Genomic DNA, 53888 nt, shown 5'->3' on the forward strand with positions numbered 1-53888 from the left:
CCATAGCGACGAGGTTCCACCCGTACCCATGCCGAACACGGTAGTTAAGCTCGTCAGCGTTCCGCGCAGTACTGGAGTGGGCGACCCTCTGGGAGTCGTGGTTCGCCGCCACCCATTCATACTTCATACCCTTCATTCACTCCAAGAGTCACCACGCCGACTCGCCTGACTCCACGCATCCCATAGCGACAGCCATGGCTATCGGGTGATCGAGTTACCTTGTCAGTCGCGGCAGCGTTTGCTGCCGCTCCGTTCGGTACGACCGTTCCGGCGGCTATCGAGCTGTTCGATTGAGGTGTGCTGAAAACCGCGGGCGTGTCGCTGTCGACCTATTCGGCGTCAACAACGTTGGCGTCGGGAGCGTTCTGTTTGACGCTCTCAACTCCTTGCTTGCATTTCTGTCGGCTCGCGTAGCCTTCGCCGCCGTCGGCGATGATGTTCCCATTGTTGTGAACGAGTCGCCATCTCCATTGATCCGAGTTGTCGGTGTAGAGTTCGAATGTTGCTGCCACAGATTGTGATCGTTTCACAAGGGTATTATTCTATCGGTGGTCAGGACTCCTCATCGGCGGTCGGCGTCGACAACTCGTGATCGACGATTGTGCCGTCGGGCTGCAGCGTCACGCTCCCGAGAGTCACTGTTTCGCCGGGCTCGCCGTTGGTGGCGATCGTTTGTAGCGTTGTCTCTTGGTCGAGGTGCTGCCAGGTGATTTCCTCAACCAACTGCTGGAACTCGTCGGGATCGCGCCACCCCGAGTCGATCTCGCTTGGCACGTGGACGACGAATCTGAGTTCCGATTCGGTGACGTGAACCCCGACGATGAACCGGTCGCCGTCGCTGTCCGCATCGACTGCCATAGCTTCCTCGTCGTCGCTTCCGTCGCTCATACGTACTGCTTCGCCGAGCGATCGCAAAACGACTGTGGGTTGGCTCTCGACCGTGACAGACGGTACCAGCCGACGACGCGTCGATGGGTAGAACGGTTTTTGTCCGGCGGTCGACCACCACGGACAATGAGCTATCGGATCGGCCTGGTGGGGAAACCATCGGTCGGCAAATCCAGTTTTTTCAATGCAGCGACAATGAACGACGTGCCCGAGGGAGCCTACCCTTTCACCACAATCGACCCCAGCGTCGGCGAGGCCTACGTCCGCGTCGACTGTGCGGCCCCGGAGTTCGACGAGACCTGCACCCCGAATGTCGGCATCTGCCGTGACGGCACCCGGTTCGTGCCGACGAAACTCGTCGATGTCGCCGGGCTGATCCCCGGTGCCCACGAGGGCAACGGCCTCGGCAATCAGTTCCTGACCGACCTCAACGAGACCGACGCGCTGATCCACATCGTCGACTTCTCCGGGACGACCGACAGCGAGGGCGAACCCACCGAGGGCCACGACCCACGCGAGGACATCGATTTCCTCGAAACCGAACTCGACATGTGGTATCTCGATATTCTCGAAAAGGGCATCGAGAGCCACGAGACGACGTACGAGGGCGCGGACGCAAAGATCGAGGTCGACCTCGCCGAACAGATGAGCGCGTTCAAAACAAACAAAGACGAGATCAAACAGCTCATCCTCTCGCTTGGCCTCGAACTCGACACCAACACGTGGGACGCCGACGACCGCGAGGCCCTCGCCCGCGAGATCCGCAAGCGCACGAAGCCAATGCTGATCGCGGCCAATAAGATGGACACCCCTGAGGCCCAGGCCAACTGGGACGAGATCACCGACGACCCCGACTACGACCACCTCACCTTCGTTCCGGCGAGTGCCCACGCCGAAGGAGCCCTCAAAAAGGCCGACGACAACGACGTGATCGACTACACGCCCGGTGATGACGACTTCGAGATCGTCGGCGACCCCTCACCCGAACAGGCGGCTGGCCTCGAACAGATACGAGAGTTTATCGCCGACTACGGCGGCACCGGCGTCCAACAGGCCATCGAGACCGCCCTCTTTGATGTCTTAGGCTGTATCGCCGTCTTCCCCGGTACTGCCAACGGGAGCGACGACGAGAAGGGTGTCTTCCGGGACTGTTTCGTCCTGCCCGACGACGCAACGACCGAGGACTTCGCGTACTTCCTCCACTCTGATATCGGCGACGGCCTGCTCCACGGGATCGACTGCCGAACGGAGCGACAGGTCGGCGCGGATCACGACCTCGCCCACCGCGATGTCGTCGAGATCGTCTCGACCAACTGAGCCGGCTCAGGTGCTGGCGTCGTCGATCGCCGCCGATAGTGCCGAAAGCGCGTGGGTCGCGCTTTTCTGTTTCACGGCCGCGCGATCGCCGTCGAAGACGTGGCGATCGACCCGCACGAAGGAGTCCTCGCTGCCCCACGGAGCGGCGTAGGCGACACCGATGTAGACGAGGCCGACCGGCTTTTCGTCGGTGCCGCCGGTCGGCCCGGCGATCCCGGTCGTCGAGACCGCCCATGTTGTTCCGGCGGTATCTCGCATCCCCTGGGCCATCTCGGCGGCGACAGCCTCGCTGACCGCGCCGTTGGCGTCGAGTGCCTCCCGGGAGACGCCAAGAGCCGTCTGTTTTGAGCTGTTGGAGTAGGTGACAACGCCGCGGTCGACATACTCACTCGCGCCAGAGATGTCAGTTAGCCGTGAACAGACCAGCCCGCCGGTCAGCGATTCGGCCACCGCAACTGTCTCGCCGCGGGTGGTGAGTTTGTCGCCAACGATCGCTTCAGGGGGGTTGTCGGTCGCCATACCGGCTGTCATCGAGCCGATCGTTTGAATCATCGGATCGATGGGCGATCCCCCGGCAGCCGAATCAACCCGCTACTCGATAAACAGGGAGTAGGTGATCACGCCGAACCCGATCGCCGTCAACACGGCGTTGATGACGATCCCAACGTCGAGGCCGACCTCAAGCAGTTGGTGGGCGATGCCGCCGAACAGCGCGCCGAGGGTGACAAACCCAAAGCCGATCATCAGCCCGCGCAGCGAGGGATCACCCGTCCGTCGGTAGGCTTTGAACGCGAAGTAGGTGATCGCACTCCCCAACACGAAGATCGCGGCCATCACGCCGATGATGACCGTTTCGAGGTGCATTAGGTCTCCTCCCGCATCTGTGTCCACAGCTCTTCGAGCCGGCGGTCGGCGGTCTGTTCGCCCGCCGGTCGCTCGACGGTGACGACCAGCTGTTCGTCGTCGTCGACGGTGACGGTGAGCTGAGTGAAGCCGCGAGCGTACAGCGTTGCATGCTGGCCGCTCCGGCGGATCTCTGTCGACTCCGTCAGCAGGTTGGCGTCGGTCAGGTGGTCGAGCTTGCGATACATCGTCGACAGGGGGATATCACACGCATCTGAGAGTTCGTTTGCCGTCATTGGTTCTGAGAGTTCGGTGATAATCGCTCTGGTAGGTTCGTCGCCGAGTGCGTTGAGAACCTCCTCGCTAGTAGGAGCATCGTCCCGTTGTGACGGGTCACGCACCATTGGCTACCCGTTGTTCGGATGCGTGCATAAACGTACTCGTTCGAAGGCTCGTTGTCTGATCCTGATCGACGCGGACGGTCGTGAATGGTTTTTGTCACATATCGCTGCTGCCCTACACGCGTTTCTCACTGTGAAATCCACGTGGGCGATTTATATACCATCAGTGGAAAGAATCCGATAGCGTCCCCATGCATTACCGACTCCAACAGCCCGCCAGGATCGATCGATCGCTCCGCGGAGGTGCCTGCTGATGCACGCCCTCTCGAAACGACCTGAGCCGACGCCAGCGTCCGATACCGACACGCGTGTTGTGCGCTTCGATGACGCCGACTTCGGCGATGTGTTGGCGGCGATCCACTCCGACACCGCCCGGGAGATCCTCTTGAGTGTCCGCACGGAACCGCTGACAGCCTCGGAGATCGCCGACCGCGTCGACACCTCGGTGCAGAACGCCAGCTACCACCTCACGAAGCTCGCCGATGCCGGTCTCGTCCGGGTCTGCGACAACGTCTACTCCGAAAAAGGGTGTGAGATGAAATGCTACCACGCCGTCGACACGGCGTTGCTGTTGACAACGGAGTGAGTGGTGATGAAAGAACTCAGTGCGTTCCAACGCGATCTCCTGTTTGTGATCAACGGGATGGACGAACCCTACGGGCTCGGGATCAAGGCCGATCTCGAAGCCTACCGGGAGACGACGATCAATCCCGGCCAGCTGTATCCGAACCTTAACGCCCTCGTTGAGCAGGGGTATCTGACCAAGCAACAAAAGGACGACCGGACGAACCTCTACGTGCCAACCGACCGCGTCGCCAGGGCGATCGCCGACCGGCGCGCGTGGGAGGACGAACAGTGCTCAGAGACGGAGATGCCAACCCCCTCGCCGTGATCAGCCCGACAGCCCGAGTTCGGCGATCCGCTCGGTCATGTTTTCGACGCCGGCTGTCGCGTCTTCGGGCTTTTTGCCGCCGGTGATGACGATCTTCCCGCTGCCGAACAGCAGGATGACGACCTCGGGGTCGTCCATCCGGTAGACGAGCCCGGGGAACTGCTCGGGCTCGTACTCAACGTCCTCCAGCCCCAGCCCGATAGCGAGGGCGTTGAGGTTGAGACTGTCGCCGAGATCCGCGCTGGAGACGATGTTTTGGACGGTGATCTCGGGATCATCACCGACCGGGATGCCGAGGCCGCGGAGCTTCTCGAAAACGATATCGAGCGCGCCGTGCACCTCATCGGTGCTGGCCGCGCCGGTACAGACGATCTTCCCGGATCGGAAGATCAACGCGGCGGCTTTCGGCTCCTGGGTGCGGTAGACCAACCCGGGGAAGTTGTCGGGGTTGAAGTCCGCCCCCGGGATGTCGGTCGCAAGTGCTTCGAGATCGAGTTCCTGACCGATCCCTGTCGAGGCAACGACGTTTTGGATTTCGATAGTTTCTGTCGGATCGACCATGTGTCAGTAGTACGTGCGACCGATAGAACACGAACCAATATAAAAGTGGTACATAAACGCCTCATAAAGGCGGCCGTCGGCGGAGGTTGTGCGTCAGTCGGTCAGAACATCTTCCTGATATAGTGGCTCCCCTGACAGCATTCGTCCACTGACCACACCGCACGGCACTCGGCCGTGCTGGGGATGGTGTTGCGGTTGGTGGCTGCTTGATTCATCATACCGGTATGGCTGTTGCTGGTGCATCTGTCAGCGATACTCTCGACTCTCACGCTATCCAGGCTTGTCGCCCACATCTGGGGGCGCGCCCTCGGATGGAGCTGTGTTGTACTCGCTAATCGCGGGTGAGTCAACAACTGGCTTCGAGGACGGTCGGCGTCGGCTGCATCGTTTTCCTTGTCAAGTGGACAGAAGAAACAAATATTGCGTGTACATATGACGCCTCCTACATGGTGTGATCGGGTAAACACAGCGAGAGATAGCGATAGCGGTTCGTACTGGATCTGATCGCTGATCAACGATACCCCTGACGCTTACCGCCATCGGCTGGGATATACGCCTGCCGCTGTAACAGCGGGTAATGATACCGCAGACGGACTCTTCTCGACGAGCGTATCTTGCCGGTGTTGGATCAGCAGTTTCCCTTGGCGTCGCTGGCTGTCTCGGCGGCGGCAGCGATGACACCGTGACTGTCGCGCATATGCCGATCTTTCCCGATCTCCAGTACTATGTCATGGAGTCAGAGGGATATCTCGCGGAGATCGACGCCACCATCGAGAACCAAGAGTTCAGCAACGGCCCTGATATCGTCCAGGCCATGGGCGGCGGCGGGATCGACATTGCGATGTTTGGGGTTGTCCCCGCGATGATTACCATCGATCGCGGCATCAACGCGCAGGTGACAGCCGCCAACATCAAAGAGCCGATGGCGATCTTGACACACGATGAGTTCGCGCCCCTCTGGGAGGAGCACGGCAGCGATGCGTTCGATGTCTGGGCCGACGAAAACGGCGAGCAGTTCACGTTCGGCACCTTCCCGCAGGGATCGGTGCCGGATGTGTTGCTTCGCTACTGGCTCCAACAGGAGGGTGTTGATCCGGAAGCCGACGTAACAATCACGGAAATAAACGGTGCCAATGCGGTCTTCCAGGCGATCGCCAACGACGAGATCGACGGCGCGTCGATCATGGAGCCGGTTCCCTCCCGGGTCGCTGAGGAAGATCTCTCCTATGAGACATTCCGCACCTCAGCGGAGATTATGCCCGGTCAGCCGGCCGCGGTGACGCTGATGACCGATTCGGTACGGGAGTCGCCGGTCGCCACAGAGTTCCTCAATCAACACGTTCGGGCGACGGCGTTTATTGATGAGAACCCATCGGCGACCGCCGAGATCGTGGAATCCGGAATTGGGATGCCGGCCGAACAGGCTCAACAGGCACTTGCCGGGCCGCTGGCGAACTTCGTCACCGATCCACGCGAGATCGAGGCTGGCACCGAGATCTTTGCCGAGTTCGCCGCCGACAACGACCAAACCGATGAACAGCTCACGCTCGATCAGATCTTCGACTACAGCGTCTACGACAATCTGTAATGGCCACTGACGTTCAACAGGAGCACGCGCCGACGACGAACGACGGCGAACTGCCGGTACTTGGTATCGATCGCCGCCGGGCAGGGTTGGGAACCGTCGGCCTCGCAGGATTCATTGGGGTGTGGTGGCTTGCGGCACTGTTCCAGCCAGCCTACGTGTTGCCATCGCCTGCGGTTGTTGCTGAGGCAGCTGTCGCAGAGTTTGCCAGCGGTGAGGTTCTCATCGCCCTTGGCCAAAGCATCCAACACTGGATTCCCGGGACGATCATTGGCACCACACTCGGCGTCGCCGCGGGCGTCGCACTCGGCTGGAGCTCACTGCTTGATGACATCTCTTCGCCGGTCGTCCGAACCCTCCGGCCGGTACCACCGCTGGCGTTGATCGGCTTTGCGATCGCCTGGTTCGGGATCAACCACGCCGGAGCCGCCTTCATTATCGCTATCGGCGCGTTTTGGATCAATTTCTACGCGAGCTACGGCGGTGTTGAGGGTGTTTCCGATGATCTGCTTGATGTGGCCCGCAGCCTCGGTGTCGACAGCGATCTTGCACTCATCAAAACGGTTGTCATCCCGGCGGCATCCCCGGAGATCATGACCGGGATTCGCACCGGGATCGGCCGGTGTTGGATGCTCGTTGTCGCCGCCGAGATCTTCGGCGTCCCCGGGATCGGGCGGCGGATCCTTCGGGCCTCAAACAATCTCCAGGTTGATGTCGTTATCACCTACATCCTCGTGTTGAGCGTGATGTTTCTCCTTGTTGATACGGCCTACCGCGCCGTCCAACGGCGGGTGTTAGTATGGCGATGAGCGATGGCGGTGGCTCGTCGGTACAGGTCAGCGGCGTCAGCAAACAGTATGCCAGCGAACAGGGCACCGTCCAAGCGTTGGCCGATGTCAACTTTCAGGTCGACTCGGGTGAACTCGTCTGTATCGTTGGCCCCTCTGGGTGTGGAAAGACAACCCTGTTCCGCATTCTGGCCGGCCTCGAACCGGCTACCCGCGGTGAGGTCACGCTCAATGGCTCGGTGGTCACCGAACCAACCCCGAACATGGGCATCGTCTTCCAGGAGTACCACCTCTTCCCGTGGCGAACCGTTCGGGGAAACATCGCCTTTGGGTTAGAGAAGGCGGTCGGTCTCGACGGCACCGACCGCGACCAACGTGTCCAACAATTGGTTGATCTTGTCGGCCTTGCGGGCTTCGAGGATAGCTATCCCAAATCGCTCTCTGGTGGGATGAAACAACGCGTCGCTCTGGCGCGGGCGTTGGCGATCGATCCAGCGCTGCTCCTCATGGACGAGCCGTTCGGTGCGGTCGATGCCCAAACCCGCGAGCGGTTGCAGGCTGAACTCCTGGATATCTGGCAGGAAACTGGGAAAACGATCCTGTTTGTCACGCATGATGTCGAGGAGGCCGTCACTCTTGCTGATCGCGTTGTCGTGATGGGGAGAGATCCTGGACAGATCCGCGAGATCGTCTCTGTTGACCTTGATCGCCCGCGATCACGCGGGGATGCGGCCTTTGGCAGCTATTCTGAAAAGATCCGATCGCTCATCGAGAACTGAAGATGTGACTACACGCCGAAGGTCGCCCGCAACACGTCCCGTGTTCCGGGGCCGAGCCCGACCGCCAACACCGCGATCAACAGCAGGATCGAGTACCGCGGTGACTCCTCAAGCAGGTCGGGTTCGAACACCCAAATGACAAAGGTTGCTGCCGCCAGCTTGAGCAGCAGAAACGGCCACGTGTCGCCGGTGACCGCCAGCACAGACGCCGGCAGCACCGCACCGGTGATGTCGACAACGGCCGCGTTCACCGGATGTTTCGGGACGAGATTCGGGCCCGCGCCGAGAGCCGGCATCCAGTCGAGGCCAACGACGTTGGCGACGCCGTCGACCGAATGACCCCACAGCAACACCAGGCCCATGAAGCCGGTGCCGTCGTTGATCGCCGGCGCGACCCGTTCGATGAGTAGCCACGTCGCCGCCGCCGACAGCGTCGCGCCGACCGCCACCGCCGCGAGCACCTGTATCTGGAGGATAACGTACGATGTCGTCGCCGCGAGATAGGTGAGATAGCCGACGCTTGCGCCGAGAAGCAGCGTTCCGATGGCGGCAACCGGATACTCGTAGGCGTCGACGACGCCCCGGCGTTCGAGGGCGACGCCGACGCCGACGGCCGCAAGCGTCACCGCAAACACCGTCACGTAGATGAACGGGCTGATGATGAGCGCGCTCACCGGGAAGGCGATCAGCGGCTCGCCTCCCGCCCCAAGCGCGGCGATCCCGGCGTCTTCAACGGTGCGGAGCGCGCCGCCAAACAACATGAACGGGAACAACGCGTAGAACAGCGATCGGCTGTCGCCGATCTCAAGGCGGCGAAGGAGGAGATAGACGCCGATGAGCGCGAGCAACAGGATGAGGACGTAGCCCACCTCCGAGACGAGTGTGTACCCCGGGTAGGCGACGATCTCGCCCGCGACCTCGGCGGACGTACATTCGCCAGCCGAGAAGAGATACGACACGTCGCCCGCGCGGATGACCGCACACTGCGCGCCGTTGCCGTCGGCGGCGACCGGCCCCCAGAAATACTGCCAGATGAAGCGGTCGTAGACCAACTCACGGGCGAGCAGTGAGCCGACAACGAGGAGGGTCGTCAGTGCGGCGGTCACGCCGAGCCACAGCCGCTCGGGGTCGGCATCGACGCGGGCGGAGAGACCGGCCATACCGGTGGTTCCGGCCGAGACTGAGTTGAGGGTTCCGGTCTCTGGTGGCTGTCTCTCATAACCGACCAGCCGTGGGGGGCGATGCGGCTACCGATCGGCTGCGGGCGGTGCCCTACCGCTCGGCGTCGATCTCACGGGTCGCCGCCAGCAGCGACTCATGGAGCTCGCCGTTCGAGACAACGAGGCCCTCGGAATCGTGTCGCCACCGGTCGCTGTGGCGGTCAGTAACCCGGCCGCCGGCCTGCCGGACGAAGTGGACGCCTGCGACGCTATCCCAGGGGTGGGAAACGAGGTTCGTAAAGCCGCCATCCAGCGAGCCGGCGGCGATCAGCGAGAGCGTCGCCTGCGCGGAGCCGAACCGTCGGAGATCGTCATAGCGGGTGACCAGCTCCCGTGTCGCCGCCGCGTACTCGTCGCGGCTATCTCGTCCCCACAGCATCAGCGGCGCGATCGTTGCCGTCTCGGGATCACTCGTCTCGCTGACGCTGATCTCGTTCCCGTTGAGGTAGGCTGCCTCGCGGTCGGCGGTGTAGCTGTCGCCGAGGGCGGGCAACACCACGGCCGCGCCGACAGGTTCGCCGTCCTCGACGGCGGCGACGGCGGTGCCCCACACGCGGATGTCGTTGACGAAGTTGGTGGTGCCGTCGATCGGATCGACGATCCACGCCGGCCCCTCCTCGGGCACCGATTTCAACGCGCCGTCCTCCTCGCCGACGATCGGTTCGTCGGGATACGCTGATTCGATCACCTCGATCACGCGGGCCTGGGCGTTGCGGTCGGCCTCCGTAACAAGGTCAGTGTTGCTCGTCTTGGTTTCGGCGGCGATCCCCGTTCGGAACGAGTCGACGGCGAGGTCGGCTCCTGCGGTCGCGGCGCGCTCGGCGACCGCCGGCCGGCTGTCGGAATCTGCGTTCACGCCTTCGGTATCGACCGACCACGTTCTATATCCGTCGCTTTCGGCTGTCACAGTCTTTTTTCGGGTCGCCACTCGACAGCGATATACTCCTGATGGGCTTGCTCGACCGACTCCGAGGGTGGATCACCGACAACGACGAGCAAGCGACGAGCCCCGAGCTCACCGAGAATCCTGCCGACAGAACCACCATCGACGACGCGGAAGCCACGTCGCTCCGCGCGATCAAACTGCCTGATAAAGAACGCAACGGGATCGACGCCGACGAGCGCGAGCCCTGATCAGTCGAGTTGAACCCCAGCGTCAATCGAAGCGAACGCCCAGATCGTGGAGGCCGTCGTTGTTCATGGCGACGTTGATGAGAAGCGGCGTCACCGACTCGATCTCGGCCGCGTTGGCGATCCCGCCGGCGTCGAGCGCGCGGAGGCCGTCGATATCCTCGGCGAGGCTGCTGACGGTGGCTTTGGCACTCTCATCGTCGGCGACGACGAGCGTGTCGATGCCGAGGCTCGAATCAAGGTCGGCCAGCCGGCCCGCGGCGAGGTTGTGGAACGCGCCGACGACCGGGATCCCCTCGGGCGCGGCGTCGGCCGCGATGGCGGTGACGCTGCCGGCATCCGGCGGGTGGTAGTGGAACCCGTCCTCGTCGCGCTGCATGCCCGTTGCCGGCGAGACGAGGATGTCGCCCTCGGCGAGGTTGTCGGAAACGGCCTCGACTGTGTCGGCGACGTGGTAGGGCGGAACCGCCAGCACGACCACGTCGGCGCGGTCGGCGGCCATCGTGTTTTCGAACCCGGTGACCTTGGCGTCGACACCGCGGTCGGCGAGCTCGGTCTCGTAGTCGTCGGCCGCCTCGCGGGCCTTTTCGGGGTCGCGGGAGCCGATCACGATGTCGTGGTCGCTGTCGTGACCCCACCGGAGGGCCAGCCCTTCGCCGATCTCACCGGTGCCGCCGAGGAGTGTGATTCGCATAGGCGTCGTCGGGGTTGTTTGGGGTAAAGCGTTACGTGACCGGCGAGCCGCCCCGGTACCACGATTACTCGAACGTCTCCAGAAACGCCGGCAGCTCGTTGACCGACTCGAGGACGGCAGCCGCACCAGCTTCGTCGAAGGCCTCCCGGCCCGTCTCGCCCGTTAAGCCGCCGGTGAGGACGCCGATGCCCTCATACTCGCGGCTCTCGTCCTCGTCGGCCGCGTTGACCGCGGTTCGCACGTCGTCTAGCGTGTCGCCGACGAACACGACTCGGTCGGCGTCGAACCGCTCAGCCAGCGTCAGCAACGCGTAGGGGTGGGGTTTACCCTGCTCCCAGTTGTCCATCGTAAACCGGTGGTTGTCGTCGACCGCGAGGCCGACGCGATCGAGGGCGATTGTCGCCTCCGCGGCGGGTCGGCCGGTAACGACGCCGACCGCGTAGCGGTCGGTCAGCGTCGCCAGCGTGTCGCTATCGACGAGCACTGGTTCGTCGTGGATGTAGCCCTCGGCCTCGAAGGGTGGTTCGTCGCCTTCGAGTTCGGCAAAGAGGTCGCTACCGAGATAGAGCCCCTGAAAGACGGTTCGCAGGCGGTCGGGATCAAAGGCGTCGATGACGGTCTCGTAATCGGCGGCCGAGAGTTCGGCTTCGAGGACGGCTTTCGCACCCGCGCGGCCGCCACCCCGTTCGGCGATCCGATCGGTGAACGTCGCTACATCCTGCTCGAACCCCTGCTCGCGGGCGAGGACGTAGAGCGCGATGGCGTCGGTGACCAGCCAGTCGTTGTTGAAGCCGCCGGCGTCTTTGAACGGCTGGATCGCCGTGCGGTCGAGCGTCTCGCCGTAGACCCGCCGAACGGATTCGATGACCGCCCGCCGGTAGGAGTCGGCAACGTCGACCAACACGCCGTCGATGTCGAGAACGACAGCAAGGCTCATTGAAACGACCCTGACCGGCCGGTACAAAAAGCGTACCGAGACGGGGCGGCAATCGGCAGCTCGGCCGACCAGGAGCGTCCCCGGTGACAGCCGTCGTCAGACAACCGTATGATGATTCCACCATCGTCGTGAAATTTAAGAACCGGCTCGCCGTAGGAAGGTTCATGCATGCCGACATCGTGCCGATCGGGGACGTACCCGCCCACGTCAAGCGCGAGTCGTCGGCTGTGCTGCGATCCGTCTACGACTGTGAGGTGACGGTGCAGGACAGCCAGTCGATCCCCGACGGCGCGTTCGACCAAACCCGGAACCAGTACCGGGCCGAGGATTTCATCGAGCTCGTCAGCCGCGTCGGTGCCGGCGACAAAAACATCGGGATCACCGCCAACGATCTCTACTACCGCCGCCGCAACTACGTCTTCGGGCTCGCCTATCTCAATGGCAACGGGTCAGTGATCTCGACACACCGCCTCCGCACCTCCTCGGACGGTGGGATCTCCTCGAAACCCGAAGATGAGGTCTTCTCCGACCGCGTCCGCAAGGAGGTCGTCCACGAGATCGGCCACACCCTCGGGCTGGAACACTGTGACAACAGCAAATGCGTGATGAGCTTCTCGCCGACTGTCCGTGAGGTCGACGTAAAAGAAGAGAACCTCTGTGGCTCCTGTAGCCGAATTCTGCGGTAGCGGTCGCTTCGCTCGGTCGTCGCTATCCTGAGCAGCATTCGATCTGTCGTCGTGAGCGACTGCTGGTTCGGCCCGTTAATTTATGTTCTATCGGGTGATAGATGATAGTACGACGGATCGCATGGTCGACGGTGCTGTCGTCATCGAACGGAACTTCGAGTTCGACGGCGACGCCGGAACACGGGTTGAGCTGTTCGTCGTCGAGGATTCGACGGCACCGGGCGGCTACGCCTACCGGTTTCAGTACTACAACCCGGGCGACAACGAGGCGATCCTGCGGTACGACAACGCCCACGACAGTGCTGTCGGCCCCCACCACCGCCACCACAACGGCGAGGTCACAGGCATCGAGTTCACCGATCTCGAAACTCACCTCGCTCGCTTCCGCCGGGAGGTACACCGACTCAATGAGCAACGATAACCACACGACACCCCCACCCGAGGCGACACGCTACCCGGAGACGCTTCGCATCACGATCCAGTCCGGCTCCGCGGCGTTCGACGCCGCCCTCGATGAAGTTGCTGACGATCCGAGCGCGACAGACGCCGCTGTCGTCTCCTTCGAGACAGCGGCAGGGCTCCGCAAACTCCTGACCGACCGACGGCTCGAACTCCTGCAATCGCTGCTGGACGAGCCCGCCGACAGTATCACCGCGTTGGCCGAGCGGTTAGACCGGAGCTATTCGGTCGTTCACGACGATGTCGAGCTATTGGCCGATACCGGGATCGTCAAATTCCGACACGCAGGACAGTCGAAGGCACCGTTCGTTCCCTACGAGACTATCGAGTTCGACGTGACGATAAGCGCGTCAACGGCCGCTGGCGATGCTGAACTGCCGGTCTGAGCGACCCACGCTCACTCGAACGAGCCGAGACTCGACTGCAGTTCCCGGCTGCTCCTGCCTTCGGTCACGTCGTAGCCGACCAACTCGCGCATGTCGACGGCATACGTCGAGCCGCCGCGGTCGACGATCAACAGCCGGCCTTTCGTGCCGCGAACGGTGCCTGCCGCGACGGTTTCGGCGACCGGCTGGCTGTCGAGATCGAGGCCGTAATCGAAGTCAAACCGCTCAATGGGGTCGAAATCGGCCAGCAGGTCGTCCCACGCCGCGGTATCGACCGCGCGGCCGAGTCCGGCGCGCTTGGTCGGCACGCGCACGCGATCCGGGATCTCGCGGGCGATCTCGGCTTCGCGCTCGCGGGCGATCCGGCCGTTGGAAACGGTGGCGATGTGGGCCGCCCGATCGGCACCCTGCTCGTGGAGGCGGGTTTCCAGCCGCCACTCGCGAGTGACGCCAACTTTGAACGTCGCCGGTGCGAACGCCGCGAGATAGATCGCGTGATCGTCATAGCAGTCCATCTCATCCTTCAGACAGGTGCCGGTACAGCGCGCACAGACCCACGTTCCGTCGTGGTCGGGGCAGTACGGTGCGGTCGGGTTTTCGCAGGCGATGTGGCTGTCGTCGTGGATCGTCCCGGCGCAGTGGCGGTCGTTGAGGCTGTAGTCGAGTTCGGTGCCAGGATCGAGCGATCGGTAGGTAATTTCGTTGTCGGCGTCGCTGGCGGCGGTGTCGGTGTCGTCGCCCACGGCGTCGGCAGTACCGTCGGCACCGCTCAGCAGGAGGCCGCCCTCGGCCGTATCGTAGCCAACGATCTGCACAGCTATCGTTCGACAGCCGGGGGTAAATCGCTGTCCCTCGGCACCCCGCGGTCGCCGCAGACGACTGGCGAGTCTCAGTTGGTAGCGGGGTCGGCCGCAGCGTCCTTCCACTCGCCGAGGCCGGCCGGATCGAGATGGATGTGTGCATCACCCACCTCGTCGAGAGCGGTGAGCTGATCGACGAGCTCGGATTCGATATCGTGGGCCTCCCGGATCGTCAGCTCGCCGTCGACCTCGACATGGACTTCGACCTCGATGACAGTGCCATCGTAGAAAACAGCCAGATCGTGGTAGCCAGCAACGTCGTCGTGGGCGGCCAGCACGTCCTCGACGGCCTCGCGTTGATCGGCTGTCGGGGCCGCGCCGACGAGGTAGCCGAGGTTCTCCCGGCCGATAGCGACACCCTGGTAGACGACCAGCAGGCTCACAACCGCGCCGGCGAGTGGATCGAGAACCGGGAACCCCAGCCGGACGCCGATGACACCGACGACGGCGGCGACGGTCGTGTAAATGTCGTTGAGACAGTCCTTTGCCAACGCCGTCAGCGCGGTTGAATCGAGGCCGACGTTCATCCGCATCGTATACCAGTAGGCGACGTACATGTCGACGACCGCAAACGCTAACGCGGCGAGCAGGTAGTAGCTAAACTCGATGTCGGAGCCGGCAAACAGGCCGCGAACAGATTCGTAGAGAAGGTAGCCGCCGAGGACGACGATCACCGCGCCGACGAACATCGCTGTCAGCGGTTCGATCCGCGCGTGACCGTGTGGGTGGGTGGCGTCGGCGTCCTCGAAGCTGCTCGATCCCCACACGAGGACGACGACGCTGGCGACGAGGTCGGCCACTGAGTGGGCCGCGTCGGCGACGAGGGCAACCGAGCCGAAGGCGATCCCCACCGCGCCCTCGGCGATGATCTTGACGAGGTTGGCGACGACGTTGACCCACGAGGCACGGCGAAATCGGCGTCTGGCGTCCTCGCGGTTCATACCGGACGGAGGGGTAGTCGAAACTTGAGGATTTGGGTTTACCGCATCTAATATCGTCGTTTGACGCGTCTACTGACTGATTTCAGCGGGTATCGGATTTGAATGTGATCGGCTTACTCCCCGCTGTCGTCGACTGTCGTCGGCCGTGTCACTCCTCACTGTCGTCGACTGTCGTCGGCTGTGTCACCGTCTCCGGCTCGGAGACATCACGGCTGCTGACCGTTCGCTGCGGGAACGGGATCGAGATCGATTCGGTGGCGAACCGCTCTTTGACCGACTCGACGACGCCCGCCGTCGCATGCCAGCGGCGTTGCGGCGTCGGCGGCGCGATCCAAAACCGGATATCCAGCGTCACCGCTGACCCGCCGAAGGCGACGGGGAAGACCTGTGGCTTGGGGTTGTTTTCGACCATCTTCACGCCTTCGACGGCCTCCCGGGCGACCTCCTTGGCGTGTTCGGGATCGTCGTCGTAATCGACCCCGACTTCGAGGTGGATGCGAAGCTTGCCGTCGCGGCTCCGGTTGGTGATCGGCCGGTTGTTGACATTATCATTTGGGATGATGATATGCTCGCCGTCGAAGTTCCGCATGATCGTGTTCATGATCGTGATCTTGGTGACGATCCCCTCCTGATCGCCGATTTCGACCCAGTCACCGATCTCGAATGGCCGAGAGAACATGAGGACGAACCCCGCCAAAAGCGAGCCGAGCGTCTGGCGGGCCGCCAGCCCGATGACGATCCCGAGGAAGCCCGCGCCGACCAACAGGCTGCCGATATTGATCCCCCAGATGGAAAACACCGCGACAATAGCGACCAGTATCAACGCGACCTGGAGGACACGGGTCAGGATCTGCTCTTGGTGGGCCGTGACGCGCTTCGTGTTGGCGGTGTACTCCCTGACAACATCCCGAATGAAGTCGTTGACGACAAACGCCGCAAGCAAGACGAGGCCCGTCGAGACAACCCGCCCGACCGCCGGCAACGCGAGTTGGCTGATCCCGATCAGCCGAAGCGCGGTCGCTATCTGACCCCAGATAACGAGCACCACGAACGCCGCCGCCGAAAGCACGAGCAGCTGGACGAGTCGGACGAGGATCGTCACAAGCACGCCGATCGGTGCGACCGCATCCACCCGCTCGAAGGTCTCGCTGGCCGACTCGCCGAACCGTCCCTGCGTCCACCCCCTGACAAACAGCCGGGTTCGGGTCGCAACCCGTGGGACGAGCAGGCCGGCGACCACCAGCGCGCTGACAGCGATCAGCACGCTCGCCGTGATCCGGATCTCGGTCGAGACGCCGTCGACCAACACGGACTCAACCCACGCTGTGGCGGCGGCAACCGTCATACAAGTTTCTGAGTCTATAGCATAAAAACGATGCTGATGTCGAAACGCACCCCACAATCGGGGTGGCGTGCCGAGATCAGTCGTGGGCCGCCAGCGTCGCTTCAAGCCGGTCGATCATCTCGTCGTTGCCGAGATGCACCGGCACGCGCTGGTGGAACTTCTCGGGGTCGACATCGAGGATCGACTGCGTTCCGTCGGAGGACGCGCCGCCGGCGGATTCGATGATGTAGGCGATCGGGATCCCCTCGAACTGCAGGCGGAGTTTTCCGTTTTCGGCCGATTTGAGCGCGGGATACGAGAAGATCCCGCCGTAGGTGATCACCTGGTTCACGTCGGCGACCATCGCGCCGCCGTAGCGCAGCTTGTACTCCTGTTCGATCGCCCGGATGAACGCCGAAAAGCCCGGCGTCCAGTCGGGCACCCGGCCGCCCATCCCGTAGACGGTCGGCTCCTCGGGGAGTGTCACGTCGTCGTCGATCACGTCGATCTCGCCGTCGCCGACGTTGGCCTCGGTGACCTGTCCGTCGCGGGCGACGGTCATCGTGAGGATCGGGCCGAAGAGGACGAACCCGGAGGCAAGCAGGCGGTCGCCGCCGGCCGGCAGGTCGCCCTCGTAGACCGCGATGATCGTCCCCATCGGGCTGTTGGGTTTGATGTTCGAGGAGCCATCGAGGGGGTCGCAGGCGATCGACACATCGCCGCTTCCCACATCGATCGGCTCGGCCTGCTCCTCGCTGGCGTAGGTGCCGACGCCGTCGATGTCGCCGAGGGCCTCCTCGATGAGTTCGTCGGCGTAAGCATCGGCCTCCAAGCGCGTTTCGCCGCTGGGGTTGACCTCGTCGCTTTTGACGCGCCGGCCCGGTAGTGAGGCGCGGATCTCGGGAGCAAGCTCGGCCAGGGTCTCGAAGATCGCGTCGAGTTCGGCCTCGTAGTCGCTGGTGTCAGCCGGCATTAGAGTGCCTCGGGGTTGGTCGGTTCAACGTCCATCACGTCGAGCGCGTCGGCAACGCTGGCGTCCTCGAAGATGACGGCTTCGAGCCCATCGAGGATCTGTTCGGGGTTATCCCGCTGGAAGACGTTTCGCCCGACCGCCAGCCCGTTGGCACCGGCGTCCATTGCGTTGCGAACGGTCGTCAGGAAATCCTGGTCGTCTGTCTTCGAGCCGCCGCTCATCACGACCTTCGAATCGGCGGCCTGTGTAACCGCATGCGCCATCGCTTCCGGCGAGCCGGGGTATTTCACCTTCGTGATATCCGCGCCGAGTTCGAGCCCCAGTCGCGTCGAGTAGGCGATCGTTGAGGGGGTTGTTGCGTTTTTGAGCCCCTGGCCGCGGGGGTACGACCACATGACGACACCGAGGTCGTGGTCGCGGGCGGCCTCCTGGGCGTCGCGGAACTCCTCGACCATCTCGATCTCGTGGTTGGAGCCGCCGTAGACGGTGAAGCCGATGGCGTCGGCACCGACTTCGGCGGCGTTTTCGACCGTCCAGTTGACCGCCGAGTTGGGCTCACCCATCCAGAGGTTTGAGGTGCCGTTGAGCTTGGCGAGGAGGGTTACGTCGTCCTCATAGGAGGGGTAGTAGCCCTCGGCGATCCCCTTCTGGACGGCGACCGCGGTGACCGCATCGTGGGTGCCGATCTCGAACACCCGATCCGGGTCGGCTGTCGTGGGGTTCGGTTCGAAGTCAACTGGCCCGTGTTCTAGGCCGTGATCGTAGGCCAAAATTAGGGACTTTTCGTTGCGCGTAATCGCGGAATCAGCACCAGGGATCATCGTTTCTACAATCAGTGAACTATCCTAAAAGTGCTCTGGTGACCTCTCTGTTTTCCGAGTGATCTTGTGTGACACACCACCCGTGTGACGACTGTTACCGACGGTTCAGGCGGACTATCACGAACGATCGGTTAGGTCGTCGTCCCGCGATCACAACACGGCCACCAAGCCGGCGATCAGTCCTCGATCGGGAACGTCTCGTGGAGCACGTCGTGGGCCTCGCCGAGCCCTGCGAGCACACTGTTTCCCTGGGCGGTGATGCGGTGTACCGCGCGCTCGGCGTCGCGGACGGCGACGAGTCGGCCGCGGAGGTAGTCGTACTCGGGGTCGTCGCTCGGCGTTTCGGCGACCTCCTCTTCGAGATCGACGAGCGCGGCGTCGAGATGGCGTTCGATCGCGGCCAACGACTCGGCCTCCGCGAGGGCTTCGATCGGGCCCGCAAGCTCACCTTCCAGCTCCTGTTCGGCGTGTTCTCGGGCGGCGGGATCCTCGGTGCCCAGCACGTTCATCAGTCCGAGTCGAAGTGCTTCGAGTTCGTAACAACTCATAGGCGTTAGTGGGGCAAGCGGGTGATTAAATCCAGTGTTTGGTCGGCGTTTGGGTCGCAACAAGACATATGCCGGATCGACTGGAAGCCCGATGTGGTTCTCACAATGGCCCCCTCACTCGACAGCGAGACTCTCCTCTACGTGCTTGGCGTCGCCTTCGCGCTCGGCACGCTGGCGTTTTTCGCCAGCAGCGTCGCCTTCGATCTCTCGATCACCGTCACGGCCGCGTTGCTGCTGGTGACGTTCGTGGTGTTTTTGATCGCCGGAATCGCCGTCGACCGCCCACCACTCGATACCATCGCCTTCGCGGTCTCGGGGGTGGCGTACGTGGTCTTTCTCGGCTACGTCGTCTCGCGGTACCGACCCGACCCGGTGACCGTCTTCGTCCTGCTGGCGGCGTCGGCAGGGCTGTTCGTCGGGCTCGGCTACGCCCTTCAGGAAAACCGACTCACGATCGATCGCCGCACGGCGCGAATCGCACTCCTCGGGCTCGCCGCCGTCGGCGTTCTGTTGGTCGGTGCCGACAGCATCGGCGAGGTCGAGTACACCACTGACCTCGACGACGAGCTCGTGCCCGAAGAGACCACCGCGACCGGGGACGGAACCGTCGTCTTCAACGAACAGCGGGTCGGCACACTCAGTATCGAGAACCCGACGCTGTTTACCCGCGCCGTCGAGCCGCCGTCGCTGGATGGTTGTCTCGCCGGTGTCGAGACCGACCGCGTCGATGGCGTGGGGTTCTACTACGAGCCGCGGAGCTACCAACTCCCCGACCGACTGGGTCGAAGCGAGGAGACGACGGCCGAAATCTACGTGTCGGTTGCACTGCCGGAGAACGTGACCGCACCGGGTGAACCGATCCCGATTGAGCGCGCCGAGAGCTGTGGGGTGACGCGCTCGGAACCGACGCTCATCGTCGTTAACGACGAACCAGAACGAGTGCTGCCGCGGTAGCCGGCTTCCCGCCGTAACTGTCGCCGCCAACCGCTACAGCGTCTGATCGACCAGATCGCTGACGATGCGTTCGCGGTCGAGATGCGAGGAGACGATGCGTTCGGCGTCGTCGGCTTCGACGCCGCCGTACCAGACGTTTTCGGGGTAGACGGCGACCATCGGCCCCTCGTCACAGCGGTTGAGACACGAGGTACGGGTGATCCGGGCGTCGCACTGCTCGGAGTCGCGGGCTGCTTGCCGCAAGCGTTCGAGGACGGCCGGCGCGCCGTTGGCTGCACAGGATTGGTTGGTACAGACGGCGACGTGTTTGGCGGGGGCGTCGTGGGTGTGTGGCTCATCGTCGATGTCGCTGCGGTCGGCGTGTGTCTCCTGATGGGTCAGCGCGCGCAGCATCGCTCGCGCGCCGCCGGTGTCTTCCTCGTAGCCGGTGAGATCGACCTTGTACTTGCAGGTGTCACAGGACATTTCGACACTATCCGTCCGGGCCTCCTGCCAGCGGTCGCCGAGCACGTCCAGCAGCCGCGAGTCGGTGCCAAGGGGGTCGCCAGCGAGGGCGTCGACGTAGGGGTACTCGTCGTCGAACTCGTCAGTCCACTCCCGAATTCGGCCGGTCAGCACGCCGTCGCCGAGCATGTACGGGACGACGACGACGGCGTCGGGTCGCTGTTTGGCGAGTGTCGACAGGGAGTCGTCCAGCGTCGGCTCCGTGATGCCGATGAACGAGGCTTCGACAGTGCTGAACGCCCGGCCCTCGTGGAGCAGCCGCGAGAGCTTGTGCAGGTCGGCGTTGGCGTCGGGATCGCTGGAGCCGCGGCCGCAGACGACGACCGCGATATCGTCCTCCTCGCGGTCGACGCCGAGTTCCGCCTCGACTGCGGCCGCGCGATCGTCGAGCAGATCGACGATGGCGGGGTGAATCCCGAGATGCGCGCCGTTGTTGATTTCTACTTCATGCGTCGAGCGGGCGCGCTGGACGGCCAGCGGCACGTCGTTTTTGACGTGACTGGCCGCAAACAGCGAGAGTTGGACGACCGTGACCGAATCGACCGCGCCCGCCAGGCCCTCGATGCCGTCCTCGATGGCTGGCTCGGCGAGTTCGAGGAACGCCGCATCAACTGGGATCTCCAGGCGGTCTTCGAGCATCGCCGCCAACTCCCGAACCTGCTCGTTGGACTTCTCGCGGCGGGAGCCGTGGCCGACCAGCAGGACGGCCTCGTTGTCGACGCTCTCGATGGTGTCGTGGAGTTGGCTCATGCTTCGAACTGTGAGCGGTCGAACTCGACATCGGTTGCCTGATCGAGACTCTGTACCAGCTTGCGGCGGCGACTCGGCGCGAACAGGCCCGTATCCTCCGTCTCGTAGAGCCACATCCCGAAGTCGGCGGCTGCGTCGTCGTCGATGCCGAACCAGTAGCCGCCCGAGGAAGTGTCCGAAAGGTCGCCGTACGGTGCGTCAACCGGCGCGTCGTCGATGAGATCCTGGACGAGTTCGAGCAGTGCGGCGTCGTCGTGGACGAACGAGACGCCGACGGTGCCGCTGGAGGATTTGAAGCAGATCGTTCCGCAGCCCTCCAAGATGCCGCGCAGCAGGTCGCGGCGGTAGTCCGCAAATGCACCAAAACGGTAGTTCCCGCGGCCATCGACCGGGAGGCCGAGCGCGCCGCTCATCCCGAAGAGGTCGTCGCTCGTGACTTCGACCGTGTACTCGTCTTCCGTTTTGCTGATGTCGGTGTTGTGAGCGTAGTCGCGGGTCGTCTGGTCGTGGTCGATCTCGCTGCCGACGATCTCGCTGAGCGCTTCGGCGGCCGCCTCGTCGTTGGTCGTCACGGTGAGGCGGTCGTTCTCGATCTCGCCGTTGCCAGCGACGCGGCCCCAGAAGTAGGCCGTCGCGGGGTGGCCTGCCAGCAGGTCGTCGGGGACGGCAACGCTCATCCGTCGACCTCCTCGACGACGATGGCGTTGGTCGGACAGGCCGCCGCAGCCTGCCGGGCCTCCTCGATGCGGTCGTCGTCGAAGGTGGCGACCACGTCACCGTTTTCCTCTCGAACCTCGCCGTCGCCGTCGTAGACCGGATCGCCGTCGGGGTCAATCGTAGCCAGGCCGTCGTCGTCCTCGACGAACCGGGGATCGCGGGTGAGACAGGCGAAGATGCCGTCGCAGAGCTGTTTTTTCAGAGTTACTTCGTAGGTTGTCATGTTAGTAGTCGTACTTGGTTTCGTAGCCGCGCGGGGTGACCATCCGGTCGTCCCAGACGTATGTCTCCTCGTTGCCGACGAGGATCGTCGTCGTCATGTTGATGATCTCCTCCTCGCCGAGTTCTTCGAGTTGGTCGAGCGTCGTGATCATGACCTCTTCGTCCTCGCGGCCCGCGCCGTGGACGATGCCGACCGGCGTATCGGGGGCGCGGTGGGCGAGCAGGATCTCGCAGGCCTTCTCGAAGTTCTCGCGTCGCTTCCGGCTCCAGGGGTTGTAGATGACGATGGTGAAGCTCTCGCCGGCGGCTGAGTGCAGCCGGGATTCGATCTCCGGCATCGGGACGAGGTGATCGGACAGGGAGATCGACACCGTGTCGTTGACTAGGGGCGCGCCCAGCAGCGCGGAACAGGACTGCGCGGCGGGGACGCCTGGGACGACCTCGTAATCGACCATCGAAGCGGTCGCACCCTTCGATTCGAGGATTTCGAGGGCGAGCCCCGAGAGGGCATACACGTTGGGATCGCCGCTGCCGATGATCGCCACGTCGTTGCCAGCGAGCGCGCGGTCGATGGCCTCCTCCGTGCGGGAGACCTCGCCGCACATCGGTGTATCGTAGAGTTCCTCTGCTTCCTCGGTGATTTCGTCGGGCAGCAACTCGATGTAGGTTGTGTAGCCGACGATGTGTTCGGCCTCCAGCAGCGCGGCACGAGCGCGCTGGGTCATGCCCTCGGGATGACCGGGGCCAAGACCAACCGCCGTCAGTTGGCCCGGCTCGGCGTCGAAATCGTCGACGGTCGATCCGACCTTCTCATCGACGGACTGCTGTTTCGACGAGCTGTCGCTGGATTTCGCCGTACAGCCGCCGGCATCGTCGCTCGATTCGCTTGCCTGTTCCGCTGTCGTCTCCGCTGTCGTGTTGGTGTCCGTACTCATGGTCAGAAATCCTCCACGTCACGCCCGCCGCGCGGGGTGACAAGGAACGTCCGGTAGTCGTTGTCCCACGTCTCCGTCTCGTGGTTGCCGATGATCAGCGAGGTGCCCATCCCCGACACCTTGTCGTCGTGGGCGGTCGCTTCGCCGAGCGTCGTGATGACGTGGCTCTCGCCGTTGCGGCCGGCGTCGGCGCGGCCGGCGTCGTTGACGATCGCCACCAAGGCGTCGTCAGTCCGTTCCTCGCGGACGATGTCGACGGCCTTCTCGTAGTTGCGCCAGCAGTTGTAGAGGACGATGACGAAATCGCTGATGGCTGCGGCGCGTAGTTTCTCCTCGATTTCCTCCCACCCGCGCCACTTGTCCGACAGCGAGATGGTACAGAAATCGTTGCACAGCGGCGCGCCGACCATCGCCCCGCCGCCGAGCGCGGCGGTGACGCCGGGGACGATCTCGATTGGGATGTCGGTCGCGTCTTCCTCCTCGGCCATTTTGAATATCAGGTCGGATTTGCCGTACACGGAGGGGTCGCCACCCGAGACGTGGGCCACGTCGTCGCCGGCGCGAACGCGCTCGAAGGCGACCTTGGCAAGTTCGATCTGGCGGCCCATCGTCGAGCGGATGATCTCCTGTTCGTGGCCGTTCTCGCGGGTGACACGCCCCTCGTCGTCGACCTGGTCGGCGGGCGGCAGCGTGCCGTCCTCCCGCAAAAACGCCTGATAGAGGTCGGAGGCGATCACGCAGTCGGCCGTCTCGATGACCTCCTTGGCGCGCTTGGTCATGTCGGCCGGTAGTCCGGGGCCGATCCCGACGACAGAGAGGGTTCCGAGGTCGTCCGGGCGTTCGGCCGCTGCCGCACTCGCTGATTCGCTGCTCATCGTCCTATCGCCACCGTCACCTCGTTCTGATAACTCTGCTTTTCGAGCAGGAGTTCTTGGTCGCTGCCGCCGGCGATGGCTGAGGCCTCCGAGATGCCAGGCCAACCGATCAATTCCTTGGATTTCGATGGACTCGGGCCCTCGTGCTCCAACAGCGTCTCTTTGTCGAAGGCGACGACGCCGAGATCGAGTTCCTCGGCGGCCTCCAGCAGTCCCTCCTCGTTTTCTTTTCGCGTCGCCGTGGCGACGAACTCCACGTCGTCCATCTCGTACTCGGTTTCGTCGAGGGCGGTCTCCCAGGCCGCGATGAAGGAATCGGCTGCCGCGCCGGAGACGCTGCCGGTTCCGAGGACGACGCCGTCGTCTTTGTTCCGCTTGAGGACGGTCACGTCGTCGCCGACCAGCACGGCCTGCGGGCCGTCGAGGCGGGCGACTGGGCCGAGTTCGTCGTCCAGCACGGCGAGGTTGGTCTGGATCGTCGAGCGGCCGTTGACGACATGGGTGTCCATCGCCTTCGCGCGGGCCTCGACGCCTTGCTTGCCGGCCGCTTCCGAGGCTGTCGTCATCGCCGGAATCGCGCCCATCGTGGCGAGGTCTTGGGCAACCTGGTTCGCGCCGTGGTGCCCGCCAGTGATCGGGATCGCCCAGGTGAGTTCCTCGTCGACGACACAGATGGCGGGATCGTCCCACTTGTCGTCGAGCAGGTGGGCGGTTTTCCGCATGGCGATGCCGCTGGCCATCAGGCCGATGAAGCAGTCGTACTCGCCCCAGTGCTCGTCGAAGACCTCGCCGTGGTACTCGATGATATCTATCTGCTCGTAGCGGTCGGCGAGTTCGCTCTCGATCTCTTCGGCCGTATCCATCTTCCGGCCGAAGGAGATGATAGCGATCTCCTCGGCGACCTCCCCGTCGCTGTCGGGCGTGCTACAGTGGCCGCCGCTGTCGGAGTCGTCGCTCGTGTCGCTGTTCGCCGTCGTAGATTCGTTGTCCGTGCTCATTGGGTTGTCTCCGCTGGATCGGTCTGTTCGCTATCCGCCGTCTCACTGCTATCGTCGTCAGCATCATCATCGGGGCCGCGATCCGCCCACCCATCGTACAGGTAGGAACGCTCGTAGCCCGCGCCGGTCACGGCGTCGCCGATGATCACCATCGCCGAGGCGCGGTAGCCGGCCTCCTCGATCTTCTCGCCAATCGTGCCGATGGTGCCAACGATCACGTCCTCGTCGGGCCAGGAGGCGTGGTAGACGACCGCGACCGGAATCTCGGGGTCGTGGCCGTCGTCGATGAGCCGATCCATCGTGTCGGCGACGGCGTGGGTACCGAGGTAGATACAGGTCGTCACGTCGCCCATCTCGACGAATTCGCCGATGTGATCGTCCTCCTCGGTCAGCGTCTTGCCCTGCGGGCGGGTGAAGGCGACGTGGTTCGAGACCTCGTTGAGCGTGAGTTGGGTTCGGAGGGTCGCGCTCGCTGCGAAGGCTGAGGTGACGCCCGGGACGAAGTAGGTGGGGACGCCTTCGTGTTCGAGGGCGTCCATCTGTTCGAGCGCCGCGCCGTAGATCGCGGGATCGCCGCTGTGGAGCCGGACGACGTTGTCGCCGTCCTCGTGGGCGTCCCGCATGAGCGGGATCAGCTCTTCGAGATCCTTGCCGATGGATGAAACCGTCTCGGCGTGGTCGCAGTACTCCTCAAGGAGTTCGCTGTTGACCAGCGAGCCGGCGTGGACGACGAGGTCGGCCTCTTCCAGCAGTTCCTTGCCGGCGACGGTCAGCAGGCGTGGGTCGCCAGGGCCAGCACCGACGAAGGGGATACCCTCCTGCTCGTCGCCAGCGTTGTGCTCGAAGATCCGGTCGTCGAGTTCGGCGCGTCGCTGCTCGCCTTGGGCGTCGATGGCGGATTGGGGGTCGGTTTCGTCGCTCATGCTTCCCCCTCCTCGCTGGCGTCGGTCGCCGACTCGTCGCTGGCGTCGAACTGCGCGGTCGCCGGTTCGATGTCCAGATCGCGTTTCACCGCGTAGGCGAGGGTGTAGTAGTCGCGCTCGTCGATCTCGCTGGGCTCGTCGGTAATGACCGTCTCGCCTTGCTCCATGTAGAGCCGGCGGCCGTAGGTCACGTCGTAGCCGGCGTCGATGAGACCTTCGTGGGTCGCCGGCGCGTCGGTGACTTTGAAGAGGATCATCCGGTCGGGGCCGGTCGGCGCGTGGCCGTTGGCGGCCTCCCGCAGCGCGAGGCCCGCGCCGGCCTCGATTTCGACGTCCAGCGCGGTCGCAAACGCCGTCATCGCGCTGACGCCAGGCACGATCTCGACGTCCACATCGGGGTGGAACGCGTCAAGCGTCCGTCGCAGGTGCCCGAACGTCGAGTAGACGTTCGGGTCGCCGAGCGTGACGAAGGCGGCGTCGCCATCGCGGGCCTGCGGCGCGATCTCTGCGGCGGCCGTTTTCCACGCCGCCCGTAGCTTCTCCTCGTCGCGGGTCATCGGGAAGTCGAGATCGCCGATCTTCGACTCCTCGACGTGGTTCAGCGCGACCGTCCGCGAGAGGCGGCCTGGCGAATAGACCACGTCAACCGACTCCAGTACCTCCTTGCCGCGCACTGTCACCAGATCGGCCTGTCCGGGGCCGAGGCCGATACCGTAGAGCGTCACTGTGTCGCCTCCGCTCGTTCGCCGTCGTCAGCGTCGCTGTCGCCGTCGCCCTCGTCGTCGCTTGCACTGCCGACCAGCATGTAGACCGGGTTGTCGGAATTGAAGCTCGTCGCGCCGGCGAGTTCGTAGCCGTGGCTGACCTGGAACTGGACGACTTCCTCCAAGATGTCGCGCTCGCGGAACGCTTCGGTCGCGCGGCCGGCGACCTCCAGCCGTGAGACGTTCATCACGATCCGGTCGATTTCGGTGTCGACGGCGTGGTCGAGCACGGCTTCGAAGTTCCGGCTGCCGCCGAGAAAGAGGGCGTCGGCGTCGTCGGGCAGCCCCTCGGGTGCTTCGGCGTTCCGCAACTCGACGTCGGCGGTGACCGTCTCCTCGTTGGCCGCGAGGTTTTGCTCGGTCACGTCTAGGCGGTCGGCCTTGCGTTCGAGGGCGGTCACGCGGCCGGCCCGTCGGGCGGCCTCGATGGTGACCGCGCCGGTACAGGAGCCGACCTCCGCGAAGAGGTCGTCCGGGCCGAGGTCGAGTTTGCCGAGCAGCACCGACCGTACTTCCGACTTGGTCGGCCCCGCTTTGGCGTCGTGTGGCAGTGCGATGGGCATCATCACGTCTCTCAAACCGGATCGATAAAACAATTTTGCTTGGGGTAGCGAAAGTTCGCTTGTATACGATATCGAAGTCAAATTAATCAGCACAAGATTGATTCCAGAGTGTAAGAATGTTCGAGTATGGGAACAGCAGGAGATGTAATAGACGGATTACTGGCTAAACAATTCACAAGTCTACTTATCGCATTCCTTATTCCTGCTCTATTAGGTCTATTACTGACGACTCTACCGTTAGGCCCCGAATTGATTGTAATGATACCAGCGATACTTGGGATAAGTATCGCATGGACTCTTGGAGCATCATACGGAAAACGGAAAGTGTATCGTAATGTTGCGAAAAATAGAGATTAATTCATACGAACAGTGTTTGGCAGTTTTCTATATCTCAAAATCTTATACTTTCTATAGATACTGCACCACCAACGACCACCAAAACGATTCTTTATCATCCAAATGCTAATATAGAGAAGTAGGACGGTTTCTTTCAGATATGGGATACTGCGGAACTGGCCTGGGTAAAGAGCAACCACCAAGACGAACAACCCCAGCAGTTCAGATGTCGATTCTAGAAACAGTTTTCTAGCCCTTTGAATTTCTTCGTGTGGTGGATTTTCGACTGGATCACGAATCATTGTAATTGAAAACATAGGATTCACAGTGAAAAATTGATTGCCAAATCTATCCCAGAGCGTAATTCAATACCACTGTAGCTTATTACGAGACAATCCCTTCTTTGCGATAGCTATGAATGACGAGGCACAGCGGCAAATAGACAAAGATATCGAGGAAAACGCCGAACTGTACGAAGCCCTCGCTGACGAGAGCGACGAATAGCCGCCTTACTCCGTATACTTTTGTTCAGTACGTCGTTGAAATACGCTCGTCAGAACTCGAATAGTTCGTGGCGCGTCGCCCAGGTCGTGTCCTTGTAGTCGATGAGAATGTTCGAATCGACGACGGCGACCGCGATTCAGGCGTCTTCCGCGAATGTCGGATCGTCCTCGTTGCCGGCGAGATCGTGCGAATAGAGGCTATCGCCACCCATCGGGGCTTTCAGATCATCGTCGTCGAAGGCCTCGTCGGCTGCCATACGCCGAAATAGCGGCTCACGCAAAATACATGTTGCGCCACATGTTCACGTGTGCTCACACTCGAATACTGAGCAGCCGACGGATCGGTAACACATATATCCGACACTCGTGTATTTCGACGGTGTATGCAATTCTGTGATGAGTGTGGCTCGCTGATGCACACGGCGGGCGACACCTGGGTCTGTCGCTCCTGTGAGAACGAGGAGCCACGAGACGCCGACGCCGAAGCGGCGATGACGACCCAGGACGGACAGGTCGACGACGAGGCACCCGCCGTCGCCGACGCGACCAAAGACGCTAGCGAGACGGTCGAAGAGTCCTGTCCGGCCGAGGATTGCGACAGCGACCGGGCCACTTCCGAGATGATGCCAAAGCCGGGCGGCTCCTACGAGGTTCGGCTGTTCACCTGTGTCGAGTGCGGCCACAAGTGGCGCGCATCCTGACGGCGCATCTGTTTGCTGTCACCAGCAACGACTCGAACCCTGAACTCACGCACCGACATCCGCCGCTGATTCCTCGACTTCACCATCCGAATCGACTTCCTGCACCCATTTCTTCTCCACATCGCGGTTGGCGACGACGATCAGGTCGCCGTCGTCGCCGCGAATGCGGGTTTTCCGCAGGTCGATCCCGGTGACCGTCCCCGTCACCGAGGCCGTCGTCACGCGGTCGCCCTCGTTGAAATCGGCGTCCTGGAGCAGATAGACGCCGGCCACCGTGTCGGCGAGCATCTCCTTGAGCGCGAAGGCGACACCCAAGGCGACGAACCCAGTCGCTGTCCCGAGGCTCGCAGCCACGTCGCCCATCCCGACGATCTTCAGCAGCGTCAGCCCCGCGCCGAACCACAGCAGGAGACTCGCCATCGTCACCCCGAGATCGACGATGAGCTGCTCCTCGTCGGCGTACAGTCGCCCCAACGCCGACCGGAGGACTGCCTTGATGAAACGAATGAGGAGGTACACCAGTACCAGAAAGACCGTTCCCGACAGCAATCGCGGGAAGACGGCGATGATGTCGCGGACGAATTCGGCGGTGACGCTGCTGACGACGTTCGCTTGCGAGGGAAGTTGGAGGAGCACAGGTAGCCATTCGCCGCCAGCAATAAGAGTATTCGGCAGCCAGCGAACCCGAAAGGAGCAGGCTATCGACGCCCAGCCAGCGACTCGATGAAACGGTCGAATGCACCGCTCTCGGCGTGGACGTGGGCGTACGTCCCGAGTGAGTCGTAGGCCAGCAGGCCGTCGTGCTCGCCGTCGATACCGTCGCCGCGCCGAACGTCGAAAGCAAAGCGGGCGTCGTTGTCGACGCTGGCCTCCGAGTAGTGAAACTCGTGGCCGCGAAGTGTCGCGCCGCGGTCAGCCGTCAGCGTCCCCGTCGTCGCGTCGAGTTCGACGTGATCGAGTGCCTGATACCGGTCGCGCATGGTCACGTCGGCCGGGAGAATCCCGGCCATCGCGTGGCTCTCGCCATCGGTCGTCGTTAGCGACTGGCTCATCGACATCAGGCCGCCGCACTCGCCGAAGATCGGCAGGCCCTCGCTGGCGCGGTCGGCGAGGTCGTCAAGCGTCGATGACGACGCCAGTTCCGCCGCATGGAGTTCGGGGTAGCCGCCTGGCAGATAGACGCCGTCGCAGTCGGGCACCGGGTCGCCGGCGACCGGCGAGAACGTCCGGACGGTCGCCCGCTCGCGGAGTCGTTCGATGGTCGCCGGATACTGGAAACAGAAGGCGGCGTCGCTGGCGACCGCGACGGTCGCGTCCGTCGGCTCGGCTGCGGCCGGTTCGGCGTCGATAGTGGGTTCGCGCGCCACATCGACCAATCGCTCGGTTTCAAGATGGTCGGCCGCCTCGTCGAGTGCATCGTGCGGCAGCGCGGCTTCATCGCCCATTTCCAGACCGAGGTGGCGATCCGGGATTTCGAGATCGCCGGACGGTGGAATCCGCCCGAAGTAATCGAGTTCGTCGGGCAGCGCGTCTCGGATGCCCTGTTCATGGCGACCGCCGTGGGCGCGCTGGGCGACCACGCCAGCAACATCGATCTCGCGGTCGATAGTCGCCGCATACTCCCGGAAGCCGTAGGCCGCGGCGGCGACGCTCTCCATGCCGGCCTTGGCGTCGACGACGAGTACGACCGGCAGATCGAGGGCTTCGGCGACCATCGCAGTACTTGAGCCGTCGCCGTCGTAGAGCCCCATCACGCCCTCGACGACACAGATATCGCCCTCGCCGCGCGCGTAGTTGCGAGCGAGGCCAGCCTCGCCTTCGAGCCACAGGTCGAGTGTGCGAGAGGGGCGGCCCGCAATCGCCTGGTGGTGGCTCGGGTCGATGAAGTCCGGGCCGGCTTTCGCCGGCTGTACGGAGTAGCCCGCGGCGTCGAGTGCGCGAATGATGGCGAGTGTAGCGACCGTCTTGCCGACACCGGAACTCACGCCGCCAAGGACGAAGCCGTTCATTGGATGTGAATTGGTCGCATTGTTATGCTCGATAGTCGTCGACAGCGAGGACTTCTCTCGCTGCTGCGTGGGTGAGATCGTTGTCCCGAGAGACGAGGGTTGCGTTCAGTTCGTCGGCGACGGCCGCAACGAGCCCGTCAATCGCAGTCAACTCTGGGCCTTCGGGGCCGATCTCGTCGCCGAGTTCCGCCGCGCGAACGGCTGTCGACTCGTCCGTCTCGATGACATCGGCCCACGAGAGTTCGGCGCGTGCAGCATCGATGTCAGTGGACGCGTTACTGTGGACTGTCCCGAGCAGGTACTCGGTGTAGACCGGTGCCGGGATGCAGAACTGCTCGTCGGAATGATCAAGGAGGTATTTCGCAGCCGCATCCACTTCATTACCGTAGTCGATCAGAAACGTGGCATCGAGCACCTTCATTCGTCGCTTCGGCTCTCGGCCATCGCTGCGATGCGATTGTTGGATTTTTCTTGACCCTGTTCGTGAACGGCCCGTATCGCCTCGGCACGATCCGTGCCGGCGAATGCTCCGAAGCCAGCGAGCAGGTCACGGTCGTCGTCCAGCAACCGCTCAACCACATCGTTGAACGATTCATCCTCACGCCGTCGAGCGTTGAGTTCCCGCTTTACCGCCTCGCTCACGCGGATCTGTTTGTTGGCCGTACCCATCGTATGTCAACGTAGTCGTTGACGCCGCTTAGTCGTTTGGTCGTCCAACCGGTCGCCGAACCGCCAGCACCGACAGATCCGAAAACGGCGTCGAGTCTGCGCCTGACCCGCCGGCGTGATCTGCGAGCTCACTAAGCGAAAACCGGCTGATCGACTCATCGTCATGGGTGAGCTTTTCGAGCACCAACGCGTCCAGCGTGGGGTCAGCACCCGCTTCGAGCAGGTGGGCTGCGATGTCACCGGGCATCCAGTCGAACGGCCGAGGCAGAACGAGCAGGTGTCGGTCGCCGACGGCGTCGGTCAGCCGCTGGAGGTCGTCGCTGATGTCGCCGCTCTTGTGCAGTGTGACGAACTCGGTGTCCTCCATCGGCGTGCGGGCGCGACTCGCCGCGATCTGCAGCGACGAGATGCCGGGAATCACGCGAACCGGCCGGTCGACCACGTCCTCTACTTTGCCGACGAACTGGTAGCCGGAGTGGTTGGGATCGCCCATCAGCACGGCCGTCCCGCGCTCGCCGCTGGCAACGCGGTCGGCGAACGTCGTCAGGGCCTCGCGTTCGTCCTTGTACCCGCAGGTCAGCAGGTCGGCGTCGGTCTCCTCGGCGATGAACTCGACGACCGTTTCGAAGCCGACGACGACATCCGCGGCTTCGATAGCCTGTCGCCCGCGCGGCGTGAGGTAATCGAGATTTCCAGGGCCGATTCCGACCGCGTGAACGGGCTCGATATCGCCGTCAAGTGTTTCGGGCGCGGCTGCTGCAACGGTCGCTGGGTCGGGCCCCGAATCGAGGTCGTACTCGCTCACGACTCCGACTCCAGGTCGAGGTCGCCGTCGCGTACGTCGCTGGCGACGTGTATCAGTTCGTTCGTCAGCGCGGCCGCCAGGCCGCTGCCGCCACGGCGGCCGACGTTCGTGATCGCCGGCACGTCGTACTCGGCGGCGACCTCCCGTATTCGTTCGCGGCTCTCGACGGCCTTCACGAAGCCGACCGGCGTGGCGACGACGACGGCGGGCCGGGTGCCGTTTTCGATGCAGTCAGCGAGCGCGAAGGCGGCGGTCGGCGCGTTGCCGACGACGGCGATGGCGTCCTCGTAGACGCCCTGTTTGTCGAGTTCGAGTACCGAGGCTGCGGTGCGGGTCATCCCCGTCTCCTTGGCGAGTTCCGCGCCGTTGCCGATGGCCTTCCGCTTCTCGCAGTTGTGCCCGCGGCCGGTCACGCCGGCTTTCGACATGGTGATGTCGGTGACGATGGTCGCCTCGCGGTTGACGGCCCGCGCGCCGGCGCGGATCGGCGCGGCGTCGTCCGCGTTGCCGTCGCTGTCAGTGCCGGTGAACCGCAGCAGGTGCTGGAACTCGATATCACCCATCGAGTGGACGGCCTTCTGGCGGAACCGATCAGCCAGCGTCTCGTCGGGGACGAACTGCCGGACGATATCCATGCTCGTCTCGGCGATATCCATCGCCTCCTGCGTGGTCGCGCCGAGGTCGGCGTACTCCTCGTCGACATCGGCTGTGTTGGATTCAGTCATCGGCCGCCTCCGGGGCTGGCTCGCTCGCTCGTGCTTCGAGGTCGCCCTCCACGCTGAGGTTGATATCACGGAGCTGGTCAGCGGTTTCGTCGTCGGCGTCCCACAGGTCGCGGTCGATGGCTTCCAGCAGCGTGTCGGTGATCGATTCGAGTGCCCAGGGATTCACGTCGCGCATCCACTCCTGTCGCTCGTCGTCGAAGGCGAACTTCTCGGCCACATCCTCCCAGAGCGTGTCGCTGATGACACCGGTGGTGGCGTCCCAGCCGAGAACGACATCGACCGTCGTCGAGAGGTCGCCCGCGCCCTTGTAGCCGTGTTCTTCCATCGAATCGAGCCACTCTGGATTGAGGACGCGAGCACGCATCGCCTTCCGGACTTTTTCCTCGTTGGTATACACGTCCACGTTCTCGGGATCGGATGAGTCGCCGACGTAGGAGGCGGGTTCGCTGCCGGCGATTTCGGAGACGGCCGAGATGAAGCCGCCGTGGAACGCGTACCAGTCCGAGGAGTCGAGTTCGTCCTGTTCCATCGTGTCCTCGATTTTGACCGTCGCATCGACGCTGGACAGCCGGCGTTCGAAGCTATCGTGGGCCTCGCTGACCTTACCGCGTTTGCCCATCGCGTAGCCGCCCCACTGGACGTACACGTCGGCCAAGTCCGCGCGGTCGTCCCAGTTGCCCTCGTCGACGGCTTTGTTCGTGCCCGCGCCGTAGCCGCCAGGCCGCGTGGTAAAGACGCGGTTCGTCGCCGCGCTCTTGGCGTCGTCGGGGTCGAGCCCCTCGGCTTCCAGCTCCTCAGCCTCTTCCTCGACGTGTTTCTTGATGTAGTTCATCTCGTGGGGTTCGTCGAGATCGACGACGGCGGAGACGGCGTCGTGAATGACACCGGCTGCGGCGGGGAACGCATCGCGGAACAGCCCCGAGACGCGTGTCGTCACGTCGATCCGTGGGCGACCGAGTTCGTCGAGCGGAATCGGTTCCACATCGTCGATCCGGCCGGCGTCCGTCCAGAGCGGCCGCACGCCCATCATCGCCAGCACCTGGCCGATGGTTTCGCCTTTCGTTCGCACCGTGGGCGTCCCCCAGGCGACGACGCCGATCTCCTCGGGGTACTCGCCGGTGTCGTCGTGATGGCGGTCGAGGACGCCCTCGGCGACGTTTTTGCCGACCTGCCACGCGTATTTCGCCGGCACCTTGCGCGGGTCGAGCGTGTAGAAGTTGCGCGCGGTCGGCAGCAGGTCGACACCGCCACGCGTCGGCGCGCCGGAGCCGCCCGGCGGGACGTACTCGCCGTTGAGCGCGTCGGCCGTGCGTGGCACCTCGTCTTCGGCACCCCGGACGCGCGGCGCGGCCTCCTCGCAGATGAACGCGAGGGCCTCCCGCAGGTCGTTGTGCGCGCCGGAGTTCGCCCGCCCGTCGCCGACTGTGTCGATATCGACGACGAGCAGATTGATATTGACTTCGTCGTCCGGGCCGGCTTCCCGCTCGGAATCCGGTACGTCGAAGTCGTGGTTAGCCAGGGTTTCGACCAACTCGACACAGGTCTCGTGGACGTGGTCGGCGGCCTCGGCGTAGGTCATCCCGAGGGCGTCGTCGTACTCGCCGGGGCGGTTCCGCATCGCGTCGTAGTCGACGCCGAGCGCGCCGGCAACGCTTTCGCGCAGGCTCGGCGTGTCTCCGTTTTCGAGGCGGGTGAGCGCGACCAGATACTCGACGAGGCGGTCGTCGGCCGGCGGCTCGCTCATCGTATGCAGGCCGAGCCGGATCTGGGTCGTTTTCACGTCCGTCAGGTACTCGTGGATTCGTTCGACCAGTTCGTCGATTGCGAGGTCGTCGCCAGCAACGTCGCCCTCGGCGAGCGTCGAGCCGGCTTCGTCGGGGCCACGTACCTCCATCTGCTCGTCGATTGCGCCGCTCGTACCGAGTTCGACCGCGAGATCGAGGTCGTCAACGCGTTCGCGGATGAGGTCGGCCAGTTGCTCGCCGCTGTCGCTGCGGGCGTCTTCCATCCCGGCCTCGCGGTACTCGTTGGCGAGCTCTTCGAGTTCGCTGAGTTCGTCGTACGTCCCGGCGTTGGCCATCACGGGCGTCAGGTAGTCGACGATAGCAGCGTAGGAGCGACGCTTCGCCTGGGTGCCCTCGCCTGGGTTGTTGACGATGTAGGGGTAGACGTTCGGCAGATCGCCGAGCAGTTGGTCGGGCGCGCTCGCGCCGTTGAGCCCGACGGTCTTGCCGGGCAGCCACTCCAGGGAGCCGTGGGTACCGAGATGGACGACGGCGTCGGCCTCGAAGCTGTTTCGCAGCCAGGCGTAGAAGGCGTAGTAGTCGTGCGGCGGCTGGAGATCCGAATCGTGATAGACTTTCGCGGGATCCATCCCGAATCCGCGCGGCGGCTGGACGGTGACGAGCACGTTCCCGAACTCCGCGCCGGGAATCGCAAACGGGCGGTCGGGTGGGTCGCCCCACTCCTCGGTGATGTTTTCCTGAAATCGCTCGTCGGCGTCGGCGAACCACTCGCGGTACTGGTCGGTCGCAACGACATCAACCGAGCGGTCGCGCACGTCCTCGGGTGCGACCCAGCGGTTGTCGAGGGTGAGTTGGCTGGTGAGCGTGTCGATGAGTTGCTGGCCCGACACTGGCTGATCGTTGCCGAGGTCGTAGCCGCGAGCGTCGAGCTCCTCAAGGAGGTTGATCGTGCTCTCGGGGGAGTCGAGCCCGAAGGCTGTCCCGATGCCGTCGTCGCTCGGCGGGTAGTTGTGCAGGACGACGGCAACGTTCTTTTCCTGGTTGTCGAGATGGCGGAGTTGCGCCCAGTTGACTGCCAGCCGGGCGGCGTGGTCGACGCGATCCTCAATTGGGAAGTGATGTTTCGGCGCGCTGCCGATGTCGGCGGCGTCGTCCATGCGCTCCTTGCCGGAGATCGGATGCGTGATGACGTTGCCGTCGAACTCGGGGAGGGCGACCGAGAGGGCGAGTTCGAACCCCATCACGCCGGTGTCGCTGGCCTCGTACCGTGAGCGGGAGCGCATCGTCGTGATCGTCTGGAGGACGGGGACGCCGAGGCGGTCGAGGAACACGTCCTCGGCCGAATCACCCTCGTCGCTGGCCGAGCGACCGCGTTCATCCATCGACAGCGAGAACATGAACGAGGAGAGGATGGCATCGACGACCGGTTCGCCGTCCTCAAGCAGCCAGGTGTCGGTGACCCACTCGGCGTTTTCTTGGCCTTCCTCGTCGGCGGCAGGGTTACAGAAGATCGGGAGGGCGTTCGCGCCCTGCGATTCGAGCGCGCGGACTTGGGCGTCGACGTAGCGGGTGTTCTCGTGTGTCCAATGAGATTCGTAAAACCAGATGGCAACCGTTGGCTTCTCGGGATCGAAGGTCTCGCGGAGGGCGTCATATTCGATGCCGGGATGATCGGGATGATAGACACCTTCGGTCGGGAGTTCCGTGGGGTCGTCGTACTCGGTCTCGACGCCGCCGTACTCGCTTGCGAGGAACCGACAGCAGTTTTCGACGTTGATCGTCCCGCCGCGTTCGAGATACTCGTAGATCCGGTCGCGGTCGGCGTCGGCGACGGAGGTGTCCTCGAAGGCGAAGGCGTCGCCGGTCGCTTTGACGATCAGTGGAACACCCATCTCGCGCAGGCGGTCGACGGCGTACTCGTAGCCCGGCATGCTGTCCTCGCCGCCGTGAAGCCAGAGGACGACCGCCGCCGCGTCTTCGCAGTCATCGACGAACGCCTCCACGTCCGTCTGCTCCTCAAGGTCGCTCTCCGAGCGGACGACGAGATCGATACCATCGAGTCGGCCCGCCGCCCGCTGGACGGAGCCGAGTTCGTTTTCCGTTGCCGTATAGAGGCCAATCCGTGTCATCTTTATAAAACAGCGTTGTAGTAGCGCAAGTATGGTTGCAGACCCAGCGAGCAAAAAACTGTCGTCAGTGCCCTTCCCCGCTATCGTCGGCCAAGACGACCTCAAACGGGTGCTGTTGCTCGCTGCGGCCCACGACGACCTCAGCGGCGCGGTCATCACCGGCGAGAAGGGCACCGCGAAATCGACCGCCGTGCGCGCGCTCGTCGATCTCCTCCCCGAACAGCAGGCTGTCGCCGACTGTCTGTACGGCTGTGATCCCGACGATCCAGCCAGCCAGTGCGAGGAGTGTCGCGGCCGCGATCCCAACGACCTCCCGGTCGAAACGCGGCAAGTCCCGCTCGTCACGCTTCCGCTGGGAGCGACCCGCGACCGCGTCGTCGGCACGCTCTCGGTCGAAGACGCGATGGCCGGCGACGCCGAGTTCGACCCCGGCCTGCTCGCAGCAGCCAACCGCGGGATTCTCTACGTCGACGAAATCAATCTGCTCGACGACCACCTCGTTGATGTGCTGCTCGATGCCGCCGCCAGCGGCCTCAACACGGTCGAACGCGACGGCATCAGCGTCTCCCATCCCGCCGAATTCACGCTGATCGGGACGATGAACCCCGAGGAGGGCGACCTCCGGCCACAGCTCCGCGACCGCTTCGATCTCCAGGCAACGGTGACGGGCTGTCAGGATCTCGACGACCGCGTTGACATCATCGACCGCGCGCTCGCTGAGGGCGACGACGAAAACGTTGCCACGGAATACGGCGATGAGGTTGCCGATTTGCGCGAATCGTTGCGGGTCGCCCGCAAGTCAATCGACTCCGTGTCGCTGCCGGCCGAGTTCAAGAAATCTATCGCCGAACTCTGTACCGACGCCGAAGTTGACGGCCACCGAGCCGATATCGCCACGGCGCGGGCGGCTATCGCTGTGGCCGCGCTGGACGGCCGGCCGAAAGTCATCGAATCCGACGTACAGGAGGCCGCCCGCTACACCCTGCCGCATCGCCTCCAAAGCCAGCCCTTCGAGGAGCCACCTGATCCAGAAGACTTGCTGGAGGATCACTTCGATGACGCCGACGATGAGAACGGCGGTGACAACGACGCTGGCGACGACGCCAGCGACGAGAGTGGCGATGCTGACGAGGGGGAGCAAGCGGACGACGAAGGCGATGAGGCGGGTGCCGACGAATCGGCCGCCAGCGAGGGCGACGATCCCAGCGAATCGGACGGGTCTGAGAAATCGGATGGCGGTGACAGCGACAGCGACAATGAGTCCGAAACCGACGGCCCGACACCGACCGGTAGCGACGGCGACCGCGAGGAAAGTCAGCGTGACGCGCCACAGGGGGAAGACGGCGATGACGCCGACGAACCCGTACCCGAGGCTGAGGACGAAGAAACCGGCACGCCGCTCGTTCCGGGCCAACAGCGAGCCAGCGTTGGCGACGCGGCCGCACCCGATATCGACGAGGCGGTCGCCGACGCCGACATCGCCAGCGAGAGCGACACACCAGGCCAGCGCGCGGGAAACCAGCAAGCCGGCGGTCGCGGCACGCGCGTCCGTACTGAGCCCGCCAGCGAGGGAGGTTCAATCGACGCGGCCGCGTCTGTACGAACGGCCGCGAGCCGCGGCCACGAGCGCGTTGAGGCCGACGACCTCCAGCAATCAGTTCGAGAGCGCGAGACGGCCGCAACCATCGTCTTCGCCGTCGATGCCAGCGCGTCGATGACGCCCGCGATGGAGGCCGCCAAGGGCGTCGTCCTCGAACTCCTGCGGGACGCCTACGAGCAGCGTGACGAGGTCGCCTTCGTCGCCTTCGGCGGCGATGACGCCGAGGTGTTGTTGCCGCCGACCCGCAGCGTCTCGCTGGCGGCCCGCCACCTCAAATCGTTGCCGACGGGCGACCGGACGCCGCTGCCGGCCGGACTCGATACCGCCCGGCGCGTCGTCGCCGACGCCGAGTCCAGACTCGGTGTCGTCGTGCTCGTGACCGACGGCCGGGCGAACGTCGCCGACGGCAGCCCGACCGCGGCGACCCGGACGGCGGCCCGGCGGCTCGCAGAGAGCGGGGCGCAGGTCGTGATCGTTGATGCCGCCGAGGCGCGCGATGGGCTTGTGCCCGTTATCGCCGAGGCGACCGACGCCGAAACCGTTCCACTGTCGGCACTCAGCCCCGAAGTCGTGTCGGCGGCGGTCGCGCGAGCGACCGGCGACGGCGAGTAGCCCCGGCCACAGACAGCCGCAGTATCGCCCGCGGCCACCACAATTAACGCCGCCGCGTCCGTTGATCATGTATGACTGATCAGGCCAACCCGCTGGAGAGTTTGCAGGCTCAACTCGACGTTGCCAGCGAGTATCTCGATGTCGACGGCGTGCTCGACCGGCTCAAACACCCCGAGCGCGTGCTTGAGGCCAACCTCGCTATCGAGCGCGACGACGGCTCGCTTGCGGTGTTTCGCGCCTACCGCTCGCAGTTCAACGGCGCGCGCGGCCCGTACAAAGGCGGGATCCGCTACCACCCCGGCGTCACCCGCGACGAGGTCGTCGCGCTCTCGGGGTGGATGGTGTTCAAATGCGCGGTCGTCGACATCCCCTACGGCGGCGGGAAAGGCGGGATCGCCGTCGATCCACGCGAGTACAGCGACAGCGAGCTAGAGCGGCTCACGCGGGCGTTCGCAACCGAACTCCGGCCGCTGATCGGCGCGGATCGTGATATCCCCGCACCGGATGTCAACACCGGCCAGCGGGAGATGAACTGGCTCAAGGATACCTACGAAACCTTAGAGCGAACGACGGAACCGGGCGTCGTCACCGGGAAAGCTATCGATTCCGGCGGCTCGGCAGGCCGTGTCGAGGCGACCGGCCGGTCGGTGATGCTGGCGGCGCGAGAGGCCTTCGAGTGGCTCGGCCGCGATCTCGCCGACGCAACAGTTGCCATACAGGGGTACGGCAACGTCGGCTCGCAGGCCGCCCGCCTGATCGATGAGCTGGGCGGCGATATCGTCGCCGTCTCTGACTCCAGCGGCGCGGTCTACGACCCCGACAGCCTCGCTGTCACGGCCGCAGCCGACCACAAACGCGAGACCGGTTCGCTGGAGGGGTTCGCCGACGCCGAATCGCTGACCAACGAGGAGCTACTGACGCTGGATGTCGATCTGGTGATCCCGGCCGCCCTCGAAAACGCTATCGACGAGTCGCTGGCCGGCGATGTCGCCGCCGACGTGATCGTCGAAGGCGCGAACGGCCCGATCACGCCTGCCGCCGACGAGGTGTTGACCGAACAGGAGATTCACGTCGTGCCCGACATCCTCGCCAACGCAGGCGGCGTGACGGTCTCGTATTTCGAGTGGGTGCAGAACAGACAGCGGTTCTCGTGGACTGAGGAGCGCGTCAACGACGAACTCGAACGGGTGATCACGGAGGCGTTCGACGGCCTGATCGACACCTACGAGTCGACTAACGTGCCGAACCTTCGCACGGCGGCCTACGTTGTGGCGATCAAACGCGTCGTCTCAGCGTTCGAACAGGGCGGCAGTTGGCCTTGACTCGGCGTCAGTCGTCGCCGGGAGCCGCTTCATCAGCTGCCTGTTCCGCACTGAGCGCGCGGCCAAGCGTGACTGCAATCGGTTCCTCGGCGGATTCGACGAACCGAGCGACCTCCTCGCCGTCGCGTTCGACGACAACGGTCGGGATGTACTCGATGCCATACTCCTCGACGCCCGGCCCGGTTTTCGAACCGTCGTCTTCCTTTTCGGTCGGATAGTGGTGGATGCGGTCGTCATCAACGCCGGCGTGCGCAAGGGCGGCTCCGAACGCCGGGAGTTGCTGCTGGCAGTCGATACACCAGTCGCCACCCCAGACGTGGAACGCGTAGTCGCCCGCAGCGAGAGCGTCGATTGCGGCTTCGGTTCCGGGCTCCGGTTCCCAGCCGTCGGCCGGCTCCATCGTTTCCAGTCGCATACCGGCGGTTGGCTGCCGAGCGGCTTAACCGTCCCGGCGGCGATCACAGGGGATGGTGAAATGCTGCCAACCGCACCCGCTTGCTTTTGCCATTTGACGGGCTACACTAGGATATGGTCCCCACCGATTTAGCGGCCATCCAGCTGAGCGACTCGGAGTGCGACGAGTTCTTGGATCGCGTCGATACCGGCGTGCTCTCGTTGTCGACACCACGGGACGAACCTCCCCACAGCGTGCCCGTCTCGTTCGGCTACAACGCCGCAGAGACCGTCTTCTACTTCCGTATCGCTGATCTCCCGCCCGCTGAAAAAGGCGAACTGGAGGGGAGAGCCGTGTCGTTCGTCACGTACGCGAGAGACGAGGACGCCGACGGCTACGTCAGTGTCGTGGCCCAGGGCACGCTCGAATCGACGACACGGAGTGATATCGCCACGGAAGCACTCGCAGGCTTCGAAGGCGTCACGATCCCGTTCGTGGATATCTTCGGTCAGCCGCCTGCGGATGTCAGCTTCTCGTTTTATCGACTCGTCCCGGAGACACTGACCGGCCGCAAAGAGGTGAAAACGGAACTCTGAACCGCCGAACATCGCCGTCCTGACCACTGCGCCACCGTAGCCAAGAGCGTCATGCGTTTAGGCCTGAAACGCAAATCGCCACCAATGGACGACAGTATTCTCGACACTATCGGCTCGCCGCTCGTGGCGGTTGACGCGCCAGAGGGCGCGACGATTGCCGCCAAGATCGAATCCCAGAACCCCGGCGGCTCCGCGAAAGACCGGGCCGCACTCTGGATGATCGAGGCCGCCGAACGCGACGGCGACCTCGCAGCCGACGACACCATCGTCGAACCGACCAGCGGCAACACCGGCATCGGCATCGCCATGGTCGGCGCGGCGAAAGGCTACGACGTACAGATCGTGATGCCGGCCTCGAAATCGCCCGAACGGCGGTCGATCATGAAAGCCTACGGTGCCGACCTCGAACTCGTCGAGGGCGACATCTCCGACGCAAAAGATCGCGCTGACGAACTGGAAGCCGAACAGGGCTACGTCCAACTCCGGCAGTTCGACAACCCTGCGAACCCACAAGCGCACTACGAGTCGACCGGCCCAGAGATCCTCGAACAGGTCGGCGACCGCGCAGTCGACGCGCTCGTCGCCGGTGTCGGCACGGGCGGAACGATCACCGGCATCGGCCGCCGGCTGCGGGAGGAATTTCCCGAGATGGAGATCGTCGCCGTCGAACCCGACGACTCGGCCGTCATCTCCGGTGAGGAGCCGACCGGCGACAGCTTTCAGGGGATGGGGCCCGGGTTTATCAGCCCGAACCTCGATACTAACCTGCTCGATTCCGTCGAGATCGTCTCCGCCGACGATGCCGAAGCCGAGTGTCGTCGTCTCGTGAGCGAGGAGGGCATCTTTGTCGGGCAGTCCAGCGGCGCGTCGAACCTCGCCGCGAAGCGCGTCGCCGAGCGACTGGTCGCCGACGGGGCCGACGACCCGCTCGTAATCACGGTCTTCTGGGACAGCGGCGAACGGTACGTCTCGACAGGGATGTTCGATAGCGAATAAGCGAACCCCGGAGACAACAGACCTCTTTCAGTCTGCCACCGTCGTTTCGGGGGCTGTCGCCTCGGGCTGGGTGTCGGTCGGGAGTTCGATGGTGACGACCGTGCCGCTCGGTTTGCGATCCTCGAATGTTATCTCGCCGCCGAGTCGGACGGCACCCCATTTGACCGCCCAGAGGCCGAGGCCGCTGCCGTGGTCGAGGGCGTCCTCGTCGCCGGTTTCGATGACGGCGCGTTCGTTGCTGGGGATGCCAGGTCCGTTATCGGCGACCGAGACCTCGACGCCGTCGTCGGTCTCCCGTGCCCCGACCGTGACCACCGGCGTCGGCGCGTCGTTGTGAACGACGGCGTTCTCGACGAGGTTATCGAGGACGTGGGCCAACACCTGTTCGTTGACCGGTGCCCCCAGTGAGTCGTCGATGTCGACCGAAAGCGTGGCGTCGGGGTACTCCGACCGATACTCCTCGACAACCGTTTCCCCGATAGCGGCCAGCGACGCGGACTCCTCGACGGCCGCCGTCGTCGCCATCATCTGTTCGACCTGTCGGGCGCGTTCGCCCGTCGCCATGAGGGTGTCGGCCGACGAGACGATGGTCTCGGCGTGATCGACGTACTCCTGGCCGCCGTCGGCGATCAGCTCCGCGCGCCCTCTGATCTTGTTCATCTCGTTGCGAAGGTTGTGACGGAGCACCCGGTTGAGCACCGAGAGCCGCTGTGAGCGAACCCGCTGCTGGGTAACATCGGTGAACACGATCGCGTACCCCGGCTGTCGGTCAAACTGGTCGCTGACGGGCGAGACGGTCGCCTCGAACTGCCGGGAGCCGTCGGGCCCGGAGCGTTCAACGGTGTCGCTGTCCTGCAGGGTGTCGAGGTCGAATCCGACACACGCCGAGAGCGGCTCGGTGGTCGCGGCCGCCGGCTCGACGCCGAACGCATCGGCAGCGGCGTCGTTGAGCTTGACGATCCGCTCGTCGCGGTCGACGACGACCACGGCGTCATCAAGGCCGGCCAGCACCGTCTCGGGGCCGAGGGTGCCCGCCGCCGGAGCCGCATCGAAGATCCCGCCGCGGGTGACCGCGAACCCGACGGCCGCGAGACTCAGCGTGTAGCCGGTCGCGTTGAGCGCGATGATCGAGCTGATGCCGACGCGGCCGGCGATCGCCGGCGTCACCATGTAGGCCAGCCACGGCCAGACGGCGACAAAGGAGAGGACAACCGCGAGCCGGCGGTCGAGATACTCGTACTCGGTGACGGTCAGCGCGAGTAGTGCCATCCCGGCGATCATGACACCGCCCGCGTAGTAGAGGCCGATCTGTTCGGCGAGGGCGGCGAACCCGAGCAACGAGGGCACCGCCGGCGCCGTTGGCCCGCCGCCGGCCATCGACCCGGAGCTTTCCGGCACGAGAATTAGCGCGATCCCGCCCGCCAGAGCCACCGCGACCGGGGCTAGAAACGCCGCCTTTCGGAGTGGCGACGCGAGGTAGGCCAGCCCGTAGTACTCGATGACGAACCATGTGAACGCAGCCGGGATCGCAAGCACCGTCAGCAGCCAGACCGTCGACAGCGATGTGAACGCGCCCGCGGCCACCGAATCGGCGACCGCCAGCGTCCCGACGACGCCGACGAACAGCGCGAACGGCCGCAGGGCAGCCGTCTCGCGCCGTCGGGCGACCCAAACGGCCGTGGCCAGCAGGCCAACACCGGCCACGCCCATCACGATCCGCGCCGCCAGCAACGGGGCGATCATCGAGGTTCACCTCTGTCGGTACTCCTCGGTCGTTTCGGTCGTTTCGGTCGCTTCGGCCGAGAGATGTGCATCCAAGAATATGTTCCGCCAACATCACGAAAAAGCGTTTTCCAAATTTCGTTCGGGATTCGTCCAAATTAGCGTTTCAAGGCCTGTAACCGTCGAACTCGTCGACCGGGTGAGTCGTTTTATAAGGCCGGACGCGAACTACCCCGAAAACTCCGCACCGGTCACCCGGACGACGACCGTGTCCTCGACATCCCGCAGATCGTAGTCGGGGATCTCGCCGTCGATGCGGGTGACGTACATCGGTTCGACGAGTGCGTCGTCGTCGACGCCGAACACGCAAAGTCGCTGGTCGGTTTCCTCGGGTGGGAGTTCGCGGTCGCGGACTTCGGCTGCGAGATCACGGGAGAGCCACTCGGTGTCGCTGATGCTCGGTTCGTTGATCAGGGCGTAGTCGGCGAACCGAACCAGATACCAGTTGAGGTCGTTGAGCAGCGCGACGGCCGCGCCGAGACTGACCGTTTCAAGCGCGACCGTGTTTGCGAACGGTTGGCTCAGGTCGTAGGTAGCGAGGGCGGCGCGTGCCGTCTCTCGGGAGAGCAGCTCGTATCTGAGATCGACATCGTCGCTCCCGACGAGACAGACACGGGTCACGCTCGGGGACAGCAGGCCACACAGTAAAGCGGTTTCGGCTACTCGGGGTCGATCCGAAACTCAAACCGCGCGCCGCCGCCGTCGGCGTCGGTCACTGACACCGTCCAGCCGTGGGCTTGGGCGATCCGGCGGACGATCGCCAACCCGAGGCCGCTGCCGGTACCGGAGCTTGAGACGCCGGCCTCGAAGATATCCTCCCGTTCCTCCTCCGGGATCCCATCACCGTTGTCGGCGACGTAGAACCCCTCGCCCTCGCTGAGTCGCCCAACGGTAATCGAGAGCCCATCCAGGACGGAGTCGGCTGGCTCGTCGTCACCGTAGTCGTCCGGCAGGCCGGCGGCGATCGGATCACCGTCGTCGCCCTCGTCGCCCTCGGCCCCGTGTTCGATCGCGTTCCGAAACAGATTCTCCAGCAGTCGCAGCAGTCGTTCCGGGTCGGCATCCAGCCGGAGCTCGGTGTCGACAGTGAGCGTCTCGTCGTCGCCGCCAACGGTCTGCCACGCCTGGGTGGCGATCTCGCTGAGATCGACCGGCTCGGGATCGGTCACCTCGTTGCCACCGCGGGCCAAGGCGAGTGAGTCCTCGATGATCTCCGACATCCGATCGTGGGCGAACTCGATGTGAGCGATCAGCTCCTCGTCGACCGCGTCGTTGTCACCGATCAGCTCCATGTTGCCTTTGGCGACGGTGAGTGGACTCCGGAGATCGTGGGAGACGACCGAGGCGAACTCCTCAAGCCGGTCGACCTGTCGTTCGAGCTCCGCGCCGCGGCGTTTGGTGCGCCGTCGCTCGATATCGAACAGCCCGAACCCGATGCCGAGGGCGGCCCCCCGGGCGGCGGCGGTGGTGAGTGCTCGGAGCAACTCGATCTCCGCGGCCCCCGCCGCATACAGCGAGAGCGCGGTCAACAGCTCGAAGCCGCCGATGGCGATGCTGCCGGCGAGACACCAGGCGGCCAGCCGCACGATATCCCAGTCGGGGCGATCCGTCGTCTGGGCCCAGTAGCCCGCCCCGATCACCAACGCCGAAAACAGCAGCGTGAGCACGCCGTCTGTGAGCAAGCCAACGAACCCGTCGTAGGCTCCCGAGATGATCCCGTAGACCGTCAGCTGAGCGGTCGCAACGCCGATCCCGGCGATGACGCCAATGCCCAGTTGCCGGCGCATGCCTGACTCACCGACTGGCAGTAGTAAAACGGTACTGCTTTTCAGAACGTCGACAGCTCGCCGTCGATGACCTGCCGGGTGATGTCGGTCACATCGGCAAGCTCTCGGTCGATGATCGCTCGGATCTCCGCCTCTCTGTCGGCGACGGCGACGCCGTCGGCGGTGACGACCTGGGCGTCGGCGACGTGTGGCTGATCGATCGGCTGGCCGATCTGGCTCAGCAGGCGTAGCTGAAGATCCCGGATCCCGTCGACCTCGTCGACAACCGATTCGGCGATCTTCGTCGACAGCAGATTGTAGATCTTGCCGATGTGGTTGACGGGGTTTTTGCCGCTCGTAGCTTCCATGCTCATCGGTCGGTTCGGTGTGATAAGGCCGTTGGCGCGGTTGCCGCGGCCGACCGAGCCGTCGTCGCCCTGTTCGGCGGAGGTGCCGGTGACGGTGAGATAGATCGACCCCTCGTCGTAGTCGTCGGCCGTGTTGACATCGACGCTTACCTCGCGGTCGGTGATCCCCTCGGCGAGCTCGGTGACGTACTCCCGAACACGCTCGACAGCGTCGATGTAGGCGTCAAGATCGGCGATATACGCGTCGACCATGGCGGCGGCGACGGTGATGGTGATCTGGTCGCCCTCGCGTTTGCCCATGATCTTCACGTCAGGGCCGATCTCCGGGTTGTCGGCGACATACTCGGTGTTGAGCTTGCGCTCGGCCGTGTGGACGATCTCCTCGGTTTCGGTCAGCGGCGCGTGGCCGACGCCGAAGGAGGTGTCGTTGGCCATCGGCACGGTCGCGCCATCCTCGCTGAAGACCTCTTGGAGGTCGCCGGAGCCCTCACCGAGTCGAACGTCGACGATCACGTCGGCCCCGGGATCGAGTTCCGGGATCGTCTCATCGAGATACTCTCGGGCCGCGGTCAGCGCGGTCGAATCGACCGGGAGCTGTTGGCCGTCGTACTCCTTTGTGGCGCGGCCGACGATAAGTAGGTAAATCGGTTCGATCACCTCGCCGCCGCCGAAGGCGGGCGCGGCCCGGCCGGCGACCAGCTGGGTTTCGTCGGTGTTGTAGTGGAGCACCTTGCCGACACGGTCGAGATACAGTGCCGAGAGCGCGCGGGAGACCGCTTCCGCAACCCCATCGCTGATCGAATCCGGGTGGCCGACCCCCTTGCGCTCGACGATCTCAACCGACTGATCCTCGACCGCCTGCCGGTCGAGTTCGCTAACCTGAATATTGCGACTCATTGCCGGCTCTTCACAATCGGTCGTGCTATAACTTGCGGAAACTTCTCGCCGCCACAAAATAACTATGAGACATTAGTCGTCGGCTGCCAGCAACAACCCGAGATACGAGGTACGGATCTGCTCGTCGGGGTCGAGCCCAAGTTGTTCTAGCAGCGCGATCGCTTCCTCGCGGGCGGCCTCAACATCGGACTCTGGTACCTCGCGTTCGATCTCGATGAACTCGCCGAGCCCATCGACCGCATCGAGGACGACGGTGTACCCCTCGAAGCTGAAGTACGTCCGATCCTTCTCGACGACGGCAGCTGGCTCGAACCCAAGTCCCGCGAGGATACCCTGTACTGCCTCGTCGTCGTCAACGGCTGTCTCGTGCTCTTCCCGCGTTTTTGAGGCCGCCTCAACGAGGGGGCCCTTGTAGGTGAGCTTTGTTACGTCGTCGCCATCAGCGGGTTCCTCCCGACGGATCCGGAGGGCTTCGTCGGTGTCGGCAAACGACCGATGCGGGGCGTCGTAGTATGTGTCGACCTGCCGACGGTGCTCGATCTGGTCGGCACCCACCTCTCGGAGTTGCTCCCGGAGTGACTCGTGGTCAGCCCGCAGTTTGAGTTCGACCTCGTACATGCCCGACTCGACCGCGCGAACGGCAAAGACTCCTGTGGCTTGCGGTGTTGGGAGTCTGTAGCTTGCGATATCAGGACAGCTGTGACAGCAGCGTGGCGGTGCGAGGCGGTGGCACCGAACCGTGCTTCTTAAGGGTACCTCGGCAGTGTATCGGGGTATGAGTGAAAACGAGGCCGAGGCAGCCGACGCCGACGACGCCGAGTCCGCCGATGGATTGCAAGACGGCGATTTCGTCGAACTCGACTACACGCTCCGGACGACCGACGACGACGAGGTCATCGATACGACCCACGAGTCGGTCGCCGAGGAAGCCGGCATCGCCGACGAGGAGAACCGCGATTTCACCCCACGGACGATCATCGTCGGCGACGGCCACGTCTTCGAATCCGTCGACGAGTCGCTGCGCGGCAGCGAGGTCGGCGACGGCGACACCGTGATCATCACCCCCGAAGAGGGCTTCGGCGAGTACGATCCTGAGGAAGTCCGAACGGTCAGCGCCGACAAGATCCCGGAGGACGATCGCTACCCCGGCGCGACCGTCCAGATCGACCGGCAGCAGGGTCACATCGAGACGATTATCGGCGGCCGCGCCCGCGTCAATTTCAACCACCCACTGGCCGGCGAGGAGCTCGAATACGACTACGAGATCGCCGCCGTCGTCGACGACCGCGAACAGCAGGCCGAAGGGATTCTCGGCATGCACCTCCAAGAGGTGCCCGACCTCTGGATCCAGACCGACGAGGTCGAAGAGGAGGTCACTGTTGAGCCCGACGAAGACGACGAGGACGCCGAGCCGACGACGGAAACCCAGACCGTCGAGAAGGAGACCCTCTACATTGAGGCGACCCAACAGCTGACGATGAATCAGCAGTGGATGATGGGGAAATCCCAGATCGCCCAGGAGATCACCGACAAGCTCGGTCTCGACCGCGTGATCGTCCAGGAGATCCTCGACGGCGGCGGGATGATGGGTGGCATGGGCGGCATGATGGGCGGCGGCATGGGTGGCGGCGATGTCGAGGAGGCCCTCGACGACGTCGACCTCGATGACGTTGACCTCGACGCCGACGAACTCGCTGAAAGTCTCGACGAGTAAGCCCGACCGCGTTTTTTTCACCCGTTATCTTCGACCGCTACGTTAGTCCCAGGCCACAGAGTGTAGCTGCTGTCGGCGTCGCGGCTGAGCGATCACCGGACAATCGAACCGCCGGCGGAGCCAGCGTGGCACGCCCTTGGCATCGAGCAGTCGAACCCGGTCGGTGACCGGCAGCGGAATCTCTGCGAGCACGCGGTCGGCGGCATGCAGCGAGATACGACAACACCGCACGCAGACGGTCAGCTCGGTTGGGGATCGGGTCGGTGGGAGCCGACCACAGCGTGTCGCTTTCACGACGACCGGGTTGGTGGCTGCTGTGGCAGCCCGTACCGCTGCTTTGCTCACGCCGGGGGTGGCGACCGCGAGATGCATACCCCGGGTGGCCCCGTGTTCGTATCTAAACCTACGGCTCCTGGGTCTTCGCGTGATTGCCGTCGGCAACCGCATTCATATGCCTGCCGCCCAACGAACCCAGCATGCAATCGCTCACGCTGCTTGTCCCGTCGCTTGTCGCTGTCATCGCATTACTGGGTCTGAGCGCGTTCTTTTCGAGCAGCGAGTCGGCGATCTTCTCGCTGTCCGACGAGTGGATCGATTCGGCTGCCAGCGATGGTACCCGTGACAGCCAGACCCTCCAGCGGTTGCGAGACAATCCCCACCGCCTGCTTGTCACGCTGTTGGTCGGCAACAACCTCGTCAACATCGCCATCACGAGTATTATCACCCTGTTGGTCGCCCGGTTTGTCCCGCCCGGAGCCACCGTCGTGGTGGCGACGGTCTCGGTAAGCGTGTTGATCCTCGTCTTCGGCGAGATCGTCCCGAAATCCTACGGGCTCGGCCACGCCGGGCCGTGGAGCCGTCGGGTCGCCCGCCCGATCGCCGCGGTTGAGCGACTGTTGGGGCCTGTTGTGGCGGTGTTTGATCTGGTAACCCGGTGGCTCACGGCACGGATCGGTGGCGACCAAGGGATCGAAAAACCGTACGTCGACGAATAGGCAGCCCGCAGTTCAGTCTTGACAGCAGCCGCCGGCCTCGCCACCAAAGTCGACCGCCAGCGGCTCGGAGATCGCCTTGTTGACCGCTTCGAGTTTGTCCTGAAGCTCCTCTTGGGCGTCAAGATAGTCTTCCATCAGCGGCATGCTGTGGAGTTCCTCTTGGGCGTCTTGTACCTCTCGCATCGATTGCCGGTCGGCTTTGCCGGCTTCCCGATCGAGCATGAACTGGTGGCGAAGCTCCTCGAACTCCTTGATCGCTTCCTGGGTTTCGGCGTCGTTTTCGACCGCCTCGCTGGCCTCGCGGAACGCCTTGTGTTCCGGACTGTCAGCGATCTTCTCGCCGAGTTCTCGACCCAGATCCTCCAGTGTCGCAGTTTCAACACTCATGGCTCCTTGTAGGTGATCGACTCGCTTCAATCTGCCGGACAGTGGGTCGGTTTAGGCGATCCCCAGTCCGCCGAGAACGAGGCGAATCCCGATCACCGTCAGCAGCCCGAGGACGGCGATCTCTCGCTGCCGGCTGCTCACCCGTCGCCGAAGTTTGCGACCGGCAGCAACGCCGAGCACCGAGGGGACGACCGCCGCCACCGAGAGCCCGAAAACCGCCAGGGAGGAATAGAGACCCAACGCGCCGGCCGCGCCGACGCGGATCGCGTTGATGCCGAGAAAGACCATCGCCACGACGCTGACAAACAGGCCATGCGAGAGATCAACGCTCCGGAGATAGGCGACAAGCTGGACGCCGACGTTCGTCGCCCCAAACAGCAGCCCCGAGACACCGCCGACAACGACCATGACGCCGGTACTCTCGCGGTCGATGGTGTTGCCGCCGAACGACGGGATCGGCACCACCGATCCCCGGCTGAGCACGAACGCCAGCGTAATGAGCCCGAGGCCGACCCGGACGGGCGCGCCCGGCAGCCGATCGATGACGACCATGCCGAGGATCGTCCCGATGAGGGCCGCCACCACCAGCGGCCAGAATCGCCGACCGCAGCTCCGTAGCTCCCCGACCGATAGCTCGCTGACGAGTGTCGCGTTCGCCGAGAGGATCGGGATGATCATCAACACGACCGCGGTCGAGGGTTCGATCACCGTCGCCAACGCCATCGTGCCGACCAGCGCAAACCCGAAGCCAGCCAGCCCGTTGACCACCCCAGCGACGAGCAACACGGCCGCGAGAATCACGAGAAATGTGGGTGAGAAACCGCCGATCATCGGTTGGCTCCCGTGGTCGTTACAACCGCGGTGCTACGGCGCGTCGTCGACATCGCCGCCAGCGTGTTCTCCGTCGCCACAGCAGGCTGTTGTGTCGTGGAAACATAGCTCTCCCCCGGTTGTGTACCCCGAGTGCGACGCCGATCCGGAAGCGGCCGCGATTACGCCAGCTGTCGTTCGACGAAATCGATCAGTCCCTCGTGTTCGGCGGGGCCGATCCCATGGCCGCCGTCGTAGACGGTGTACTCGACGGCCGCGCCAAGTGTTTCAAATCGGTTGGCGGCAGCCTCGGTGCGGGCGGCGGGGATGATCTCGTCGGCCCCGCCCGCGGCGATAAACACCGGTTTGTCGGCGATCCCGTCGGGGTCGACATCGCTGTGTGAGTCCGGCAGATAGCCGTGTAGGGCGACAACCCACTCGTAGCGGTCGGGGTCGTCGAGCAGCAGCGAGAGGCTCGTGATCGCGCCCTGGCTGAAGCCAAGCAGGCCGACGTTGTCGGCATCGATCCCGTAGGCCTCGACGGCGGCGTCGATGCTCTCGGTGACGAGCCCGCGGCTGCGCTCGAAGTCGGCCGCGTGGGGCTGGCTCTGGTGGAGGCCGCCACCGGAGAGATCGAGCTCGTACCAGGTGTAGCCGCCCTGCAGGCGGTCGGGAGCTCGCAGGCTCAGGACGTGGATCGAATCCGGCAGCGATCGGGCGACCGGGAGGAGGTCTTCCTCGTTGGCACCGCGGCCGTGGAGGACGACGACCGCGGGGGCGGGTTCGTCGCTCGGCTCGTCAGGGGCGATATGCACATGGTCGAGTGGCAGGTCGCTCATGGTCTCCATAGCGTGGCAGACCACATTAATCCGGGAGTAACATCGATGCCACCGATGGGTCTCACACCGGTTTCACCGATACCCACCCTGTCGATCCCACCGCCTCGGGCGAAGTTCTTTGGGGTTAATCGTTCAATACTACCTATGAGCGACACAGAGATCGACGCGGTCGACCAAGCGATCCTCCACGCACTCCAGGAGGACGCCCGCAACTTCTCGTCGGCCGATATCGCCGAGCGAACCGGCACCTCCGACAGCACGGTTCGCAAGCGGATCCAGCGGCTCGAAGCCGACGGCGTGATCAAGGGATACAGCGCGGATGTCGACTACCAGCAGTCGGGGTATCCGCTGCGGATGTTGCTGTACTGTACGGCGTCGATCGCGGAACGCGGCGATCTGGTCGCCGATATCCTCGCCATCGATGGGGTGATCTCGGTACAGGAGCTGGTCACCGGCGAGGAGAACCTGCTTGTCACCGCCGTCGGCGAATCCGACAGCGACATCACACCCGTCGCCCAGGAACTGCTCGATATGGGGCTAACCGTGGCCGACGAGGTACTTGTCCGGAGCCACGAGACGACGCCGTTCGAGGAGTTTTCAGCCGAATAGCTGATTACTCAGAGGACGACCGCTTTTACGTCCAGTCCGGTCGCCCGACGGACGACCGCCGACACCGGATCGATCGTCCCCGAGAGATTGTCGGAGTCGCCATCGACAACGAGCAGTGCCGCCCGGCGGCCGGCCTCGATCAGCCCGCAGTCGAGGTCGGCGATCTCTGCGCCCGCGATTGTCGCCATCCGCAACACCTCGCGGTCGGTCACGTCGAAGGTTTTCGCCGTGAACGCCATCTCGCGGAACATCGACGGCGGATTCAACATCACGTTGTCCGTTCCGAGAGCAACCGTCGTGTGATCAAGCAGCTCACGGATCGGCGGCCGGCCGACGCCCAGAACGGTGTTTGCGCGCGGACAGACCGCGATCGGTACCTCCTCGTCGGCGACCCGCTCCAGATGCTCGGCCGCCGCATGTACCATGTGAACAAGCAGCTCCGGCTCGTAGTCGAGGGCGGGATGGATGTCGGTCGCGTCGGGCTCGCCGGCGTGGATGGCAAACGGTTTGTTCGCCTCGCGGGCTGCGGCGCGCTCGACAGCGAAATCGTCGTCGTTCGCGCCGCTGGCCCCGTAGCCGTCGGCGATCTCAAGTACGGAGGCCGGGCCACTCCCGAAGATGAACGCGTCGGTCGCCGCGTCGTCCGCTGCCGCCCGAAGGGCCTCCGTGCCCGCCTCGCCGGACTCCCGGAAATCGAGATGGGCCGCCGTCCCCGTTTGCTCCATAAATCGGAGGGTGCGACCCATTGCGGCGACGAGTTCCTCGCGGCTCGCGGCGGCGAGTCGCCGGTGTTTCTCGCTGTCGGGCGGGGCGACCGCCGCGTGGAGATCCAACCCGACGCCGGCCTCCTTCGCTACCGAGTCGCCGATGTGAGTGTGGGCGTTGACGAACGCCGGCAGGACGATGTCGGTCGAATCCGTCACCGTCTCCTCGACGGCCGTGATCCGCTCGTCGTCGACGACGACCCGGCCCCGGATCGGCTCGAACGACCGCCCGGCGAGTACCGTCCCCTCGAACTGTTGCATACGCCAGCCCACCAGTTCGACCCCGATATGTGTTTCTACCGCAGTGAACGCGAACGATCCGGTAAATTTTATATGTTCAACGACCGGACTGGTAGTAATGCCGAGTCTGACATGGCTGTCCGATACCACGCGGCCACGAGACGGGAGTCAGCATGGCTGAGGACGGACTCGAATCGCTGCTGACGGCGTTAGATATCGATCCCGACCGGACGCCGCCAGCGGCCGCCGGCGAGCCCGCCGTGGTGTCGATCGGCTGTCCGCTCGCCGACTGTGATCACGACCCCGGCTGGCTGGCTGATATGGGAACCGCCCACC

63 protein-coding genes and 1 rRNA gene (1 of these 64 running past the window's edge) are annotated in these 53888 nt (G+C 64.1%); 21 read left to right on the forward strand and 43 right to left on the reverse strand.

The annotated features are described in order from the left end of the window. Nucleotides 1-114: ribosomal RNA gene (gene rrf / locus EWF95_RS11975) — 5S ribosomal RNA — on the forward strand; the annotation flags it as partial. Nucleotides 115-329: 215 nt separating this feature from the next. Here the strand turns inward: rrf and EWF95_RS11980 are convergent. Next, complete coding sequence (locus EWF95_RS11980; RefSeq protein WP_185911784.1) at nt 330-512, reverse strand: HVO_2922 family protein; 183 nt, start codon at nt 510-512, stop codon at nt 330-332. A 40-nt stretch (nt 513-552) separates the two neighbouring features. Continuing rightward, complete coding sequence (locus EWF95_RS11985; RefSeq protein ID WP_142444326.1) at nt 553-888, reverse strand: hypothetical protein; 336 nt, start codon at nt 886-888, stop codon at nt 553-555. A gap of 126 nt (nt 889-1014) precedes the next feature. Here EWF95_RS11985 and EWF95_RS11990 point away from each other — a divergent pair, with 126 nt between their 5' ends. After that, nucleotides 1015-2205, forward strand: coding sequence for a redox-regulated ATPase YchF (locus tag EWF95_RS11990; RefSeq protein WP_142444327.1), 1191 nt, complete (start codon nt 1015-1017; stop codon nt 2203-2205). A gap of 6 nt (nt 2206-2211) precedes the next feature. Here the strand turns inward: EWF95_RS11990 and EWF95_RS11995 are convergent, their stop codons facing one another. The 3 genes from EWF95_RS11995 to EWF95_RS12005 all read right to left on the reverse strand — a co-directional run bounded on the left by EWF95_RS11995 (nt 2212) and on the right by EWF95_RS12005 (nt 3452). Further along, the gene (locus tag EWF95_RS11995; protein ID WP_142444328.1) at nt 2212-2724 is read right to left on the reverse strand and encodes a CinA family protein; all 513 of its coding nucleotides are present in this window, start codon (nt 2722-2724) and stop codon (nt 2212-2214) included. Between the two features lie 72 nt (nt 2725-2796). After that, nucleotides 2797-3069, reverse strand: a complete 273-nt coding sequence (locus EWF95_RS12000) for a DUF7521 family protein (RefSeq protein WP_142444329.1) — start codon at nt 3067-3069, stop codon at nt 2797-2799. Next, nucleotides 3069-3452, reverse strand: coding sequence for a winged helix-turn-helix domain-containing protein (locus EWF95_RS12005; protein ID WP_142444330.1), 384 nt, complete (start codon nt 3450-3452; stop codon nt 3069-3071). Before EWF95_RS12005 ends, EWF95_RS12000 begins: the two co-directional genes overlap by 1 nt. Before the next feature lie 250 nt (nt 3453-3702). On the opposite strand from EWF95_RS12005, the gene EWF95_RS12010 reads away from it, so the two are divergent. Both EWF95_RS12010 and EWF95_RS12015 read left to right on the forward strand, forming a co-directional pair. Beyond that, the gene (locus EWF95_RS12010) at nt 3703-4035 is read left to right on the forward strand and encodes an ArsR/SmtB family transcription factor (RefSeq protein ID WP_142444331.1); all 333 of its coding nucleotides are present in this window, start codon (nt 3703-3705) and stop codon (nt 4033-4035) included. A gap of 6 nt (nt 4036-4041) precedes the next feature. Then, nucleotides 4042-4341 (forward strand): PadR family transcriptional regulator, encoded by a 300-nt coding sequence (locus tag EWF95_RS12015; RefSeq protein ID WP_142444332.1) that lies wholly within the window; start codon nt 4042-4044, stop codon nt 4339-4341. Here the strand turns inward: EWF95_RS12015 and EWF95_RS12020 are convergent, their stop codons facing one another. Then, nucleotides 4342-4902 carry a TATA-box-binding protein gene (locus EWF95_RS12020; RefSeq protein ID WP_021038327.1) on the reverse strand — a complete coding sequence of 187 codons (561 nt, stop codon included), beginning with the start codon at nt 4900-4902 and terminating at the stop codon, nt 4342-4344. It lies immediately after the preceding gene. Nucleotides 4903-5479: 577 nt separating this feature from the next. Between EWF95_RS12020 and EWF95_RS12025 the strand changes: the two genes are divergently transcribed. The 3 genes from EWF95_RS12025 to EWF95_RS12035 are packed head-to-tail and all read left to right on the forward strand — an operon-like array spanning nt 5480 to nt 8054. Beyond that, nucleotides 5480-6490, forward strand: a complete 1011-nt coding sequence (locus EWF95_RS12025; RefSeq protein ID WP_142444333.1) for an ABC transporter substrate-binding protein — start codon at nt 5480-5482, stop codon at nt 6488-6490. Continuing rightward, nucleotides 6490-7296: an ABC transporter permease gene (locus EWF95_RS12030; RefSeq protein WP_142444334.1), complete on the forward strand. Its 807-nt coding sequence runs from the start codon at nt 6490-6492 to the stop codon at nt 7294-7296. The genes EWF95_RS12025 and EWF95_RS12030 overlap by 1 nt, the downstream gene beginning before the upstream one ends. Next, nucleotides 7287-8054: an ABC transporter ATP-binding protein gene (locus tag EWF95_RS12035; RefSeq protein WP_142444335.1), complete on the forward strand. Its 768-nt coding sequence runs from the start codon at nt 7287-7289 to the stop codon at nt 8052-8054. Before EWF95_RS12030 ends, EWF95_RS12035 begins: the two co-directional genes overlap by 10 nt. 8 nt (nt 8055-8062) lie before the next feature. Here the strand turns inward: EWF95_RS12035 and EWF95_RS12040 are convergent, their stop codons facing one another. Both EWF95_RS12040 and EWF95_RS12045 read right to left on the reverse strand, forming a co-directional pair. After that, on the reverse strand, nt 8063-9214 hold the full coding sequence (locus EWF95_RS12040) for a DUF63 family protein (protein WP_142444336.1): 1152 nt from the start codon (nt 9212-9214) through the stop codon (nt 8063-8065). Between the two features lie 112 nt (nt 9215-9326). Then, nucleotides 9327-10130 carry an inositol monophosphatase family protein gene (locus tag EWF95_RS12045; protein WP_142444337.1) on the reverse strand — a complete coding sequence of 268 codons (804 nt, stop codon included), beginning with the start codon at nt 10128-10130 and terminating at the stop codon, nt 9327-9329. 92 nt (nt 10131-10222) lie between these two features. Between EWF95_RS12045 and EWF95_RS12050 the strand changes: the two genes are divergently transcribed. After that, a complete protein-coding gene (locus tag EWF95_RS12050; protein WP_142444338.1) occupies nt 10223-10408 on the forward strand; it encodes a hypothetical protein in 186 nt (61 codons plus the stop codon). Nucleotides 10409-10430: 22 nt separating this feature from the next. Here the strand turns inward: EWF95_RS12050 and npdG are convergent, their stop codons facing one another. Next, a complete protein-coding gene (gene npdG, locus EWF95_RS12055; RefSeq protein WP_142444339.1) occupies nt 10431-11099 on the reverse strand; it encodes an NADPH-dependent F420 reductase in 669 nt (222 codons plus the stop codon). Nucleotides 11100-11163: 64 nt separating this feature from the next. Next, on the reverse strand, nt 11164-12036 hold the full coding sequence (locus EWF95_RS12060) for a TIGR01548 family HAD-type hydrolase (RefSeq protein WP_142444340.1): 873 nt from the start codon (nt 12034-12036) through the stop codon (nt 11164-11166). Between the two features lie 164 nt (nt 12037-12200). Between EWF95_RS12060 and EWF95_RS12065 the strand changes: the two genes are divergently transcribed. From EWF95_RS12065 to EWF95_RS12075, 3 genes are all read left to right on the forward strand, one after another. Continuing rightward, nucleotides 12201-12722, forward strand: coding sequence for an archaemetzincin family Zn-dependent metalloprotease (locus tag EWF95_RS12065; protein ID WP_142444341.1), 522 nt, complete (start codon nt 12201-12203; stop codon nt 12720-12722). Nucleotides 12723-12843: 121 nt separating this feature from the next. Then, nucleotides 12844-13143 (forward strand): toxin-antitoxin system TumE family protein, encoded by a 300-nt coding sequence (locus tag EWF95_RS12070; RefSeq protein WP_142444342.1) that lies wholly within the window; start codon nt 12844-12846, stop codon nt 13141-13143. Continuing rightward, nucleotides 13130-13567, forward strand: a complete 438-nt coding sequence (locus EWF95_RS12075; RefSeq protein ID WP_142444343.1) for an HVO_A0114 family putative DNA-binding protein — start codon at nt 13130-13132, stop codon at nt 13565-13567. The genes EWF95_RS12070 and EWF95_RS12075 overlap by 14 nt, the downstream gene beginning before the upstream one ends. 11 nt (nt 13568-13578) lie before the next feature. Here EWF95_RS12075 and EWF95_RS12080 read toward each other — a convergent pair whose 3' ends face one another. The 6 genes from EWF95_RS12080 to EWF95_RS12105 form a co-directional block, all read right to left on the reverse strand. After that, nucleotides 13579-14382: a DUF2797 domain-containing protein gene (locus EWF95_RS12080; protein WP_142444344.1), complete on the reverse strand. Its 804-nt coding sequence runs from the start codon at nt 14380-14382 to the stop codon at nt 13579-13581. 74 nt (nt 14383-14456) lie between these two features. Beyond that, a complete protein-coding gene (locus EWF95_RS12085) occupies nt 14457-15368 on the reverse strand; it encodes a cation diffusion facilitator family transporter (protein ID WP_142444345.1) in 912 nt (303 codons plus the stop codon). A gap of 148 nt (nt 15369-15516) precedes the next feature. Next, nucleotides 15517-16713 (reverse strand): mechanosensitive ion channel family protein, encoded by a 1197-nt coding sequence (locus EWF95_RS12090; RefSeq protein WP_142444346.1) that lies wholly within the window; start codon nt 16711-16713, stop codon nt 15517-15519. Nucleotides 16714-16789: 76 nt separating this feature from the next. Beyond that, the gene (locus EWF95_RS12095; RefSeq protein WP_142444347.1) at nt 16790-17665 is read right to left on the reverse strand and encodes a class 1 fructose-bisphosphatase; all 876 of its coding nucleotides are present in this window, start codon (nt 17663-17665) and stop codon (nt 16790-16792) included. Then, entirely contained in the window at nt 17665-18486 is an 822-nt protein-coding gene (locus tag EWF95_RS12100; RefSeq protein ID WP_142444348.1) for a class I fructose-bisphosphate aldolase, read from the reverse strand. The genes EWF95_RS12095 and EWF95_RS12100 overlap by 1 nt, the downstream gene beginning before the upstream one ends. 176 nt (nt 18487-18662) lie before the next feature. Next, nucleotides 18663-19034 (reverse strand): DUF3209 family protein, encoded by a 372-nt coding sequence (locus tag EWF95_RS12105; RefSeq protein ID WP_142444349.1) that lies wholly within the window; start codon nt 19032-19034, stop codon nt 18663-18665. 105 nt (nt 19035-19139) lie between these two features. On the opposite strand from EWF95_RS12105, the gene EWF95_RS12110 reads away from it, so the two are divergent. After that, the gene (locus tag EWF95_RS12110) at nt 19140-19988 is read left to right on the forward strand and encodes a hypothetical protein (RefSeq protein ID WP_142444350.1); all 849 of its coding nucleotides are present in this window, start codon (nt 19140-19142) and stop codon (nt 19986-19988) included. Nucleotides 19989-20021: 33 nt separating this feature from the next. On the opposite strand, the gene EWF95_RS12115 is transcribed toward EWF95_RS12110, so the two are convergent. From EWF95_RS12115 to cbiT, 9 genes are read right to left on the reverse strand one after another with little or no spacing between them, the layout of a single operon-like run. Continuing rightward, complete coding sequence (locus tag EWF95_RS12115; protein ID WP_142444351.1) at nt 20022-21242, reverse strand: CbiX/SirB N-terminal domain-containing protein; 1221 nt, start codon at nt 21240-21242, stop codon at nt 20022-20024. Continuing rightward, on the reverse strand, nt 21239-21919 hold the full coding sequence (locus tag EWF95_RS12120; protein WP_142444352.1) for a cobalamin biosynthesis protein: 681 nt from the start codon (nt 21917-21919) through the stop codon (nt 21239-21241). Before EWF95_RS12120 ends, EWF95_RS12115 begins: the two co-directional genes overlap by 4 nt. Then, nucleotides 21916-22182, reverse strand: coding sequence for a ferredoxin (locus EWF95_RS12125; protein WP_142444353.1), 267 nt, complete (start codon nt 22180-22182; stop codon nt 21916-21918). The genes EWF95_RS12120 and EWF95_RS12125 overlap by 4 nt, the downstream gene beginning before the upstream one ends. Nucleotide 22183: 1 nt before the next feature. Next, entirely contained in the window at nt 22184-23116 is a 933-nt protein-coding gene (gene cobJ, locus EWF95_RS12130) for a precorrin-3B C(17)-methyltransferase (RefSeq protein ID WP_142444354.1), read from the reverse strand. Between the two features lie 2 nt (nt 23117-23118). After that, complete coding sequence (locus tag EWF95_RS12135; RefSeq protein ID WP_142444355.1) at nt 23119-23991, reverse strand: precorrin-3B C(17)-methyltransferase; 873 nt, start codon at nt 23989-23991, stop codon at nt 23119-23121. Then, nucleotides 23988-24989: a cobalt-precorrin 5A hydrolase gene (gene cbiG, locus EWF95_RS12140; RefSeq protein ID WP_142444356.1), complete on the reverse strand. Its 1002-nt coding sequence runs from the start codon at nt 24987-24989 to the stop codon at nt 23988-23990. Before cbiG ends, EWF95_RS12135 begins: the two co-directional genes overlap by 4 nt. Then, a complete protein-coding gene (locus EWF95_RS12145; protein ID WP_142444357.1) occupies nt 24986-25912 on the reverse strand; it encodes a cobalt-precorrin-4/precorrin-4 C(11)-methyltransferase in 927 nt (308 codons plus the stop codon). Before EWF95_RS12145 ends, cbiG begins: the two co-directional genes overlap by 4 nt. Next, nucleotides 25909-26637 (reverse strand): cobalt-factor II C(20)-methyltransferase, encoded by a 729-nt coding sequence (locus EWF95_RS12150; protein ID WP_142444358.1) that lies wholly within the window; start codon nt 26635-26637, stop codon nt 25909-25911. Before EWF95_RS12150 ends, EWF95_RS12145 begins: the two co-directional genes overlap by 4 nt. After that, nucleotides 26634-27242, reverse strand: a complete 609-nt coding sequence (cbiT, locus tag EWF95_RS12155; RefSeq protein WP_142444359.1) for a precorrin-6Y C5,15-methyltransferase (decarboxylating) subunit CbiT — start codon at nt 27240-27242, stop codon at nt 26634-26636. Before cbiT ends, EWF95_RS12150 begins: the two co-directional genes overlap by 4 nt. A gap of 1219 nt (nt 27243-28461) precedes the next feature. Between cbiT and EWF95_RS12160 the strand changes: the two genes are divergently transcribed. After that, the gene (locus tag EWF95_RS12160; protein WP_142444360.1) at nt 28462-28779 is read left to right on the forward strand and encodes an RPA12/RPB9/RPC11 RNA polymerase family protein; all 318 of its coding nucleotides are present in this window, start codon (nt 28462-28464) and stop codon (nt 28777-28779) included. Between the two features lie 45 nt (nt 28780-28824). Here EWF95_RS12160 and EWF95_RS12165 read toward each other — a convergent pair whose 3' ends face one another. The 7 genes from EWF95_RS12165 to cobN form a co-directional block, all read right to left on the reverse strand. Further along, nucleotides 28825-29415, reverse strand: a complete 591-nt coding sequence (locus tag EWF95_RS12165) for a mechanosensitive ion channel family protein (RefSeq protein ID WP_142444361.1) — start codon at nt 29413-29415, stop codon at nt 28825-28827. Between the two features lie 62 nt (nt 29416-29477). Then, nucleotides 29478-30788, reverse strand: a complete 1311-nt coding sequence (locus EWF95_RS12170) for a cobyrinic acid a,c-diamide synthase (protein ID WP_142444362.1) — start codon at nt 30786-30788, stop codon at nt 29478-29480. A 22-nt stretch (nt 30789-30810) separates the two neighbouring features. Next, nucleotides 30811-31209 carry a PIN domain-containing protein gene (locus tag EWF95_RS12175; RefSeq protein WP_142444363.1) on the reverse strand — a complete coding sequence of 133 codons (399 nt, stop codon included), beginning with the start codon at nt 31207-31209 and terminating at the stop codon, nt 30811-30813. Further along, on the reverse strand, nt 31206-31457 hold the full coding sequence (locus EWF95_RS12180; protein ID WP_142444364.1) for an antitoxin VapB family protein: 252 nt from the start codon (nt 31455-31457) through the stop codon (nt 31206-31208). Before EWF95_RS12180 ends, EWF95_RS12175 begins: the two co-directional genes overlap by 4 nt. Before the next feature lie 28 nt (nt 31458-31485). Next, the gene (locus tag EWF95_RS12185; protein WP_142444365.1) at nt 31486-32262 is read right to left on the reverse strand and encodes a cobalt-precorrin-7 (C(5))-methyltransferase; all 777 of its coding nucleotides are present in this window, start codon (nt 32260-32262) and stop codon (nt 31486-31488) included. Continuing rightward, nucleotides 32259-32987: a precorrin-8X methylmutase gene (locus tag EWF95_RS12190; RefSeq protein WP_142444366.1), complete on the reverse strand. Its 729-nt coding sequence runs from the start codon at nt 32985-32987 to the stop codon at nt 32259-32261. Before EWF95_RS12190 ends, EWF95_RS12185 begins: the two co-directional genes overlap by 4 nt. Beyond that, nucleotides 32980-36861 carry a cobaltochelatase subunit CobN gene (gene cobN, locus EWF95_RS12195; protein WP_142444367.1) on the reverse strand — a complete coding sequence of 1294 codons (3882 nt, stop codon included), beginning with the start codon at nt 36859-36861 and terminating at the stop codon, nt 32980-32982. Before cobN ends, EWF95_RS12190 begins: the two co-directional genes overlap by 8 nt. Before the next feature lie 31 nt (nt 36862-36892). Here cobN and EWF95_RS12200 point away from each other — a divergent pair, with 31 nt between their 5' ends. Both EWF95_RS12200 and EWF95_RS12205 read left to right on the forward strand, forming a co-directional pair. After that, the gene (locus tag EWF95_RS12200; protein ID WP_142444368.1) at nt 36893-39073 is read left to right on the forward strand and encodes a VWA domain-containing protein; all 2181 of its coding nucleotides are present in this window, start codon (nt 36893-36895) and stop codon (nt 39071-39073) included. A 71-nt stretch (nt 39074-39144) separates the two neighbouring features. After that, the gene (locus tag EWF95_RS12205; protein ID WP_142444369.1) at nt 39145-40395 is read left to right on the forward strand and encodes a Glu/Leu/Phe/Val family dehydrogenase; all 1251 of its coding nucleotides are present in this window, start codon (nt 39145-39147) and stop codon (nt 40393-40395) included. A gap of 7 nt (nt 40396-40402) precedes the next feature. Here the strand turns inward: EWF95_RS12205 and EWF95_RS12210 are convergent, their stop codons facing one another. Then, nucleotides 40403-40810 carry a thioredoxin family protein gene (locus EWF95_RS12210; protein WP_142444370.1) on the reverse strand — a complete coding sequence of 136 codons (408 nt, stop codon included), beginning with the start codon at nt 40808-40810 and terminating at the stop codon, nt 40403-40405. Nucleotides 40811-40923: 113 nt separating this feature from the next. Between EWF95_RS12210 and EWF95_RS12215 the strand changes: the two genes are divergently transcribed. Both EWF95_RS12215 and EWF95_RS12220 read left to right on the forward strand, forming a co-directional pair. After that, on the forward strand, nt 40924-41385 hold the full coding sequence (locus tag EWF95_RS12215) for a pyridoxamine 5'-phosphate oxidase family protein (protein ID WP_142444371.1): 462 nt from the start codon (nt 40924-40926) through the stop codon (nt 41383-41385). Nucleotides 41386-41469: 84 nt separating this feature from the next. Next, nucleotides 41470-42381, forward strand: a complete 912-nt coding sequence (locus tag EWF95_RS12220) for a PLP-dependent cysteine synthase family protein (RefSeq protein WP_142444372.1) — start codon at nt 41470-41472, stop codon at nt 42379-42381. Nucleotides 42382-42408: 27 nt separating this feature from the next. Here the strand turns inward: EWF95_RS12220 and EWF95_RS12225 are convergent, their stop codons facing one another. The 5 genes from EWF95_RS12225 to cyaB form a co-directional block, all read right to left on the reverse strand. Continuing rightward, nucleotides 42409-44124 carry a sensor histidine kinase gene (locus EWF95_RS12225; protein ID WP_142444373.1) on the reverse strand — a complete coding sequence of 572 codons (1716 nt, stop codon included), beginning with the start codon at nt 44122-44124 and terminating at the stop codon, nt 42409-42411. A 207-nt stretch (nt 44125-44331) separates the two neighbouring features. Next, nucleotides 44332-44784 (reverse strand): DUF5804 family protein, encoded by a 453-nt coding sequence (locus EWF95_RS12230; RefSeq protein WP_142444374.1) that lies wholly within the window; start codon nt 44782-44784, stop codon nt 44332-44334. A gap of 38 nt (nt 44785-44822) precedes the next feature. Then, on the reverse strand, nt 44823-45950 hold the full coding sequence (locus EWF95_RS12235; RefSeq protein WP_142444375.1) for a sensor histidine kinase: 1128 nt from the start codon (nt 45948-45950) through the stop codon (nt 44823-44825). A gap of 41 nt (nt 45951-45991) precedes the next feature. Further along, nucleotides 45992-47194, reverse strand: a complete 1203-nt coding sequence (locus EWF95_RS12240; RefSeq protein ID WP_142444376.1) for a methionine adenosyltransferase — start codon at nt 47192-47194, stop codon at nt 45992-45994. A 72-nt stretch (nt 47195-47266) separates the two neighbouring features. After that, nucleotides 47267-47812, reverse strand: a complete 546-nt coding sequence (cyaB, locus tag EWF95_RS12245; RefSeq protein WP_142444377.1) for a class IV adenylate cyclase — start codon at nt 47810-47812, stop codon at nt 47267-47269. Between the two features lie 157 nt (nt 47813-47969). On the opposite strand from cyaB, the gene EWF95_RS12250 reads away from it, so the two are divergent. Continuing rightward, nucleotides 47970-48908, forward strand: coding sequence for an FKBP-type peptidyl-prolyl cis-trans isomerase (locus EWF95_RS12250; protein WP_142444378.1), 939 nt, complete (start codon nt 47970-47972; stop codon nt 48906-48908). Nucleotides 48909-48950: 42 nt separating this feature from the next. On the opposite strand, the gene EWF95_RS12255 is transcribed toward EWF95_RS12250, so the two are convergent. Next, a complete protein-coding gene (locus EWF95_RS12255; protein ID WP_142444379.1) occupies nt 48951-49280 on the reverse strand; it encodes a hypothetical protein in 330 nt (109 codons plus the stop codon). Between the two features lie 104 nt (nt 49281-49384). On the opposite strand from EWF95_RS12255, the gene EWF95_RS12260 reads away from it, so the two are divergent. Then, the gene (locus EWF95_RS12260) at nt 49385-49903 is read left to right on the forward strand and encodes a DUF21 domain-containing protein (protein WP_142444380.1); all 519 of its coding nucleotides are present in this window, start codon (nt 49385-49387) and stop codon (nt 49901-49903) included. Between the two features lie 12 nt (nt 49904-49915). Here EWF95_RS12260 and EWF95_RS12265 read toward each other — a convergent pair whose 3' ends face one another. The 3 genes from EWF95_RS12265 to EWF95_RS12275 form a co-directional block, all read right to left on the reverse strand. Further along, complete coding sequence (locus EWF95_RS12265; RefSeq protein ID WP_142444381.1) at nt 49916-50290, reverse strand: YlbF family regulator; 375 nt, start codon at nt 50288-50290, stop codon at nt 49916-49918. A 51-nt stretch (nt 50291-50341) separates the two neighbouring features. Further along, a complete protein-coding gene (locus EWF95_RS12270; protein WP_142444382.1) occupies nt 50342-51121 on the reverse strand; it encodes a sulfite exporter TauE/SafE family protein in 780 nt (259 codons plus the stop codon). A gap of 161 nt (nt 51122-51282) precedes the next feature. Continuing rightward, a complete protein-coding gene (locus EWF95_RS12275) occupies nt 51283-51939 on the reverse strand; it encodes an alpha/beta hydrolase (RefSeq protein WP_142444383.1) in 657 nt (218 codons plus the stop codon). Nucleotides 51940-52083: 144 nt separating this feature from the next. Between EWF95_RS12275 and EWF95_RS12280 the strand changes: the two genes are divergently transcribed. Beyond that, nucleotides 52084-52548 carry an Lrp/AsnC family transcriptional regulator gene (locus EWF95_RS12280; RefSeq protein WP_142444384.1) on the forward strand — a complete coding sequence of 155 codons (465 nt, stop codon included), beginning with the start codon at nt 52084-52086 and terminating at the stop codon, nt 52546-52548. Nucleotides 52549-52556: 8 nt separating this feature from the next. Here the strand turns inward: EWF95_RS12280 and EWF95_RS12285 are convergent, their stop codons facing one another. Further along, a complete protein-coding gene (locus EWF95_RS12285; protein WP_142444385.1) occupies nt 52557-53573 on the reverse strand; it encodes an amidohydrolase family protein in 1017 nt (338 codons plus the stop codon). Nucleotides 53574-53725: 152 nt separating this feature from the next. Here EWF95_RS12285 and EWF95_RS12290 point away from each other — a divergent pair, with 152 nt between their 5' ends. Beyond that, nucleotides 53726-53888: the start of a carbonic anhydrase gene (locus tag EWF95_RS12290; protein WP_142444386.1), read on the forward strand. The gene runs 521 nt beyond the window's last position; only the first 163 of its 684 coding nucleotides appear in the window; it begins with the start codon at nt 53726-53728; the stop codon falls past the right edge of the window.

This window comes from Halonotius roseus (assembly GCF_006861655.1).
Lineage (GTDB): Archaea > Halobacteriota > Halobacteria > Halobacteriales > Haloferacaceae > Halonotius > Halonotius roseus.

Excerpts from the sequence above, each read along its gene's own strand:
- EWF95_RS11985 (WP_142444326.1), bottom strand. The coding sequence starts at position 888 with ATGAGCGACGGAAGCGACGACGAGGAAGCTATGGCAGTCGATGCGGAC.
- EWF95_RS11990 (WP_142444327.1), top strand. The coding sequence starts at position 1,015 with ATGAGCTATCGGATCGGCCTGGTGGGGAAACCATCGGTCGGCAAATCC.
- EWF95_RS11995 (WP_142444328.1), bottom strand. The coding sequence starts at position 2,724 with ATGGCGACCGACAACCCCCCTGAAGCGATCGTTGGCGACAAACTCACC.
- EWF95_RS12000 (WP_142444329.1), bottom strand. The coding sequence starts at position 3,069 with ATGCACCTCGAAACGGTCATCATCGGCGTGATGGCCGCGATCTTCGTG.
- EWF95_RS12005 (WP_142444330.1), bottom strand. The coding sequence starts at position 3,452 with ATGGTGCGTGACCCGTCACAACGGGACGATGCTCCTACTAGCGAGGAG.
- EWF95_RS12010 (WP_142444331.1), top strand. The coding sequence starts at position 3,703 with ATGCACGCCCTCTCGAAACGACCTGAGCCGACGCCAGCGTCCGATACC.
- EWF95_RS12015 (WP_142444332.1), top strand. The coding sequence starts at position 4,042 with ATGAAAGAACTCAGTGCGTTCCAACGCGATCTCCTGTTTGTGATCAAC.
- EWF95_RS12020 (WP_021038327.1), bottom strand. The coding sequence starts at position 4,902 with ATGGTCGATCCGACAGAAACTATCGAAATCCAAAACGTCGTTGCCTCG.
- EWF95_RS12025 (WP_142444333.1), top strand. The coding sequence starts at position 5,480 with ATGATACCGCAGACGGACTCTTCTCGACGAGCGTATCTTGCCGGTGTT.
- EWF95_RS12030 (WP_142444334.1), top strand. The coding sequence starts at position 6,490 with ATGGCCACTGACGTTCAACAGGAGCACGCGCCGACGACGAACGACGGC.
- EWF95_RS12035 (WP_142444335.1), top strand. The coding sequence starts at position 7,287 with ATGGCGATGAGCGATGGCGGTGGCTCGTCGGTACAGGTCAGCGGCGTC.
- EWF95_RS12040 (WP_142444336.1), bottom strand. The coding sequence starts at position 9,214 with ATGGCCGGTCTCTCCGCCCGCGTCGATGCCGACCCCGAGCGGCTGTGG.
- EWF95_RS12050 (WP_142444338.1), top strand. The coding sequence starts at position 10,223 with ATGGGCTTGCTCGACCGACTCCGAGGGTGGATCACCGACAACGACGAG.
- npdG (WP_142444339.1), bottom strand. The coding sequence starts at position 11,099 with ATGCGAATCACACTCCTCGGCGGCACCGGTGAGATCGGCGAAGGGCTG.
- EWF95_RS12060 (WP_142444340.1), bottom strand. The coding sequence starts at position 12,036 with ATGAGCCTTGCTGTCGTTCTCGACATCGACGGCGTGTTGGTCGACGTT.
- EWF95_RS12065 (WP_142444341.1), top strand. The coding sequence starts at position 12,201 with ATGCATGCCGACATCGTGCCGATCGGGGACGTACCCGCCCACGTCAAG.
- EWF95_RS12070 (WP_142444342.1), top strand. The coding sequence starts at position 12,844 with ATGGTCGACGGTGCTGTCGTCATCGAACGGAACTTCGAGTTCGACGGC.
- EWF95_RS12075 (WP_142444343.1), top strand. The coding sequence starts at position 13,130 with ATGAGCAACGATAACCACACGACACCCCCACCCGAGGCGACACGCTAC.
- EWF95_RS12085 (WP_142444345.1), bottom strand. The coding sequence starts at position 15,368 with ATGAACCGCGAGGACGCCAGACGCCGATTTCGCCGTGCCTCGTGGGTC.
- EWF95_RS12090 (WP_142444346.1), bottom strand. The coding sequence starts at position 16,713 with ATGACGGTTGCCGCCGCCACAGCGTGGGTTGAGTCCGTGTTGGTCGAC.
- EWF95_RS12095 (WP_142444347.1), bottom strand. The coding sequence starts at position 17,665 with ATGCCGGCTGACACCAGCGACTACGAGGCCGAACTCGACGCGATCTTC.
- EWF95_RS12100 (WP_142444348.1), bottom strand. The coding sequence starts at position 18,486 with ATGATCCCTGGTGCTGATTCCGCGATTACGCGCAACGAAAAGTCCCTA.
- EWF95_RS12105 (WP_142444349.1), bottom strand. The coding sequence starts at position 19,034 with ATGAGTTGTTACGAACTCGAAGCACTTCGACTCGGACTGATGAACGTG.
- EWF95_RS12110 (WP_142444350.1), top strand. The coding sequence starts at position 19,140 with ATGGCCCCCTCACTCGACAGCGAGACTCTCCTCTACGTGCTTGGCGTC.
- EWF95_RS12115 (WP_142444351.1), bottom strand. The coding sequence starts at position 21,242 with ATGAGCCAACTCCACGACACCATCGAGAGCGTCGACAACGAGGCCGTC.
- EWF95_RS12120 (WP_142444352.1), bottom strand. The coding sequence starts at position 21,919 with ATGAGCGTTGCCGTCCCCGACGACCTGCTGGCAGGCCACCCCGCGACG.
- EWF95_RS12125 (WP_142444353.1), bottom strand. The coding sequence starts at position 22,182 with ATGACAACCTACGAAGTAACTCTGAAAAAACAGCTCTGCGACGGCATC.
- cobJ (WP_142444354.1), bottom strand. The coding sequence starts at position 23,116 with ATGAGTACGGACACCAACACGACAGCGGAGACGACAGCGGAACAGGCA.
- EWF95_RS12135 (WP_142444355.1), bottom strand. The coding sequence starts at position 23,991 with ATGAGCAGCGAATCAGCGAGTGCGGCAGCGGCCGAACGCCCGGACGAC.
- cbiG (WP_142444356.1), bottom strand. The coding sequence starts at position 24,989 with ATGAGCACGGACAACGAATCTACGACGGCGAACAGCGACACGAGCGAC.
- EWF95_RS12145 (WP_142444357.1), bottom strand. The coding sequence starts at position 25,912 with ATGAGCGACGAAACCGACCCCCAATCCGCCATCGACGCCCAAGGCGAG.
- cbiT (WP_142444359.1), bottom strand. The coding sequence starts at position 27,242 with ATGATGCCCATCGCACTGCCACACGACGCCAAAGCGGGGCCGACCAAG.
- EWF95_RS12160 (WP_142444360.1), top strand. The coding sequence starts at position 28,462 with ATGCAATTCTGTGATGAGTGTGGCTCGCTGATGCACACGGCGGGCGAC.
- EWF95_RS12170 (WP_142444362.1), bottom strand. The coding sequence starts at position 30,788 with ATGAACGGCTTCGTCCTTGGCGGCGTGAGTTCCGGTGTCGGCAAGACG.
- EWF95_RS12175 (WP_142444363.1), bottom strand. The coding sequence starts at position 31,209 with ATGAAGGTGCTCGATGCCACGTTTCTGATCGACTACGGTAATGAAGTG.
- EWF95_RS12180 (WP_142444364.1), bottom strand. The coding sequence starts at position 31,457 with ATGGGTACGGCCAACAAACAGATCCGCGTGAGCGAGGCGGTAAAGCGG.
- EWF95_RS12190 (WP_142444366.1), bottom strand. The coding sequence starts at position 32,987 with ATGACTGAATCCAACACAGCCGATGTCGACGAGGAGTACGCCGACCTC.
- cobN (WP_142444367.1), bottom strand. The coding sequence starts at position 36,861 with ATGACACGGATTGGCCTCTATACGGCAACGGAAAACGAACTCGGCTCC.
- EWF95_RS12200 (WP_142444368.1), top strand. The coding sequence starts at position 36,893 with ATGGTTGCAGACCCAGCGAGCAAAAAACTGTCGTCAGTGCCCTTCCCC.
- EWF95_RS12205 (WP_142444369.1), top strand. The coding sequence starts at position 39,145 with ATGACTGATCAGGCCAACCCGCTGGAGAGTTTGCAGGCTCAACTCGAC.
- EWF95_RS12210 (WP_142444370.1), bottom strand. The coding sequence starts at position 40,810 with ATGCGACTGGAAACGATGGAGCCGGCCGACGGCTGGGAACCGGAGCCC.
- EWF95_RS12215 (WP_142444371.1), top strand. The coding sequence starts at position 40,924 with ATGGTCCCCACCGATTTAGCGGCCATCCAGCTGAGCGACTCGGAGTGC.
- EWF95_RS12220 (WP_142444372.1), top strand. The coding sequence starts at position 41,470 with ATGGACGACAGTATTCTCGACACTATCGGCTCGCCGCTCGTGGCGGTT.
- EWF95_RS12225 (WP_142444373.1), bottom strand. The coding sequence starts at position 44,124 with ATGATCGCCCCGTTGCTGGCGGCGCGGATCGTGATGGGCGTGGCCGGT.
- EWF95_RS12235 (WP_142444375.1), bottom strand. The coding sequence starts at position 45,950 with ATGCGCCGGCAACTGGGCATTGGCGTCATCGCCGGGATCGGCGTTGCG.
- EWF95_RS12240 (WP_142444376.1), bottom strand. The coding sequence starts at position 47,194 with ATGAGTCGCAATATTCAGGTTAGCGAACTCGACCGGCAGGCGGTCGAG.
- cyaB (WP_142444377.1), bottom strand. The coding sequence starts at position 47,812 with ATGTACGAGGTCGAACTCAAACTGCGGGCTGACCACGAGTCACTCCGG.
- EWF95_RS12250 (WP_142444378.1), top strand. The coding sequence starts at position 47,970 with ATGAGTGAAAACGAGGCCGAGGCAGCCGACGCCGACGACGCCGAGTCC.
- EWF95_RS12255 (WP_142444379.1), bottom strand. The coding sequence starts at position 49,280 with ATGCATCTCGCGGTCGCCACCCCCGGCGTGAGCAAAGCAGCGGTACGG.
- EWF95_RS12260 (WP_142444380.1), top strand. The coding sequence starts at position 49,385 with ATGCAATCGCTCACGCTGCTTGTCCCGTCGCTTGTCGCTGTCATCGCA.
- EWF95_RS12265 (WP_142444381.1), bottom strand. The coding sequence starts at position 50,290 with ATGAGTGTTGAAACTGCGACACTGGAGGATCTGGGTCGAGAACTCGGC.
- EWF95_RS12270 (WP_142444382.1), bottom strand. The coding sequence starts at position 51,121 with ATGATCGGCGGTTTCTCACCCACATTTCTCGTGATTCTCGCGGCCGTG.
- EWF95_RS12275 (WP_142444383.1), bottom strand. The coding sequence starts at position 51,939 with ATGAGCGACCTGCCACTCGACCATGTGCATATCGCCCCTGACGAGCCG.
- EWF95_RS12280 (WP_142444384.1), top strand. The coding sequence starts at position 52,084 with ATGAGCGACACAGAGATCGACGCGGTCGACCAAGCGATCCTCCACGCA.
- EWF95_RS12285 (WP_142444385.1), bottom strand. The coding sequence starts at position 53,573 with ATGCAACAGTTCGAGGGGACGGTACTCGCCGGGCGGTCGTTCGAGCCG.